Source organism: Pseudomonas sp. MWU12-2345 (assembly GCF_023242385.1).
Lineage (GTDB): Bacteria > Pseudomonadota > Gammaproteobacteria > Pseudomonadales > Pseudomonadaceae > Aquipseudomonas > Aquipseudomonas gingeri_D.
On the sequence record NZ_JALLJA010000015.1, the window covers coordinates 115,344 to 173,014 of the forward strand.

Sequence of the window (57,671 nt, forward strand, 5' to 3'; positions counted from 1 at the left end):
CGTAGGTCTGCGCGCTATAGGAGATCGACTGGCGGCTCAAGGTCAGGTTCGGCACTTGCCCGGAGAGGTCGCGGATACTTTTGATCTGCTTGTCTTCAAGGGCTTTTTCGTCGAACGCGGAGATCGCCAGCGGGGTCTTTTGCAAGTCCTCGGCGTGGTGTTCGGCCGTGACCGTGACAACGGGGAGGGCTCCCTCCTTGGTGTCTTCGTCGGCGTGGGCCGACAATCCGAACAGAGCCAACGATATGGCCAGCGTCAGACGGTTTGAAGTGAAGGTGTCGTGCATGGTGAACCCCTGGTGTGTAGAAGTGACGTTGGTGTCGTTATGTTTTTTTGGGCAAAGCGTTGCCGGGGCCATGATCCGAAAGCCATGGCAGCGGCGGTTTGAGTCGGTTTCAGGTTTGGCTGTGGCGGTTGACCGTGGAGTGGTGTCGGCCGGAAAAGCGTGCAGTTCCGTGGGCCTCCACCTGGTCAGGGGTCGGTGATGGTTGTAACAGTATTTGTATAGTAAGCGGCTGTAAAAGTCCGATTAGTTATAAGTTAATTATAAAAAACGGGCATTAAGTTTGTAATTTAGATGCGTAACTCTGATGTTGTTGTGGGGCAATCAAAACGCAATCGCGGGCAAGCCACGCTCCCACAGGGGATGGATAACCCGTGGAAACGCGACTTGCCCGCGATGACAAACGATGGGGAGTGCCTAGTACCCGCGCTGCACGTTCGCCAGGTTCTCTGGTGTCAGGCCGTTGAGGACGCGCTCGAGATTGGCGAGGAAACTGTCGGCAATTTCGTGACCACTGTTGCTGGAAATCGCCGACGTATGGGGTGACATACGAACCCGTGGATGGGCATAGAACGGATGTCCGTCCGGCAGCGGTTCGGGCTCGGTGACGTCCAGCGAGGCGAGGCCGATCGTTCCGTTCTCCAGTGCTTCAAGCAACGCTCCCTGGTCAAGCAGGCCACCACGCGCGATGTTGATCAGATGCAGGCCGGGCCTGGCGCTGGCGAGCACGGCAGTGTTGACGATATGCCGGGTCGCGCCGGTCAGGGGGGCGGCCAGCACCAGGTGATCGGCGCGGGCAAACAGGTCATGGATATCCCGCGCGGCCTCGACACCTTCCACCTCGAAGGGCGTCTGGCTCTGACGCAACGCCAGCACCTTGATGCCCAGGGCGTGGGCCTTGGCCGCGAGGCTGCTACCGATGGCACCAAAGCCGAGAATCCCCAGGGTGGTGCCCTTGAGCGGTGTCAGCGCAGTGAAATTCCACTGTGAGTCATGCACCCAGATGTCCGGTAGACGCTTGGCGGCGGCGAAGATCGCGGCCAGGGCGAATTCGGCGATGTTCTCGGCGGCGCTGCCCCGTGACGTACTCACCGGTGGGCCGTCGAAGAACCATTTGGGGTAGAAGTCGATACCGGAAGACACCACCTGAATCCATTTCAACCCATAGGGCCAGCCCGGCGGTGGGGTGTCCGGCGCCAGGTAGCCGCGTACATTGATCGGCCGCGCCAGCAGGATACTGACCTCGGGTGCCAGGTCGCTGGGTACCCCGGCCGGGACGCCGATAAGGCGCACGCCAGGGTGCGCTTGGGCGAGGCGCTGGCGGACCACCTCGTTGAGGTCTTCATCCAATTGGCTGGCAATCACAAGCTGGCTCATGGGCGTTCCTTTGGCTGGCGCTGGGCGAAGACGGCTTTGCCGACACCTTGCAGCACGGCATCGTTCTGCGGCGTGTGAACGCGACTGCAGAGCACGTCGCGGTAATGCCGTTGCAAGGGGTTGTGGCGTGACAGGCCGGGATTGCCGGACGCCTCGATGGCCAGTTCGACGGCACGGATGGCGTTGCCGGTGACCAGGAATTTCAGTTGCGCGGCGTTGCTCGTGGGCGTGTGTCCCTCAGCCGCGGCATCGAGCAGGCTGCGGTTGGCGAACAGCAAGGTGTCGATATGCCCGACGGTCTCCTGGAAGCGCGGCAGGGTCGAGAGTGCCGCGCCGAGGTTGGAGGGCTTGCGTTGTTCCAGCCAGCCCACCAGCCAGTCCCGAGCCGCTTGGGCAACGGCGTCGTAGACCGATGAAAGCAGTACCGACATCCACAGGAAACCGTCGCCATCCAGCTCGGGTTGCGGTGCGCTCCAGGGGATGACGCTGACGGCGTGATCCAGCGGCACCAGGACATTGTCGAATACCACCTCGTGGCTGCAGGTGGCGCGCATGCCCAGATGCTCCCAATCCTCGATGATGCTGATGCCGGGCGTGTCCTTGTGCACCAGCCAGGCACCGACCAGCGGGTCTTCATCGTTGCTGCGGGCCCAGACGCTGAACCAGGTCAGACCGTGGCTGCCGGTGGAGTAGATCTTGCGCCCGCTGATCCGCCAGCCGGCAGAGGTGCGGCGCGCGATGGTCGCCGGCAGGCCGCCACGGGCTGGTGTACCGAGGTCCGGCTCGACGCGCAAGGCGTTGATCAGCGCCCCCTTGCTCACCGCGTCCTCGGCCACCTGCGTACGCAAGGCCGGAGGCCAGGTTTTGCTGTCCTGCAAACGGGTGTGTTGCAGGTACTGCATCACCAGGATCAAGGCGGTGGAGGGCTCGCCCTTGGCAATGGCGCTGATGGCCTTGCGCGCCTGGGCCAGGTTGGCGCCGCCACCGCCCAGGGCCTTGGGCACGGTCAGGGCCACCAGGCCGTGTTCGTGCAACAGCTTGAAATTGTCATGGGGGAAGGCGCCGCTTTCGTCGTAAAGATGAGCGGTGGCGGCCAACTGACTGCTGATGCGTTCCAGCAAGGCTTCGAAATTGGCCACTGCCACCGAGCGCAGCAGTGGCGTTTGTTGAGAGGAAAGGCTCATGGTCGGCTCACTCGATCAAAATAGTGTTTATATCGGCAGCAACTTGAACTGCCGATCCCACAACGGGCTGACATCCAACCGCTGGCTCAATACCCCGGCGCTGAAAAACAGATCCGCCACTTCCTGCTGCGAAGCGATGGCCTGTTCATTCACTTCGATCAGCTTGTAGGGCTGGCTGCGGCTGTTGTACATGTCGAGGAACACCGCTTTATCCACCCCCAGCAGTTGCGCCGATTTCACGGCCCAGGGCTCGGGGTTGTTGTTCATCCACTCCAGGGTGCGCGCTTCGCGCTGCAGGTAGTCCTGGATCGCCTGTTTGCGCAGAGGGTCCTCCAGGGCGGCGGGGCGGGCCGCGATCAGGTAGTTGCCCGAGAGGTAGCCCAGGGCGGTTTTCAGTACCCGGGCGCCACTGCGAAATTTCGCCAATTGGATAAACACGCCGTAGATCACCCAGGCGTCCAGCTGGCCGCTCTGGAACGCGCTGAAACCATCTTGTGGGGTGAGCGCCACGGCGGTGATGTCGTTCAAGGTCAGCCCTTGTTCCTTCAGGGCCTTGATCAAAAAGTAGTGGGACGTGGTGGAGCGCACATAGCCCACCCGCTTGCCCTTCAGTTGCTCGACGGATTCCAGTTTCGAGTCCTTGGGGATCAGGATCACCTGGTTGTTCACGTCGCCTTGAAGGACGGCGATCAGCTTGGGCTCGCGATGGCTCTGGATCGAGAAGATCGGCGGGATTTCACTCATGCCGCCGATGTCCAGGCTGCCTGAAGCCAAGGCCTCGACAATCAGGTTGCCGCCGGCAAATTCCGCATAGTCGACTTTGTAGGGGGTATCGGAGGTGCCGGCATCGTCGGTGAAATAGGAGTCCTGGCCACGGTAGCTGGCGACGGCGAGGGTCAGCTCCGAAAGTTTTGCCGTGGCCCCCAGCGCCCGTGGCACCAGGGTCGACAACCCCAGTGCGGCCAAGGCTACGGAGCTGGCGGTCAGGAAACCGCGACGATTGAGCTGTCCCTGGATGATCGTGTTCATCATGGTCAGGCCAGTGCCTCCTGTTGCGCTTCGGATTCAAGGGCGAGGCTATGGCGATTGGCCGGGACCTCCAGGCCGAGGTTGTCGCGCAGGGTGACGCCGCTGTATTCGCTGCGAAACAGACCACGTTGCTGCAACACGGGCACGACCTGCTCGGTGAAGGACTGCAAGCCATCCGGCAGTAGCGAGTTGATAATGAAACCGTCGGCCGCGCCCGCTTCGAACCAGGTCTGGATCGCGTCGGCGACCTGCTCCGGGGTGCCGACGAAATCACGCTTGGGGCGCGAAAAGCGCAGCGCCACTTCCCGCAACGTCAGGCCTTCGTCCCGGGCCAGCTGTTTGATGCGGTCAGAGCCGCCTTTCTGGCTGTTGGAGCCCAGGTCGCCCAGTTCGGGGAACGGCGCGTCCAGCGGATATTGGCTGAAATCATGATCGTTGAACGGCCGACCCAGGGCCACGATGGCATCCTCGACGGTCACCAGTTCCACGGCTTGTTGATAGCGGCTTTCCACCTCGGCTTCATCGCGGCCGACAATCGGCCGGATGCCCGGCAGGATCGACAGCTGATCGGCATCGCGGCCAAAACCACGGGCGCGCTTTTTCAGGTCCTGGGCATAGGCACGGGCTTCGTCGAAGTTCTCGGCGTGGACAAAAATCGCATCGGCATTCTCGGCGGCAAAGTTACGCCCGGCCTCGGAGGTGCCGGCCTGGAAAATCACCGGTTGACCCTGGCGGGAACGGGCGATGTTCAGCGGGCCCTTGACCGAGAAAAACTCACCCTTGTGTTCCAGGGCATGCAGCTTGCCGGGGGTGAAGAACTCGCCGCTTTGCTTGTTATAGGCGAAGGCGTCGTCCTCCCAGGAGTCCCACAGGCCCTTGACCACTTCCACGTGCTCCTTGGCGATGCGATAGCGCACGGCATGGGGCGGGTGCTCGGCCTTGCCGAAGTTGTCGGCGGTGCCGCTGAGCCAGGAGGTCACCACGTTCCAGCCGGCGCGGCCGCCACTGATATGGTCAAGGGAGGCAAACTGGCGCGCCACCTGGAAGGGTTCGGTGTAGCTGACGGTCACGGTCGCCACCAGGCCGATGTGCGATGTCAGCGCCGCCAGGGCCGAAAGGATGGTCAGCGGTTCGAAGCGGTTGAGGTAGTGGGGGCTGGATTTTTCATGGATATGCAGGCTGTCGGCAATGAACACGAAGTCGAACTTCGCGCCTTCCGCCAGTTGTGTCTGCTGCTTGTAGAAGCCGAAGTTGACACTGGCGTTGGGCTGGGCCTGCGGATGGCGCCATTCGCCCCAGCCATGGCCGACGCCATGGACCATCGCACCGAGTTTCAGTTGGCGTTTGCTCATGTTCTCACTCCTTTAGCGGGACGGCTGTTTATCGAGAAGCTTGGGTAAAGGGGGCACGCTGGGCGTTGAAGCTCTTGTCGAAGCCTTGGGAGACGTCGATGTGTCGGGTGAGAAGCCCTTCTTCCTGGTAGATGTCAGCGGTGGTTTGCAGGCCGCTGATCACCGCGTCGTCGATCTCCACCGGTTGCATATGGGTGGCCTTGGCGACGGCTATATGCACCGCCAGGGGCAGGCCGGTGACCTTGGCCAGGGCGGCGGCGTAGGCTTCGGGATGGGCATTGCTCCAGCGATAGGCGCGATCGACCCGGGCAACGAAGTCGTCCAGTTGCTGGCGCTTGCCAGCAATGGCCTGGCTGGTGGCCGCGAGGTACAAGTGGTTGGTCAGCAGGCTGTCACCACTGACCAGGACCTTGGCCTGGCTCTGGGTGGTGGCGATGGTGGTGTAGGGATCCCAGGTCGCCCAGGCGTCGGCGCTGCCGTTGTCCAGCAGCAGGCGCGACTCGCTGGGTAGCAGGTAGATGAATTGCACGTCCTGGGTGCTCAGGCCGACACTGCGCAGCGCCTTGATCGCCAGGAAGTGGCCGATGGAGCCGCGGGTGGTGACGATACGCTTGCCCTTGAGATCAGCGGCAGTGTTCAGCGGCGAATCCTTCAGCGTGAGCATGGCCGTGGTGTAGCGCCCCTCGGCGTGGATGATGCTCACCACCTTCAGCGGCGCACCGGCACCGAGGGCGAAGACATAGGGTGCATCGCCCAAGGCGCCGATATCCACGGCACCGGCATTCAGTGCTTCACCCAGCGGGGCGGCGGCGGGGAACTCGGAAAACTGGATCTCGTAGGGCACGTCGGCCAGTTCGCCGGAGACCTCCAGCAGCACTTTGATCGTCGACTTTTGATTGGCCACCAACAGCGGTTGCAGGTCGGCGGCGTGGCTCGCCGCGCCGAACGCGAGGGCGCAGGCGAGCAGCAGGTGCTTGAACGGTTGGGTAAAGCGCATGACAGCGTGCTCCAGGCGAAGCTTGATGTTTCGTGTCACCTCCGCCTGGAGAAAGGGGTCGGGCTGAATTCAATGTGTGGTATGGCAAACGGCGCTGCCCGGCATGCGGTGCAGAAGCCTGGAGGGCTCAGATCACGAAAAAGCCATGGGTGCCGTCGCGGGCCAGTTGCTCCACCAGGCCGAACTCCCAGTCCAGGTAGGCCTGCATGGCTTCCCTTGGGTTGTCGGTGCCTTCATAGGGGCGGCGATAGCGGTCGATGCGCGGCGAGGCGAGGTGACTCTCGCCTTCTTCCAGCGGCAGTTGTGCGGCAATCCAGCTGGCGGTGCCGTCTTGCAGCAGGAACACCTGCTTGCCGGTCAGGGCCTCGACTTCGGCCACCGCCAGGCGTGCCAGTTGGCTGCTGCCACAGGTCAGCACATAGCGTTGCGTCGCCGGCACCTTGGCCAGGGCTTGCGGCAATTGCCCGCGCAGGGCCCACCAGGCGCCGGGGATGTGGCGTTTGACGTAGTTGGCGCTGCTGGTGAAGTCGAGTACGGCGGTGTCGCCGTGGGTCAACCACTCGGCCAGGGTCTGCGGGCTGATGACTTCGGCCTGCCGAGGTGCCGGGACCGGTGCCTGCCACGGGCCTTGCTCGCTGAAATGAGCCGGTTGCAGGTCATCCAGTACATGCACTTCCCAACCCAGTTGGGCGAGCCAGGAGGCGGACATATTGGCCCTTACACCGTCGTCATCGGCCAGCACCAGGCGCGCACCGCGCACGCTGGCGACATGGTCGGTTTCCTGCACCAGTTGGCCGCCCGGCGTCGAGCGGGCGCCGGGCAGGTGACCGGCTTCGTATTCTTCCGGGGTGCGTACGTCGAACAGGTAGGTGGTGCGCGCCGTTTGCTGCTGCCAGCCTTGCAGGTCGGCCAGGGTGGCGCGGCCCACGTGGGCCTTGTCGGCAACGCGGCGAGCTTCCTGGGCGGCGACCTGGCGATGTTCTTCCGAGGTGGGGGCGAAGCGTCGCGACTGACCGTGCTGCAGCGTCTGGCCGGCGAGGGTCCAGCCGATGGTGCCGTTGCGCAGGGCGAATACCCGATTGGCGATGCCGGCATTGATCAGCGACTGGGTGCCGATGATGCTGCGGGTGCGCCCGGCGCAGTTGACGATTATATGGGTGGCCGGATCCGGCGCCAGCTCGCGGGCGCGTAACACCAGCTCGGCGCCGGGGACGCTGATGCCAGTGGGAATACTCATAGTCTGGTACTCATCAAAACGCCGGGCATCGAGCACCACCACATCGGCCTCGCTGTCGAGCAGCGCCTGGACTTCTTCCGCCGCCAGGGACGGGGTGTGGCGGCGGCTTTCCACCAGCTCGCCGAAGGCCTTGCTGGGCACGTTGACGTCGATAAACAGCTCGCCACCGGCGCGGCGCCAACCATCAAGACCGCCCGCCAGCAGGCTGACCCGGGTATAGCCGAGCGCCTGCAAGCGTTCGGCGGCGATGTTCGCCAGGCCTTCGCCGTTGTCGTAGACCGTCACCTGGGTATCGCGGCGGGGGATGCGCGAGTAAACCTCCAGCTCCAGTTTGGACAGCGGGATATTGGCGGCGAACAGAGGGTGGGATTCGGCGAAAGGTGCTTCCTCGCGTACATCGACGAGGGCGACTTCTTCATGGTCCAACAGGGCCTGGCGAATCTGGGCGAAGGTGCGGTTCGATACAGTGCTCATTGGGCAGGGCTCTCTTTGGACAAATCCCAGATGTTCGGGAGAAAGGCGTTGGAATAACCGGAAATAAACAGTTTCTCGCTGCCGTCGGGCTGATACACCGCACGGCGCACGGCACCGATATTGGCGCCGTAGACATGGATGCTGATGGACACCTGGTCAGCAAAGGCATTGCTGACTTGATGGATGTCACCGATCTTCGGCGAGACGGCCTCGACCTGGCCCGGTTCCAGCCGGATCGGTTTGCCCTCGGCGCTCAACGTGCCGTCGGTGTTGCGTTCGAACCCTTGGGAATACTCGGCGCCGCGCAGCATGCCGATCAGCCCCCACACCCGATGATCATGAATCGGCGTGCTTTGTCCCGGTCCCCACACAAAGCTGACGATGCTGAAACGCTGCCGAGAATCGGCATGCAGCAGAAATTGCTGATAGCGCTCGGGGCTGGGCTGGGCAAATTCGTCCGGCAGCCAGTCATCATGGCTGACCAGTTGCGCCAACAGCTTGCCGCCGCGGTGCAGCAGATCGCCTTCGCGAGGGTTGCCGTCGATCAATTCCGCCAGGGCGCCTATAAATGCTCTGAGTCTCTCCGGGTGTCGGGCCTGGGTCATGGCAGTTCCATCGTGGGTGGTTCGTGGTGATGGGTTATCTAAGCATAATGTTTATAGTTAATATGCTATTTTTTAATGATTAGGTTATAGCTGAAAGTAATTTAGAACCGGTTTGAATAGCGTTAGGCGTTATCGATAGGGCGGGTGGGCTATCCAGGCGGCGTTTATGTAACTATGCTTTTCACACATCTTAATGACTGTTCTCTATGTGCGGCCCAAATGAAAATTGACGATATCGATGCCTTTGTCGAAGTGATTCGTTGCCAGTCCATCAGCCATGCCGCCGAGTCGTTGCAACTGACCCAGCCGGCGATCACCCGCCGCGTGCAGAACTTCGAGCAGGCGCTCGGAGTGGAGTTGTTCGACCGTAACACCAAGCCTCTCAAGCCTACGCTGATCGGAACCCGGGTGTATGAACAGTGCCGTCTGATCCTGCGGGAGATGGATGCATTGCGCGAGTTGGTGGCCACCGATGCACCGCCCACCGGGTTGTTGCGCCTGGGTGTGCCGCAAACCATCGGTGACGTGGTGCTGCTGGACGCCCTCAAGCACCTGCGCACCGAATACCCCGATCTGCGCGCCCAGGTGGCCACGGGCTGGGGCAGCCAGTTGGTCGGCAAGATCGAGCGCGGTGAACTGGACGCGGCGGCGGCGCTGTTTCCGGCGGGCAAGATCTTCCCGGACAACATCATCGGTGAATCCATCGGTAAGATGGAGCTGGTGGTGGTGTGCGCCAAGGCCCAGTTGCCCAAGCGCCCGTGCAAGCTGGCGGATGTCTACCAGAACGGCTGGATTCTCAATCCCGATGGCTGCGGCTTCCGGGCCGGGCTGCAACGCACCCTGTCGGACCAGGGCCTGGCCTTGCGGGTCAACCTGGAAACCTTCGGTACCGAGTTGCAGTTGGGCTTGGTGGCTGACGGCCTGGGGCTGGGCCTGGTGCCGCGGCCGTTGCTGGAACGCAGCGTCCATCGCGAGCAACTGGCGGTCATGCCCCTCAAGGATTTCAAGCCGGTGATGGACCTGTGGCTGATCTACCCGCACTTCCTCGGCAACCTGCAAGGGCCGGTGGATGCCTTTGGCAAACGGGTGGCGGCGTCGTTGCACAAAGTCAGAAACGCCGCATGATTGCGCTGCTGGATATGAAAAAAAATAATAATTAGCTTAGATTAAAATGTGCTTTTTATTATTTTTTCCCATCCCATAGGCTTGCCTGGAAGTCCTTAAGGCCATCCAGGAAGTTTTGCCATGAGCAGCGTCAGTCCGTTATCCAGCGTTTCGAACAATGTCCGACTGCGGGTCACTGCAGAAGAGTGGGAGGTCCGTGTCAAGCTGGCTGCGGCCTATCGGCTGGCGGCCTTGTACAAGTGGACCGATCACATCTACACCCATTTCTCTGCCCGGGTGCCGGGACCCGAGGAGCATTTCCTGATCAATGCCTTCGGCCTGCTGTTCGATGAAATCAGCGCCTCCAACCTGGTCAAGGTCGACATCGATGGCACCCTCGTCGATGACCCGACCGGGCTGGGCATCAACTACGCCGGTTATGTGATCCACAGCGCCATCCATGCTGCCCGTCCTGACCTGCAAGCGGTGTTGCACACCCATACCCGCGACGGCATTGCGGTGTCGGCACAGAAGGGTGGGTTGTTGCCGATTTCCCAACACTCCATCGGCTTTTCCGGGCGGGTGGCTTACCACGGCTATGAGGGCGTGGCCCTGGACCTGGATGAGCGTGAGCGCCTGGTGGCGGACCTGGGGGACAAGAGCGTGATGATCCTGCGCAACCATGGCTTGTTGACGGCGGGGATCAGTGTCGAGCATGCGTTCCAGCAACTGCAGGGCCTGGAGCGGGCGTGCAATATTCAGATCGCGGCGCAGGCGGCGGGGAATGCCGAACTGATTTTTCCGCCGGCCGAGGTGGTGGCCAAGGTTGAGAAGCAGGCCGAGGTGTTCAAGAGCGGGGAAGGGCCGGGGGTGGCGCGGCATTGGAATGCGTTGATTCGGCAACTGGAACGTACCGATACCGACTACAAGCATTGATCGGTCATGGGTGAGTTGATGCCCACCCTTCCCGAGAGGGAAAGGTGGGTTTTGCAAGGGGATCAACCCGAGTACAAAAGGTCGAACCCGACGCTTTCAAAAAGGCCGCTCTATGCGACCTTTTCAGCCGCTTGCCGCTCGCGTTCCGCCACCAACTGGCGGGTCAGGGGGATCAGGCGCTTGCCATAGTCAATGGCATCATTGAGAGGGTCGAAGCCGCGAATCAGGAAGGTGGTGATACCGAGGTCGTAATAGTCGAGCAGGGCCTCTGCCACTTGTTCCGCCGTGCCCACCAGTGACGTCGAATTACCCTGTGCCCCCAGCAGTCCGGCAATCCCGGTCCACAAGCGTTTATCCAGCCTCGAACCCTGGGCCGCCGCCGCCAGCAGGCGACGAGACCCTTCGTTCGGTGGTTCGCGCCGGACAAAACCGTTCTGCTCGGCCAGGGCGGTAGCCTGTTGCAGGATCTGCTCCGCACGTTGCCATGCCAGCTCCTCGGTCTCGGCCAGGATCGGCCGCAACGACAAACTGAAGCGAATCGTCCGTCCGTGTTTGGCGGCTTCAGCCCGTACCCGGGCCACCACTTCCCGCACTTGCTCGTAGGTTTCCCCCCACAGCGCATACACGTCCGCATGCTTGCCGGCCACGGCGATCGCCGCTGCTGAAGAACCACCAAAGTACAGCGGGATATGCGGCTGTTGCGGCGACTTCACCGTCGAATACGCGCCCTCGACCTGGTAGTAGGTACCTTCATGGGCAAAGGGTTTCTCGCTGGTCCATTCCTGGCGCACCACGCTCAGGTATTCATCCGTGCGGGCGTAGCGTTCGTCCTTGTCGATATGGCTGCCGTCGGCCCGCAGTTCGCGATCGTCGCCACCAGTGATGATGTGAACGGCGGTGCGCCCGCCGTTGAACACGTCCAGGGTGGCGAACTGTCGAGCGGCCAGGGTCGGCTGGGCAAAACCGGGCCGATGGGCAATCAGGAACTGCAGTTTTTTGGTCACGCTGGCCGCGTGGGAGGCGATGAGCGTGCTGTCCGGGCTGTTGGAGTGGAAGGCTACCAGGGCACGGTCGAAGCCGGCCGCTTCGTGGGCGCGAGCGACGGTTTCCACGTAGTCGGGTTGCAAGGTCGGGCCACTGCGGGGATGGATCTCCGAAGCGTGGTGGCCGCCGATGTAGCCGATAAATTCAATGCTCATGCTCAGTTCCTTGTGGGTAGGGGCGCTCTGTAGGGGTCGAAAGTAGGGGGGCGGGGGCGGGGCTGTAAAATGCCGTTTTGTTCTAAGTTAATTATTAATTTATAGAATTTTAAGAAATGCTATTTATCAGAAATGTGCATTTTGTTGGTCGAGGTCGGCGTGGGCGGCGAGGCTGGCTTGATTATGCAAATAATTTATTGTTTTGATTTTATGTCTTATTTTTAATCATATTAGGTTATTCCCAAAAAGAATTTCACTGAGGTTTTTTATGCGACTAGCATGAAGCTGCAACGGCGCTCCTGGCCGTGTTTTTTGTGAGGACGGAAGCCCGATGAATGAAAAACCCCTGAATGCCAGCTCGTTTTCCGTCGACAAGGCGGCTCGCTTCCAGGGCGAGCCTGAAGGTGTGTCACGACTGGTGCCCCTCTGGTTGCGCAACTGGCGCACCCCTGAGGTGTTATTGCGGTTGGTCAGCCCGATCGTATTGCTGCTGGTATGGGAGTTGGCCTCCGAGCTGGGGCTGATCCCGCAACGGATCATCGCCGCGCCGTCGCAGATCGGCGGTACCTTGTGGGCGATGATCGTTTCCGGCGAGTTGGGCAAGCACCTGCTGGTATCCCTGCAACGGGCGCTGCTGGGGCTGGGCATTGGTGTCAGCATCGGCGTGGTGGCGGCGCTGATCACCGGCCTGTCCAAGCGTGGCGAGGTGATCCTCGATTCGCCGATGCAGATGCTGCGCACCATTCCCTCCCTGGCCCTGGTGCCGTTGTTCATCCTCTGGTTCGGCATCGGCGAGTTCACCAAGATCGCGCTGATCGTCACCGGCACCACCTTCCCGGTCTACCTCAACCTGTTTTCCGGTATCCGCAACATCGACCCCAAGTTGATCGAGGCCGCCAACACCCTGGGGCTCAATCGCCGCGAGTTGATCTGGCATGTGATCCTGCCGGGTTCGTTGCCTTCTTTTTTTGTCGGCCTGCGCTACTCCCTGGGGATTTCCTGGCTGGCCCTGGTGTTCGTCGAGCAAATCAACACCACTGCCGGTATCGGTTTCCTGGCCAGCGATGCGCGGGACTTCATGCGCACCGACGTGATTGTGATTTGCCTGCTGATCTACAGCGTCCTCGGCCTGCTGATCGATGGGCTGATCCGCACCCTGGAACGTTTCGCCCTGGCCTGGCGCCCATCTTTCGTGAGGAACTGACATGTCGAATATCGAATCCTTGGCGGCACCGGTACAGTTGCGCAATGTGGTGCGCCAGTTCGGCCAGCAACGGGTCATCGACGGCCTGGACCTGGACATTGCCCCCGGCGAGTTTGTCGCACTGCTGGGCGCCAGCGGCTCCGGCAAGACCACCTTGCTACGCAGCCTGGCCGGGCTGGACAGCATCGACAGCGGCCAGTTGCGCGTGCCCAAGGCCCGGGCGGCCGTGTTTCAGGAGCCGCGGCTGATGCCCTGGAAGCGAGCCTGGAAAAACGTGATCCTCGGACTGCGTGTTCCTGACGCCAAGGAGCGCGCGGTGCAGGCGTTGACGGAGGTAGGGCTGGCCCATCGACTGGACGCCTACCCGGCGACGCTCTCCGGTGGGGAGGCCCAGCGCGTGGCGTTGGCCCGTGGTCTGGTGCGCGAACCCAAGCTGCTGTTGCTGGATGAACCTTTCGCCGCGCTGGACGCCTTGACCCGGATCAAGATGCATCGGCTGATTATCGAACTGTGGCGCAAGCATACGCCGGCCGTGCTGCTGGTCACCCACGACGTTGACGAAGCGATTTTGCTGGCCGACCGCGTGATCGTCCTGGCCCATGGCAAGATTGCCGAGCAGCTGACCATCGATCTGCCTCGGGCGCGGGACACGGGTCAGGAAGGCTTCCAGGCGATCCGGGCACGCTTGCTGAGTCTTCTCGGGGTTGAAGTGGACGTCCCGGCGGCGGTGGGGCAAGCGGCTGCCAGTGGCTTGCGGCGGTTTGCCCATGGTTGAGTTGAGAGTGTTGATGCTGGTGGCGGCCGCGTTGTTGCTGGGGGGCTGTGATAAAACGGCCGAGGCCCCGAAAACCCATTCTGATTTATCGGGCGTGACCTTGATCCTGGGTGATCAGGCCAAGGGTTTGCGCACGGTGGTAGAAGCGGCCCACGCCCTGGAAGGCATCGACTACAAGGTTGAATGGGCCAACTTCCAGGGCGCCGCGCCGCTGTTCGAAGCCTTGCGCGCCGGCGCGGTGGACCTGGGCCCGGCCGGTGACACGCCGGTACTGGCCGCGGCCACGGGGGGCACGGCCTTGCGTATCGTTGCCGTACGCCGCAGCCAATCCCGGGGCATTGCGATCCTGGTGCCACCCGATTCACCGATTCACACCGTCGCGGACCTGAAAGGGCACAATGTGGTGGTCTCGTCCGCCCGTGGCAGTATTTCCCAGTACCTGCTGATTCGTGCCCTGGCCAATGCCGGAGTGGATGAGAAAGACGTCAAGGTCGGTTTTGTCCTGCCCACGGATGCGTTACCCGCCTTCAATGCCGGGAAGATCGAAGCCTGGGCCACCTTCGGCGTCTATCAGGCATTTGCCGAGCAGAAAGGCGCCAGGGTGCTGATCAGCGGGGAGGGGATCAATACCGGGCTGACCTTTATCACCGCGTCCGATGAAGTGCTTGCCGATCCCCTCAAGCGCAGGGCGTTGGGCGATGTGTTGCAGCGTTTCGCCAAGGCTTTTGAATGGGCGCGGAAAAATCCCGAGGAATACGCGCGGGTGTTTGCCAAGGCCAATGATATTCCCCTCGAGGTTTCTCAGTTGCTGCGCCGTTGGGGGGATGAGTCGTTGTTGCCGGTAGAGGCGAGGGATCTGCAGGCGTTGCAGCAGGTGGATGATCTTTTCGTCGAGAAGAAGATCTTTCCCCATCGGGTCGAGGTGGAGAAATTCACCGATGCGCAGGTGTTTTCGAATGAGTCGGTGGCGCTGAGTCGATCGACATCGACAGCCACAAATCCCAACTGATCGTTCTGAAGACGGACTCACGGGCGCCGATACAATCTGCGTCCGCGTCTAATGGAAGCGCTGGCCCGAGGCCTCGCCCTGGAGTTGGCGCCGATACGGGCCAACACGCTGTCACCCGGTCCGATCAATCCCCCCATTTTCACTGAAGCGCTGGGCGCCAGGCTGGTCTGAGCGGCCCAACCGGCCAGCTCTGAAAAAGCTCATGCCGGACGGTCATTCTCATAACGAACCAATAGAGGCAATATGCTATCTGCGTGGGGGCGCTTCAGCCACGGTTGGCACCCAAACGAATAAACGTCTGAAACAAGCGCTATAAGCTTTACTTGGAAGGCACATTGCTAGTAATCAGTGAGTGTCTTCAATTTTTGGCTCAGGGAGCGCTGATGAGTGTTCGTCCATTGACCGACTCCCCGCTGCAATCGAACGATTGCGATATTGTCGCTTCTCAACTAAAAGGGACCCCGGGCACGGTTGGCATGGCCTACGTTGGCAACGAGGACAGGATCGAAGACTTGCTGGACTCAGCGCGCAACTGGGCCCATACCACTGCCTGGGTGGTTTACCGCGCCGGAGAACAAATGCACCGGGTCGGGCAGGGCGACCCCTCGCTGCAGTGGCCCTCAAGCGTCGCCCATGAAGCGTTTGACGCCTTTTGCCTGACCCGCCAGTTGCACCGCTGGCCGACGGGCAGAGGCGAAAACGTGCTGGGCTGGCTGCTCGCACCCATCAAGGATGCCGCGGAACCGGCGCTCGCCGAGTTTGCCCAGCGCCTGGGCATTGAGGTACAGACCAATACCCTGGCCCGTGCGCAGGTCACTCAGCGTGTGTTGTATGAGATTACCTACCTGGCCAGTTCAACCCGCGACCGTTCGGTGTTTCTGGTGGGGGTTCACCAGTTGCTGGCCAGCCTGATCGACGCCGAGAACTTCTACCTCGCGCTGTATGACCCGCTCAGTGGCAAGATCGACTACCCGTACTACGTCGACATTATCGACGTGGATGCCCTTGAAGCCGAGAACTACGAATACCTTGACCCTGGGCACCTGTCCTTGACCGGCCAGGTGTTGACCACCGGCCAGCCACTGCTGATCGACTCCGCCGGCATTCTCGCGGCCCAGGCCGAGGGCCGTTTCCACTGCGTGGGTGATCGTCCCGAGTTCTGGATGGGCGCACCCTTGAAAAATGCCTCGGATGAAGTGTTTGGCATGCTGGCGATGCAGGTCTACGACGTGGCCCGTATCTACAGTGCCGAAGACCGCGCGCTGTTTCTGGTGGTGGCCCGCCACGTGGCCATGGCATTGGACCGGATCCTGCACCGGGCGGACCTGGAAGAGACGGTGATGCGTCGTACCCTGGAGCTGTCGGCACTCAACGATGCCCTGAGGCAGGAGGTGCTTGACCGCGAGCGCGCCGAACACCTGCAGAGCGCGTTGTTCCAGATAGCCGAACTGTCGAGCCAGCCGGGCGACATGGCCGAGTTGTTTCAAACCCTGCATGGCATCGTCGGCGAGTTGCTGTTCGCGCAGAACTTCTACATTGCGCTGTTCGACGACGCGACCGGCGAAGTGACCTTTCCTTACTATGTCGATGAGCGACTGACCACCCACCCGGTGGCCCGGCGCGGGCGCCGGGGCTTGACCGAGTACGTTATCCGCCAGCGTCGACCCTGCCTGATCGATGCCGGCGAGTCCGAGCGCTTGTCGGCGAGCGGCGAAACCGAAAGGGCCCATGAGTCTGTCCGTGCCTACTCCTGGCTGGGCATTCCCTTGTTCGATGGCGATGTGGTGCGGGGCGTGCTTGCCGTACAGAGCTACACCTCGCAGGTATGCTATACCCTGCGTGACCAGGAGTTACTGACGTTCGTGTCGCGACACATCGACACCGCGCTGTCGCGCCGCACGGCCGCCGAAGCGATCCACGCTGCCAACCTCATGCTCGAAGCCCGGGTGCAGAACCGCACCCGCGAACTCGATCATGCCAATGCCAAGCTGCAACACGAAAACTCCCACGATGCGCTGACCGGGCTAGCCAACCGCACCTACCTGCAACAGCGCCTCAACCAGGCCTGGTCACGGTTCGATAGCGAAGGCGGGCACCTGGCGGTGATGTTCATCGACCTCGACCGTTTCAAGATGGTCAATGACAGCCTCGGCCATCATTTCGGCGATCTGCTGCTGATGCAGGCCGCCGACCGTTTGCGCGGTTGCCTGCGTGACTCCGACATGCTGGCGCGCCTGGGCGGTGATGAGTTTTCGGTACTGGCTCCCGAGGCGCCGCTGGACAGGGTGATCGACATTGCCGAACGGATCCTGGTGGCGTTTGACCTGCCGTTTTTCATCAATGGCCATGAAGTCTTTTCGTCCTGCAGTATCGGTATTGTCAGCGCCGACAGCCAGTTCCATCAGGAGCCGGCCGACCTGCTGCGCGATGCCGATGCGGCGATGTACCGGGTCAAGAGCGCCGGGCGCGACAGCTACGCGGTGTTCAACCAGGAAGTGCGCCGCGAAGTCTCGGACCAGGTCGAGCGTGAAGGGGCCTTGCGCAACGCCCTCAAGCGCACGGATGAACTGCTGCCGTATTTCCAGCCGATTGTCAGTGTCGAAAGCGGTGAGCTGCTGGCCCTTGAAGCGCTAGTCCGCTGGCATCAGCCGGGCGGGCGGGTGGTCGCGCCGGGCGAGTTTCTGCCGGACTTCGAGGGATTGCGCCTGATCGGTCGACTGGACCTGTACATGCTGAGCAGCATTGCCGTGATCCTCGCCCAGCCCCAGCACGCCCACTGGCCACCGGTGCACGTCAATTGCTCGAGCTACAGCATGACGCGCCCGGACTTCGCCAGCGATGTGCTTGCACTGCTGGCGCGGCACCAGGTCTCGCCGTCGCGGATCTGCCTGGAACTGACCGAAGGTGCCCTGGTGGCGGAGCCGGCGCTGGCTCGACGCACCATGCAACAGCTGGCCGACAACGGCATGTCGGTGGTGCTCGATGACTTCGGTGCGGGCTTTTCATCCCTGAGCTACGTGCATCAATACCGTTTCAGCGGCTTGAAGATCGACAAGTCGTTCATCCTCGAACTGACCAGCAGTGCCCGCAGTCGCGCGATTGTCCGGGCGATTGTGCGAATGGCCGAATCCCTGGACCTGAGCGTGGTGGCCGAAGGGGTCGAAGACGCCGAGACGCTCGAATTGCTGCGTGAAATGGGGGCGGGACAGGCCCAAGGTTACTATTTTGCCAAACCGATGGGGTTGCAGGCGTTGATGGGGTGTTTTTCTGGCAGCGGATCGGTTCTTGGCTGGAGCGGCAGCGCAGACGCGTAACCCCCAAGCTTTTCCCGCCACCCTTTACCCATTCTTTACCTGCCCTTGTGTCTCGTTCGCCAGAGGCTCGGTTACGCTGCTAGCCATCTTGATCTTGACGACTTTGTGAATCGAATGAATCTTCAACCTCGTTACTGGCTAGCGGTGGGCGCCTTAGTGGGCAGCCTGGGATTGATCTCTGGTTGCGCGGGCGATCCGCCAGACCCGCGAATCGAATTCACCGAGCTGGTCAATAAAGACCTGGCCAGCGCCTATCAACCGTCCCACAACGAAACAACCGGTTGGGGCGCCATCTGGCAACTCGATCAGCAATCGGTGGATGTGGCCTGGTTGGCGCCGGCTACCCATGAGCGCCTGCCGTTGATTATCTACTTGCCGGGGTTGGGTGAGCCGGCCTCGGGCGGTGTGGAGTGGCGCAAGGCTTGGGCGCAAGCCGGTTATGCGGTGCTGTCTGTTCAAGGGCACGCCTATGATCAGTCGATTTTTGCCTCGGCGCAGGCGTTGGATGGCGACTTCCGTGGCGTGGCCAGCACTCATTACACCGCCGCCGCCTTGCGCGACAGGCTGTCCACCTTGCAGAAAGTCCTGACTGAGGTTCGGGCCCGGGCCGCGAAAGGCGACGCACAACTGGCGGCCATCGACTGGGACCAGGTCGTGGTGGCCGGCTTTGATTTAGGGGCACAGACCGCTGAGGCACTGGCCGGGGCGCTGGAACCTGGCGCTACGTCGGGCGTCGCGATTCAGCCCAAGGCGGTGTTGTTGCTCAGTCCTTATGTGGAAGCCGGTGCCCGGCCAGGGCTGTTCGCCCAGATGTCGGCGCCCGTGCTGTCGATGACCGGTCAGGAGGATGAAGATCCGTTCAACTGGGTCAGTTCCTATCGCCAGCGACAGGTGCTGGGCGAGTCGGTGACGGTGGCCGGCAGCGTTCAGTTGGAGCTGAACAAAGCGACGCACAAGACCTTGTCCGGTACCGAGCTGTTCAACCGACCATCGAAAAAAGCCGACAAGGGCAGCGACCCGTCCGGCGATGCTCCCAAGAGCAGAGGGCACAAGCACGGTGGCGCCAAGCCCGGCGGTGGCGTCCATAGTTCGATGGCGGGCGAACCGGCCCCGGATCCCAAGCAAGTGGCCGCGATTCAGGCAATCGGTGTGGCGTTTCTCGATAGCCGCATCAAACACAATCCCGCGGCTACCGAATGGTTGCTGAAAGGCGCGCCAGGTTGGCTGGAGGGGGCGGGGCGGTTGAAATAGTCATGGCCGGATCCTGGTGCGCTAGCAGATCGGTCTACTTGTGAGTCATGGCGGGGTTTTCCCTACAGCTACTCCCCGCAGATTTAACGGATGGGCGATGTCATTCGTTCAGCAGAGCTTGAACGACAGGATGTCGATATTCTTCTTGTGCAGGCTGCTCTTGGGCGTCAGGCGCATGTACCAGTCGCGAAGCCAGCAGGCGATGCTCGACTCGGCCTGTTCGATGCCGCTCATGAAGCGTGCGGCGTTGACGATTCCGTTGGCACGGGGGTGTCGATACGCCTCGTACTCCGCCAGCGCGGTGCGCAGGTCAGACGTTCTTGCCAGTCGATCAGCCAGTACTACGGCGTCTTCGATAGCCTGCGCCGCCCCTTGACCCAGGCTCGGCAACATCGGATGAGCCGCGTCGCCCAACAGCGCCACATGCCCGTCGCAGAACTGCTCCACGGGCTGGCGATCCCGGGCATGCATTTTCAATATGACATCGTCGGGCGTCGCCTCGATCGCGGCACGGACTTCCGGTGCCCAGCCGGCATAGGCGTCGAGTACTTCCTGTTTGTTGATGCTCAAGGCGTCGTGCGAGGCGTTTTCATGGTTACAGGTCCCCCACCAATAAGCATGGCCGTCGCCCACGCTGCAAAGCCCGAAGCGCTTGCCGCGGCCCCAGTAGTGTGCCACGTAGCCTTCAGTCATGACCGGGTGACTGAACGGCGTTACCGCCAGCCAGGCGATATAGCCTGAGGATCGTATGGGCGTCTCGCCCAACATCTGTCGGCGGATAACCGAGTTGAGACCGTCGGCGCCAATCAGCAGGTCAGCCTCGTCGGTACTGCCGTCTTCGAAGCGCACCGTCACGCCATTGGCGTGGTTGGTATAACCCGTGCAGCGCACACCCGTCACCAGCGTGTCGGGGGCGAGCTGCTGCGCCAGCGCACGCAGCAGCAAGGGCCGCTGGATACTGATACTGGGGTAGCCCAGCTGCTCGCCTATCTCATGAATGGGGATGCTGGTGATGGGCTCGCCACCCGGTTTCTTGAAAAAGAACTGGCGGATCTCCTGGCCAGCCTGTTCGACCGGAGCATGGGCACCGATCGAATGCAGCGCCGCCATGGCATTGGCCATGATGGACAAGCCGGTGCCGCCGGTGCGCAGCGTTTGAGCCGCTTCGAAGACCTTGACCTGCCATCCCGCGCGTTGCAGTGCGATGCCCGCGGTCAGGCCGCCGACACCGGCGCCTGCCACGATAGCTTTCCTGAGTTCTGTCATGCTGTTTTCACCTGTAGCAAGCCATTCAAGTCTGACGGAGCTGTCAATCCGGCTCCGTTGCCCGCGTTTCCTGTCAGGGCCGCGTCCATGTGTAACTTGATGAATTTGCCAACCCGCTGGATATGGGGTTCGCGCATCATCGTCAGGTGGTCGCCTTCCACGCCAATGCGCTGTACCCGAGGAGAAACAGAGCGCCATCCGCGGTACGGATCGCTAAAGGCGGTGCCCACCAGTTCGTGGGGGCCTTGCAGTACTTCGGGCAGCTCTACATCCGCCGCGAATAGGGTCACGGGCAAGTCCCGTGGCGGGAAACGGTACTCCAGCATCCCTTGCCAGTTGGCATGGAATACTCGGAACAGTTGGTCCAGTGTCGCCACGGTAAAGGTTTCGTCGAAAATGCCCTGATCGATGCCGTGCTGTCGGATCACCGCGAAGGCTTGCGAATCGCTCATCGAGGAAAAGTCCAGGGCCTGATAGTCGTATTCCTTCTGGCCGTCGCCGCTGAGCAATTCCCACATGAACCAGTTGATGAACTCGGAGCGTTCGACCTGCACCTGGTCTTGACTGATACGCACGATGGTGTCGAGCAGGAACACGTTATGCACAACCCGCCCGCGACGCTGCAACTCGCTCGCCAGCTCATACGCCACGACGCCGCCATACGACCAGCCACCGATATTCAGCGCCCCGTGCGGTACGACCTGCTCGATGGCATCTGCGTAATACTTCGCCTGGCCGTGTACCGATGGGATCGGCTCTCGGGCGTCCCAGGTTCCCGGCGCCTGCAGCGCAAGAAGATTAACCTGATCCTTGAGGACGCGCGCCAGTGCGGCATAGCACAGCACGTGGCCGCCTATAGGGTGGACCAGAAACACCGGTGGCTTGCCAGGCGCGTTCTTGAAGTCCACCAGCGCGCCAGTAGCGGAGTGTCCGGTTTCGCTCCTTTGCAGCACTTGGGCGAATTCGGCGATGGTCGGGGCCTGGATGAAGTCGGACAGTGATGGCTCCAGACCTTGATGCATGACCAGCTTCGCTACCAGTTGCACCGCTTTGAGCGAGTTGCCGCCCACCTCGAAGAAGTTGTCATGGACACTGATCTCCTCCAGGCCCAAGGCTTCCTGCCAATAAGCCTGCAACAAGTCTTCAGTGGCATTTCGGGGCCCGGTGAAGGGGCGCAGCAGGGTGTTTTGAATTTCGACCTTTTGCAACTGCCTGCGGTCGATCTTGCCGGTGGGACCCAGTGGCAGTTGCTCAATGCTGATCAGCGTGTTCGGCACCATGTAATCGGGCAATGCAAGGCGCATCTCTGCCTTGAGTTGATCCAGATCCAGCATGCGCCCCGGCATCGTCTGGACAAAACCCACCAGATAACGGCTGCCATCGTTTGCAGGCTTGTCGATAACGGCGACTTGCCGAATGTCGGCGCCGAATCGGGCGGAGCCCAGCATGGCCACCTCGATCTCGCCCAGCTCGACGCGGTAGCCGCGAATCTTGACCTGGGCATCACCACGGCCTTGATAGACCAGATCACCCCAAGGCAGGTAAAACCCGATGTCCCCGGTTTCATATAGCCTGCGGGTCTGGCCCTCCAGTTGCCGATAGACAAAACGTTCGTCGGTCAGGTCGGATCGGTCCCAGTAGCCATTCGCCAGGCAAGGACCTTCGATAAACAGTCCGCCTATGACGCCGACCTGGCAGGCATTACCTGCCGCATCCAGAACATGCAGGCGTATCCCGTCTACAGGCGTACCGATCGACGGCATGCTCGGCCAGGTTTCGCTGGCACCTTCAAGCTTCAGGCGCGTGACCACATGCGACTCGGTTGGCCCGTAGTGGTTTTCCACCTGACACTCTTCGAGGCCGGCAATCAGGTCGCGGATCTCACTGGTGATCTTCAACTGCTCACCGGCCACGTTGATCCGACGCAGCGATACCGGGCGAATCCCCAACTGCATGGCCACTTCGGCCAGTCCCTGAAAGGCGACATAGGGCAGGAACAGACGGTTGATCCGCTGCGCGCAGATCAACTTCAACAATTTGATGAAGTCATAGCGCAATGCTTCTTCGATCATCACCAGTTCAGCGCCGCAGGACAGGGTCGAGAGAATTTCCTGGAACGATACGTCGAACGAGATGGATGAATATTGCAGTGTTTTCAACGAGACGGCCGGGTCGATGCCCTGCGCCTGCTCGCGGTTCTGCCAGAGGATCAGATTGCTCAAGGCGCGGTGTGGCATGGCCACACCTTTGGGACGGCCTGTCGAACCCGACGTATACAGTACGTAAGCATTGTCGTCGGCCTCGATGCCCGCAGCGAGCAGGGCAACCCGCTCATGGCAGCGCTCCGCATCATTGTCGAACCCGGCGACCACGCTGTCCCAGTGCCGCTTGTGTACATGCTCCGCCAGCGATGTCAGCCGCTTTTCAGACGCGTCGGCGAACAGTACCAGGCTTGGCTGCGAATCTTCGAGAATCAGCCGGATGCGATCATCCGGGAAGTTCAGGTCAATCGGTACATACGCGGCGCCAGACTGTATGACACCGAGCAAGGCCACGATCAGATCAGGCGAGCGGGGCATCATGAGCGCAACCCGGTCTCCCTGGCCTATTTTGTGCCGGTGCAGCCAGCTTGTCGTCTGCGCACTGGCGTCTCTCAGCTGGCGGTACGATAGCCGGGTCCCGCCGAAACTCACGGCGGTTTGTTGGTCATGGCGGGCAAAGCTGTCCAGCAACAGACTCGCCAGATTGTCATGAGCCGATGTGGCGGCCGGGGCTGGCGTGGTCTGCTCGAGAACAGCTGACCATGCCGGTACGCAGGGGCTGGCCTCTGGCGCATCCATCATCAATGCCAGTGTGCGCAACAGGTATTCGGTATAAGCCTGGACCTGGCTTTCGGCGACGCGGGCAGTGCGGTAGTCCATCTTCAAAATCAACGAGCCGTTGCCCGGATGGCGACCCATGGTGGTCAGCAGGTCATAGTTGCTGGCTTCGGTCGTTTCCCAGTCAATGAGGACTCCATCGTCCTGGGCCAGCATGTCATTGAGCACATAAAAATCGACATAGTTGAACACCACGTTCAAGGTTACGTCGGTTTCGCGGTGGATCAACGCGAACGGATAGCGCCGATGAGTGAACACCTGTTGTTCCTGGGCAATCGATTGGCGGACCAGCTCAAGCCAGCTCTGGCCCAGGGTGTTGAAACGCACGGGCAGGGTGTTGAGAAACAGCCCCAGAATCGAGGCCGCATCCTCAAACTCTGGCCGACCGTGGCTGATGATGCCGCACAGCACTTCTTTCTGGTTGGACATGATGGCTTGTGCAAAGCCGTGAGCCGTCAGCAAGACCGAGCGCAACGGCAGATCCTGCGCTCTGCAGAACGCCTCGAGCCGGGCCAGGTCAGCCGCCGGCATTTCACGGTAGGCCGAGCGGTGCGCTATAGGGTCCGGTGCGACCGCATGGACCCAACTGGTCATCGACGCGGCAGGCGCCTCGCGCAGGTATTCGTTCCAGAACAGACGATGCTCATCCGTCATCACAGCCTCCTGCTCCAGGGCAATGAAGTCGGCGGGCGTGGTGGTCAGGGCGGGCAAAGCGTCTGCCCCCGGCGCCGAGGTGTAGAGTGTGATCAGGTCACGCATCAGGGTGGCGACGCTCCAACCGTCGAGAATGGCGTGGTGAAAGCTGAACACCAGGTCAATGTCGTCCGCCGCGACGAATACGCCGAACTGATACAGGGGAGCCTGATGCCAATCCTGACGATGGCGCTTGCGCTCTTCAACGTAAGTGGAAACCGCCTGTGCCCGCTCGGCAGGGCTCAGAGAGGTGACGTCAACGACTTGCACCGGCGACACGACCGTGGAATGCACACGAGCCATGGGCGTTGCGCCGTGGCTTAGATCAAAGGACATGCGCAAGGCCGGATGACGCTGGATCAATGCGTTGCACGCCCGGCTCCATGCCGCGGCATCCCAGCGCAGGCGTAGCCGGTAGCGAAAGATGTCGTGATAGATCGCCGAGTCCGGGTGCATCATCGAGTGATAGATCATTCCGACCTGAAGCTGCGAAGCCGCGAACACCTCATCGAACACGCCCTCGCTGGCCAAGCGGATGTCTTCTGAAACTTGGGCAAAAGGCTTCACATGTTCTACGGGCTGCCATTGCGATGAGGGTGCCTGCTGCGCGTTCACAAGCCGAGCCAATTGAGCGATGGTCGGGTTCTGGTAAATCTGTGTCAGCGTGAACGCCATGCCTTGCTCACGGGCCTTGATCTGTAGATGGATGACCTTCAGGGAATCGCCGCCGAGCATGAAATAGTTATCATGGACGCCCAGTACGTCTCGTTTCAGGTTGTCTTTCCAGAGCTGCGCCAGCGCCTGTTCCAGTGCCGTGCACGGCGCTGTCGTGTCGGTGCTGCCCAGGGTCTGTACGGGTTCGGGCAGGGCCTTGCGGTCCAGTTTGCCGTTTGCATTGAGCGGGAAGTGCTCCAGCTGAACAAGATACCTCGGCACCATGTAGTCGGGGACGTGCTGGCGCAGATGCTCCTGCAGCGCCTGCGCTGAAAGCTCGTTTCCGCTGGCGCTGACCAGGTAGCCGATCAGATAGGTATCACCTCCGGTTTCCTGGCGAGCGATCACCACCACATCCCTGACACCTTCGCAGGCCAGCAGATGCGCTTCGATCTCACCCAGCTCGATGCGCAGGCCGCGGATCTTCACCTGGAAGTCATTACGGCCCAGGTACTCGACAGTGCCGTCGGCCAGCCAACGGCCCAGGTCGCCGGTCCTGTAGAGGCGGGCATTCGGGTCGTCGCTGAACGGGTCGGTGAGGAAACGCTCAGCCGTCAGTTGTGCACGGTTCAGATAACCGCGTGCCACTTGAACCCCACCGATGTAAATCTCTCCCGCGACCCCCAGGGGGACGGGCTGCCGATGGGCATCGAGCAGGTAAATACGGGTGTTGGCAACCGGTTTGCCGATCGGCGTACTGTCGGGTGTGTCGGGGCCCGAGCAGTCCCAGGCGGTGACGTCGATGGCCGCTTCGGTCGGGCCGTACAGGTTGTGCAGCGCGATGTCCGGCAGTTGCGCCTTGAAGCGGTGAACCAGATGCCCGGGCAACGCTTCACCGCTGCACAGCACGCGCCGCAGGTCGCTGAAGCCCTGGTTGTCGCCATACTCCAGAAAGACATCGAGCATCGAAGGCACAAAGTGCATCAGGGTAATGCCGTGTTCACGGATGACTTGAGCGATATAGGCCGGATCCTGATGACCGCCTGGCCGTGCCATGTGTAACTGGGCACCGGCCAGCAGGGGCAGGAAAAATTCCCAGACCGACACGTCGAAGCCGAAGGGGGTCTTTTGCAGGACGCGGTCGGTTTCATTCACCCTGTAGTGGCCTTGCGCCCAAAGCAGGCGATTGACCACGCCACGGTGCTCGTTCATCACGCCCTTGGGCGTGCCGGTGGAGCCGGAGGTGTACAGCACGTAGGCCAGATGAGCCGAGGTCAGGCCCGGCACGTGTGGGTTGGCAACCGATTGACCCGGCAATGACTGACGCTCCAGATCAATCACCGGCACCGAAACGTTCGACAGTAGACTCAATGTCGCGCTTTGAGCCAAGACCGCAGCGGGAGTACTGTCCTGCAGCATGTAGGCAATCCGGTCCGCAGGATAAGTCGGATCCAGCGGCACATAACTGCCGCCTGCTTTCAGGATCGCCAGCAAACCAATGACCATCGACTCGCTACGTTCGGCGCAGACCGCCACACGACCATCCGGTTTTACCCCGATATCGAGCAAGTGATGCGCCAGTTGGTTGGCCCGGTTATTCAGCTCGCGATAACTCAGGCGGATATCGCCATGCACCACAGCGACCGCTTGCGGCGTGCGCTCGACCTGGGCTTCGAACAACCCGTGGAGTGTCTGCTCCAACGGGTAATCGAATTCAGTGGCGTTGAACTCGACCATCAGTTGCTGGCGCTCCCGCTCCGGCAGGATCGAGAGGCTGTGCAAGGGCGCCTGAGGTGCATGTTCAAGTGCTTCGACCAGGCTTTCCAACGCGGCCTGCACGTAATTGCAGACACGCTGCGCACCGATCTCGACAACGGTCTGGGCGTTGAGTATGAAGTCCTCCCCCAGGTCGTCCACGTTCAATGTCAACAGGTAGTTACTGCGTTCCTCGACGTTCAATACTTGAATGCCTGCCCATACTGCGCCGGCTTCCTTGCTCAAGGCTTCGCTGTCAGTGTGTCGGTAGTTGAGCAGGGCGCTGAACAGGGGCAGGTCGCTCGGCACAGCGCTGCAGCGCTGCGCCAGTGCCAGCGAGGCATGCTCATGTTCGAGGAGTGCGGACAGCTGTGCATGAGTGGCTTGAACGCTGGCCTGAGCCCCCTGATGACCCACGTCGATGCGCATCGGCAAGGTGTTGATGAACATGCCCAGCGCCCGGTCTGTGCCCGCCGAGCCGCTCATGCGACCGATCAGGACGGTGCCGAAGACGACGACATCGCGTCCTGAAAAGCGTCCGACGACCTGGGCCCAGGCCAGGTGCATCAGGCTGGCTGCACTGACCCCGGACAGCCGGGCCTGCTTGCGCAGGCGTCGGCTCAAGGTGTTATCAATACGGTGATGCACTTCTTCGATTCCGCTCCCGTCGCCTTGCACATCGTGCAGGTCGAACGGCAGGGTCGGCTCGTCGATGTCGCCGAGCAGGTTGCGGAAGAAGGCTTCATGGGCTTCGAGGCTGACGCCCAGACGGGCCTGAGCCACGTAGTTGCGGTACGGCACCGAGGCCGGCAGGTCATGGCCTTCACCCAGCATCAGCGCCTGTATTTCGTCACGCATCACTTCCAGGGCGGTGTGGTCGAGCACCAGGTGATGGCACAGCAGCAGCGAGACGATACGCTGCCGGGGGGCATCGTAGGCACTGACCAGCCGCATCAACGGTGCCTGTCGCAGATCCAGGCGATAGTGCCGCGGGTCATAGCGGTGCTGCAGTTGCGTGGAGATATCGCCTTGAGCCGGATCAAGGTCAAGGGTTTCGGTGGCCAGGGTGGCCTGACGCCACACCACTTGCACTGATTCATCCAGTCCTTCCCAGAGCAGGGCGGTGCGAAGGATATCGTGGCGCTGGATCAGCCGTTGCAGTGCCTGGCTGAATGCGTCCAGGCAGGCTTGATCCTGGAAGGCAAAGACTGATTTCAGGACATAGGGATCACCGCGCTCAGCGCGCAGGTGGTGGTAAAGAATACCTTCCTGCAGCGGCGCCAGGGCATAGATGTCCTGCACGTTGGCCACGCCCCCGGGCACGGAGGCCACGATGCGATCGATAGCGTCCTGGGTCAGGTCCGCCAATGGCAGCATGTCCGGGGTAATGCGTTTGCAGTCCTCGGGGATCAGATTGGCAGGTACCACGACTTCCGCGCCGCCGCTCACGGCAGCGGCCAGGGCGGCCAGGGTCGGCTGGCTGAACAGCACGCGAACATCAGCCCTCAGGCCGATCTGACGCATGTGCTCTATCAGCTTGACGGCCAACAATGAATGTCCGCCCAGCTCGAAGAAGTGGTCATGGCGACCCACCTGATCGATGCCCAGCAGTTCTTGCCAGATAGTGGCGATGGCGGTTTCGGTGTCGCCAATGGGCGACTCGTATTCGCGGCTGACCAGCGATGATTGACCGGGAGCGGGCAGGGCGTTGCGATCCAGCTTGCCGTTTGAGGTCAGCGGCAGAGATTCAAGGCGCACGTAGGCCGCGGGTACCATGTAGTCCGGCAGTTGCGCCTGCAAATGTTTGCGCAGTACGTCGGGGCCTACTTCAGCATCAGCGCTGAAGTAGGCCACCAGGCGCTTGTCGCCCGGCACGTCTTCACGGGCCATGATCACGGCTTCTTTTACCGCCTCGTGCCCGGCCAGACGGGCTTCGATTTCACCCAGTTCGATACGGAAACCACGGATCTTGACCTGATCGTCATTACGCCCCAGGTACTCGAGGCTGCCGTCAGCAGACCAGCGTACCAGATCGCCAGTGCGGTACAGCCGGGCACCGGGCTGTTCGCTGAACGGGTTGGCGAGAAAGCGCTCTTCATTCAGTTCGGGACGATTCAGGTAGCCACGCGCCACCCCGGCGCCACCGACATACAACTCACCGGCCACGCCCAGAGGCACGGGCTCGCGGCGGGCGTCGAGCACATAAAGCTGCAAATCCGCTATTCGTTGGCCAATCGGGCTGACGCCCGTTCGCTCGGCATCGGCGGCTTGCAAGGGGTAATACGTCACATGCACCGTGGTTTCGGTGATGCCGTACATGTTCACCAGTTGCGTCCCGGCGTTGCCTGACCTTGCGTACCAGGGCTTGAGGTTTGCGGTGTCTAGCGCTTCGCCGCCAAAGATCACTTGACGCAACGAGTGCGCCTGCTGGCTGTCGGCCTGTGCGGCGATCAGTTGGCGGAAGGCGGAAGGGGTCTGGTTGAGCACCGTGATCCCGGCGTCGCAGATCAGCGCATAACATTCCTGCGGTGAGCGGCTGACCATTTGCGGGACGATCAGCAACTGCCCGCCGTGAACCAGCGCGCCCCAGATTTCCCAGACCGAGAAGTCGAAAGCAAAAGAGTGGAACAGTGCCCAGACGTCATCTGCGCTGAAGCCAAACCACGCATCGGTGGCCGAGAACAGGCGGGCCACGTTTCGATGCTCGACCTGCACGCCTTTTGGCAAACCGGTGGAACCTGAGGTGTAGATCACGTAGGCCAGATGCGAAGCGTTCAGTCCCGGCACGTGCGGATTCTGGACGGATTGCACCTGCAAAGCGGCATCGTCCAGATGGATGACGGGCAGTGAACCGAGCGACAGCACGTCCGCTGTCGCGGCCTGTACCAGCACCGCGGCCGGTGAGCTGTTTTGCAGCAGATAGGCCAGACGTTCGGCGGGGTAGGCAGGGTCCAGCGGCACATAACCTGCGCCCGCCTTGAGAATCCCCAACAGGCCGATAATCATCTGTGGCCCACGTTCGACGCAGATGGCGACCCGATCATCCGGGCCGATGCCCAGATTGATCAAATGATGCGCCAGTTGGTTGGCTTCGCGGTTCAGTTCGGAGTAAGTCAGCACTTTGCCGTTGTGGTCGCTGACGGCGCAGGCGTCCGGTTGGCGTTCTGCCTGTTGCTCGAAGCGGGTGTGAATGAGTCCGTCCTGAGGGTACAAGTGTTCAGTGGCGTTGAATGTCTGCAGCACCTGTTGCCGTTCGGCCATCGGCATGATCGGAAAGTGCGAAACCGGTGTGTCTTGCCGTTCGATCACGTGGGTGAGCATTGAAAGAATGCGTGTTTGAATCTGTCGCACTTCTTCCAGCGTGAAAAACGCCGTATTGAAGTTGAAGTCCAGATAAACGTCTTCGCTCGGATTATAGTCACACACGAAAATCGCCAGCGGCAGGCGCTCATACCCGCTGTACTGGGGTAATACTTCGATCGGGCTGTCCCCGAATACCACATCTCCGTCGAGACTCTCAAACGACAGTGACAGGTCAAACAGTTGCCGACGGCCCACCTGGCCCAGTTTCAAAATCCGGTTAAGTTCTGCTATCGGAAAGCGTTGATGTCGGTAGCTGCGGCGCAACTTGGCGGAAGTCGTCTGCATCAGTTCCAGAAACGAGGCCTGGGGGGGCACTTCGAGACGGATGGGATTCAGGGAAGAAAACATGCCCGCCGTGTTCTTCTGGTAAGCCGTTGTCCGGTTGTGGACCGGCATGCCGATCACGATGGAGTCGACGCCGGTGGTACGGCAGAAGTAAGTGCCGATGATGCTCATGAAAATATGGGGGAGTGACAGGCCCTTACCGCTTGCAAACCGCGCAAGTTCATTGAACAGAACCCGGGGAATCATCATCTGGCTCAGCGCGCTGGGCGCTAGGCGGTTGTCGGCAACCGCAATACGCGGCTGCAGCAAAGGGGGCGGCAGCTCGGCATACAGCTCTTTCCAGAAAGTCTTGTCACGTTCGAAGCGGGTCGATTCCAGATAGGCTCGATCCTCTGCGAGAAACGAGAGATAAGAGTTCCCTTGAGGTGGATTGTGATCGTCACGCAGTAGGCCGTTATAAGCATCCGCGACAGCATGAACGAGTAAATAGACCGTGACGCCATCACCTATAAGGTGATGGTAGCGATGCTGGCAGTAATACCGACCCGGCCCGCAGCGCACGAGCCTGGCTTCCCAAAGCACCTCGCCCAGCAGGCTGAACGGCTGACGAAAAGCCTCTTGCAGGTACGCCTTTACATGTTTCTCGGAGGCCTGTTCGCCAGAAAACTCGACAACGCTCAGCTTCGCCTTGACGTAAGGCATTACGCGTTGACGTACATTCCCGCCCTGCACACTGAGAACCAGACGCAAGGACTCATGGCGATCCACGACCAGCTGGAACGCTTTCTCGAACAGTGGAATATCCAGTTCACCCTTGATCTCAAGGACCATGCCGATGTTGTAGTAGGGCAGCTCTGGGTTTGCGATCTGGTCAAACCAGACGCCTTGTTGAGGGGAAGTGAGTTCAAAGTCTGGACTTTCATTGTCGAACATTGGCAAGTCAGCGGAGGTCATATTGGCGCCTGCATTCAAGTCACTTAAGCTCGTCAACAGCCAATGAATCGGCCGTGAAAAGTCAGGGAATAGGAGAGGATCGGTATGTACAGTTGACGGTCTGTTTGTTCGGTAATCACAGCGAGTTGACCATGATGGCATTGTGGTCTAAGGCTGGCTTCAGCAGCCGATATCATTCGCGTAAAGTACCGGCGGGTGAGTAACGAAGTCACTGGACTCCAAAGCGCAGGCGCAGCCATAATTGGAAATGATCAACTTGATATTATTAGACATTTACAGGGGGGGTAAATCTGCACCGGAAAACGGGGACATGCTGCATAGTCGATTCAGCAGAAATGGCGGAACTTGATACGGGTATCTATATTCACCGTATTTCTACCTTCCAAGTCTGGCATCCACTTACGCTGGAGGCTCACTATTGCAGCAGGAATTAGACTCGCCGCTTTCTTGCGCAGTAATTCCTTACTTTTGCCGTCGTGCCCTATAAGATGAAAGGTACTTTTTCCACTATCCAGGCCGGGCAAATCCAAGTTGTCCATGAGCGGTCTCCACGAAATAAGTGAGAACCCCGGTAAGTTTGGATTTGGCGGGGCTCCCGTGCTGGGATGAAATGGCCGACTTCTGTGAGAGGCTGCGAGCGCCACTGTCCTTGTGTTCGATCCTACCGGTTGAAAGGGACCGGTGATGGAGAGCTGCTTTCGAACCAGGGTGGGCATTGGCAGTAATGAGGGTTGGAATGCAGAAAATCCAAACGCAGCCGTTACAAAGGCGCGTTTCAATTGAATCCACACCTCCTCTCGAAACCATTGCGCTAGAACACATCATGATCGATTTTTTCATTGCTCTTCTGGAGTTTCTGGACCCTCTGGACTCTATGGCTCAAACCGACGGGCCGTCCACATGGGTGCGACGTCATCGAAAGCTGATCAGAGTGTTGTACATCCTTTGTATGCTTCCCGTGTGCGTAGCGCTCTTGCTGCTGGTTATCGACTGGGTGGTTGGCCTCGGCATCGGAGGGAAGAGCGTGGTCATGGTCGTGGTGGGGATGCAACTGATCGGTTTGTTTGCTCTGCTGCGCCGCAAGAGCAATAAATAGACGTCATCGTCGGGTTCCGCCATCTCCGTCAGTGGCGATGCGGATCCGTTCCGAGGTGTCTCTGTCTCGGGTACTCAAGGAATGTTGCGGTTCAACTAAACCGGACCTTGTCTTGGGTTTCCTATCCCTGTCCGAACAGGTATCAGTCAATCGCCAGGGGAGGGCTGACTGGCTGTTGAACTTCAGACTCAAATGAGCGGAAGCCAGGCTTTCCGCTCATCCTCAGAGCACTGTCAGCCGCTGAAGCTGACCACTTGTTCATCCAGCACCGAGTCCATCTTCAGCTGTGCCAACTCAATCAGATGCACCACGCCCATCGCGACCTTGCGGTTCGAACCGGTCTGGTTGTCGGCGTGCTCATAGGCCGTGGCCGCTGCGGATTGCAGAATCGAGTAGACATTGGCCAGGGCGTCTTCATGACTTCCGGGATCGTGCCGATGATCATGCAACACGGCGACTGGGGCCGGTTTCGAACCTGCGTCCGGACCGAGGTTGTAGTGGGACAAGACTCGGTCGGCGATACGAGGGTCAATGGTTTCAACGTTGGGTATTACAGGTGGGTTGGGGGTGACCTTGAACATGGCGAAATCCCGATATGTAGGTGGAGTTGCCACCATTCGCTCGCACACGAATAAAGGTGGCAGCCATACGCAGGTGTGCAAGACCGGGCATATCGGACCCCGGCAGACTCGAAAGTCTCCTGCGCACGGCCACCATTAAGCAGGAGTCGCAGGCATAAGATTACCTGCCGACACAGCTTGTTTGAGGGCGCATGAGCACCGATATGAACGGACTTGCACGTCCGTATCATCAATTGTGTGATGACAGGCCAAGACTATCCGCGACATTCGGCTCAAACAAGCGGTCAGGATTTTCTAGGAAATTTCACTCAAGGGAAAGAGAGATCTCTTTCCAGTCGCTGAAATGGCCGGCTTCTACGAAAGGCCACGAACGCTACGGGCCCTTGGTGCCCAACTGCCACCCGTCAGCGTGCCATAGATCACTGTGATATCGGCGGCGCTGTGCAGCTTACAGGCTGTTGCGATAGCCGCGCGGAAAAGCCGGACTGCCCGTTTTCAGACGGTGACGTTGACCGTCCGCCGAGCAACGAATCGCCTGATGCTGCGGTTCAAGGGTTCTGCATAGAATCGCCCGACCGCTGCACTCAGTGCGGCGGACAGTAGGAAGAACACAGCCAGGAGCAGAATTTTCTCATTCCCCACAACGACGGAAGGCGGGAACATCGTTCTCATTGCGCCGAGCACGATGAGGTGAAACAGGTAGAGCTCGTAGCTGAGCCTTCCAAACCATCCGAGACCGACCAGGAGGCGGGTGCGTTGGCGGACGAGGCCGGAGGGCCGATGGTGCGCACCCAACAACAGCACTGCGGTGCCAAGGGCCATCGCTGTCACGCCAAGCACGTTGGCTTGTCCGATCGGCCAATACAGGTAGAGGAATGTCATCGCGGCGAGGGTAAGCGCCTGCAGGCCCTTCGCTACAACACCGCGCATAGGCATTCGCTTGGCAAGCAGTGCCGTGCAGCAGCCGATGGCGATGCCGTCAAAGCAAGCGAAATAATCATAGAGAAAGCCTTCCTCATTTCCCTGATGAGCGAAGCGGTAAAAGGGCCCAACGATAATGATCACGCCCCAGAAGGCAAGCAGCAGCGACTCCCGCCGCAGGACAAGGCAGAGCATCGGGAACGAGAGATAGAACACTTCCTCGACCGACAAGGACCACAACACACCGAGAGGATAATTGACCCATCCTCGGGCGCTGATCAGCACATTCATCCAGAAGGTCAGGGACGCTAGATTCACGGTCCAGAACGAGACGGGCGTTGCGGTCGACGGAGTGTTCTGGAAGATCGTCACACCTGCCAGCGCAAGCACATTGACGGTGAGGATCAGCAACAGAAGGCATGGGACTATACGTGCGATACGCAACCCGTAGAACGCCCACGCACTCATGCCGACGAGCCCGGGCCAGCGACGATTGGCATTCGAGGTAATCAAATAACCCGAGATGACGAAGAACATAGTCACGCCATAGTTGCCGTTGCGTGCGACAGCGCGGACGGCATCCCATCCCAATACACTGGCCAGGGTCGTGTCGTTCAGGTGGTACGCGATGTTGAAGTGATGAAACAGTACGAGAAAAATCGAGACGCCCCGGATCAGGTCGATCCGGGCATTACGAAGACCGAAGCTCATAGTCAGCTTATCCGTTCGTCCATTTTACCCAGGGTTAAGCCCGCTCGTTCTTCGACGAGTCCATGACGATGTAGCTGGTGATCGACGATACATGAGGCAAGGTACCGAGAACGTCGGTATGAAACGTCTTGTACGCCTTGATATCCGCAACCTCTACGCGCAGCAGGTACTCGATGGTGCCCGTGATGGTGTGGCATTCCACGACTTCCGGAGCGCCAGCGATGGCGCGCTCGAAGGCCTGAAGGCTTTCCTTGGTGTGATTGGAAAGGCCTACGGTGATGTACACCACAAAGCCAGCCCCCAGGCGGGATCTATCGATAACGGCCCGGTATCCGGTGATGATACCGGCAGATTCCAGGTCCTGTACCCGCCTCAAGCAAGCAGAGGGGGACAGACCGACCCGTTCAGCCAGTTTCACATTGGTTTGGCGCGCATCCTTGGCAAGCTCGGACAATATTCTTTCGTCAATTCGGTCTAAAGCTGTTGTTTGTTGCATGGATCTGATTTTTGCTCGTGAGTTCACAAGAAAATTCTGTGATTTAAGCAATAGAATATTCCGCTTCATGGGCTTGATACAACAGATGAATATATGAGCGATATGGCGTTTCTTTTCCCCTTTCTGCTTTTCGCCATCGTGATGACAGGCACGCCGGGCCCGAATAATGCGATGGTCCTCGTATCGGGTGCCCGGGTAGGGGTCTGGCGCACGATGCCCCTCGTGTGGGGCATCGTGGCGGGTGTGGCGCTCCAGATGGTGATATTGGGCCTGGGCCTCGGAGCGGTGTTCGAGGCCATTCCGGGGTTTCACACCGCGTTGAGCATCGTGGGGGCGACCTACATCTTATGGCTCGCGTGGAAGATTGCCTCCAGCGGTCCGTTGGTGATCGGCGATGAGGAGCGCTCGCCCATGGGGTTTTTCGGCGGGGTGGTTTTCCAGTGGATCAATCCCAAGGCGTGGGCCATATCGATCAGCGCGGCAGCCACCTATATTCCCCTCGAGAACCATCTTGTGAACGTGTTCATGACCGCTGCGCTGCTGGCGGTCGTGTCTACTCCCTGTGTCGGGATCTGGGCGGTCGGCGGTGTGGTATTTCGACGTTTCCTGATGCGAGCGAATGTGGCGTTGGTCTTCAATATCGTCATGGCGCTTGTCTTGTTAGGCGCTACCCTGCCAGCCATTGTGCGTCTAACCCATTGATTGCCTGGAGCGTCGATCAAAGCGATGGCGCGCGCTTCTCAGCAGTCGGATTCCGTTTCCTGTAGCGCTATTGAAGAAAGAGCGCTTCATCACGCCCCTGAACCTTATACTTGGCCCGCCGTCCAGGCAGGTTAGGTTCAGGAGTTGAAACCATGGCAGGTAGCAGTTTTTTCGCGTTGTTCGATGACATCGCAACCTTGTTGGACGACATATCGGTGATGAGCAAGGTCGCCGTGAAGAAAACCGCCAGTGTTCTGACGGATGATCTGGCGGTGAACGCGGAGAAGGTGGTTGAGCTCAAGGCGGATCGTGAGCTGCCAGTGGTGTGGGCCGTGTGCAAGGGCTCCCTGGTCAACAAGGCGATTCTTGTCCCGCTGGCGCTGGGGCTCAATTACCTGGCCCCTGCGCTGGTCCATTGGTTGCTGGTGATTGGCGGGATCTACCTCTGCTATGAAGGTATCGAGTCGCTTATCGAGAAGTTGAGTCCCCATGGCGGCCAGGATGAAGCACGAAAGGTAAAGAGGCTCAATGAAGCCGAGGCAAAGGTCTACGAGGCGAAGAAGGTGAAAGGCGCCATCGTGACCGACTTTGTCCTGAGCGCCGAGATCGTGGTGATCACCCTCAATGTCGTGGCTGAGGCGCCTTTCGTGCAGCAGTTGATAACACTTGTGTTGATCTCCTTGCTGGTGACGTTTGGTGTGTACGGGTTGGTGGCTGGCATCGTTCGGCTGGATGACCTCGGACTGCGGCTGCGCAAGATCACCCACCCCGGTCATTTCTCGGCAATGCTTCGCCGGATGGGCGGCTGGCTGATATCGGCCGCGCCCAAGCTGATGAAACTGCTGTCGTGGGTGGGCACCATCGCCATGTTTTTTGTCGGAGGGGCGTTCATTGCGGAAGCGGTTCACGGTGGACCTGAATGGATCGTCAAGCCGGCCATCAAGCATTGGTTGGAGAACTATTTGATCCAGGCCACCGTGGGACTGATCGCCGGGGCCATTGCAGTCGCAGTGGCCTGGACGGCAAGACGGCTGAGTCATCGGGTACTAGGGTAGGCCCTTGACCCTCAGGTGACGTGCAGGGCGGCTCAAACCCTCGAGTCGCTCATGGGATCCATTCGACTTGATGTAGATCAAGCCGGAAAGTCCTCCGACTCCGATAGTGTGCGCTCGTGCTTGCACTCCATCAGTGCCTGGCAACGACTATTGCATTGAGGTGTCGATGTGTACGCGTTCTCGCCACGGGAGTTGCCGGAGCAACTCTTCATATTGACCGAGCTTGCGCTCAACCTGCGCTGGACCTGGAATCACGCACTCGACGGTCTCTGGGAAGCGATCGATCCAATGCTATGGGAGCGTACCCATAATCCCTGGATGATTCTGCAGAACGCGTCGCCGCAGCGTTTTGAGGCGCTCTGTCGGGATACCTCGTTCTCGCAGACACTCACACAGGCCATCGAAGAGCACCGGCGTTATCTCGGTGAGCCGGGCTGGTATGCACAGCAGTCGGCGCCCGCCGATTCGGCGCGGATCGCATACTTCAGCATGGAGTTTGGCCTGAGCGAGGCCTTTCCACTCTACGCCGGCGGACTCGGTGTGCTGGCCGGGGATTATCTCAAGACGGCCAGCGACCTGGGCGCCCCGGTAGTCGGAGTGGGCTTGCTCTACCAGGAAGGTTATTTCCGGCAAAGCATCGACTCGGCCGGTCGACAGCATGAGGCCTATCCCTACAACGACCCGACCAGCCTGCCGATCCAGCCGGCTATTGGCAGCGACGGCGCCTGGCTGAAAGTCGCGCTGCAACTTCCGGGGCGCACGTTGCATTTGCGGGTGTGGCAGGCCATCGTCGGACGTACGCGCCTGTATCTGCTGGACAGTAACGATCTGCTCAATGGCGCCGGCGACCGCGGGATCACCTCCAAATTGTACGGCGGCGGTTCGCAAATGCGCTTGCTCCAGGAAGTGGTGCTCGGCATCGGCGGCTGGACGGTACTCGAAGCCCTGGGGATCGACGTGGACGTGTGCCACCTGAACGAGGGGCATGCCGCACTGCTGGTGCTGGAGCGGGCCCGCTGCTTCATGCACAAGATGGGCGTTTCGTTCCGGGAAGCCTGGTGGGCGACGCGTGCCGGGAATGTCTTCACCACGCATACGCCGGTGGCGGCGGGTTTTGATGTCTTCCCCGCCGCGCTGATCGGCAAGTACGCGCGTCCCTACCTCGAAGACTGTGATCTTTCATTACGCGAACTGCTGGCATTGGGTCGGCGTGATCCGCTGGATGACGACGAGCCGTTCAACATGGCTTTTCTCGCCTTGCGTGGCTGCGCCCAGTGCAATGGGGTGAGTCGCCTGCATGGTGAGGTCAGCCGTCGTCTGTTCAGCGATCTGTATCCACGCTGGCCGTTTCAGGAAGTACCCGTGGGGCATGTGACCAACGGCGTCCATGTGCCTTCCTGGGACTCGGTCTGGTCCGATCACCTGTGGACCACCTGCTGCGGCAAGGAGCGTTGGCTCGGTAGCGTGGAGTCGCTCCCCGGGCCGCTTTCCGACAGCGACGACCAGGCCCTGTGGACCATGGCCGGCGAGCAACGCCTTGATCTGGTGAAGTACGCGCGTCAGCGTCTGGCCTGGCATCTTGGGCAGCGTGGCGAGTCCGTGCAGCAGGTTGAAGAGGCCGCGCAGGTGCTCGATCCCAATTGCCTCACGCTCGGTTTCGCCCGGCGCTTCACTGACTACAAGCGCCCGAATCTGCTGCTGCATGACCCGGAGCGCCTGACGCGTCTGCTCACCGATGAGCAGCGTCCGGTCCAGCTGATCATCGCGGGTAAGGCCCATCCCGATGATGAGCAGGGCAAGCAATTGATCCAGGCCTGGATGGACTTCGTTCATCGTCCTGGTCTGCGCCGGCACGTGGTGTTCCTGGAGGATTACGACCTCGAACTGGCCCAGCATCTGGTACAGGGCGTCGATGTCTGGATCAATACACCACGACGCCCCTGGGAAGCCTGCGGTACCAGCGGCATGAAGGTGTTGGTCAATGGCGGATTGAACCTGTCCGAACGCGACGGCTGGTGGGCGGAGGCCTACCAGCCCGATTGCGGCTGGGCCATCGGCACTGACGGGCCCAGCGACGATGTGGTCGATGCCGAGTGCTTGTACCGCTTGCTCGAGGACGCGGTCGTGCCGTCCTTCTACACCCGCGACACCCAGGGCATTCCCCGTGCCTGGGTGCAACGCATGCGGGCCAGCATGTCGCAACTGGGGCCGCAGTTCAGCAGTAACCGCATGCTGCTCGAATACCTGGAGCGTTTTTACCAACCGGCGATTCAGGCGTTCCGACGCCGCCGCGAGGACCAGGCCGGGCTCGCCCGTGGGCTTCAGGCGTGGCAGAAGGCGCTGAGCGCGGGGTGGGACAACATACATTTTGGTACGCTCGATGCACATCGCGACGGCGATCAGCTACATATCAGCGTGCCTGTCTATCTGGGGGAGATCGCCCCGGAATGGGTAAAGGTGGAGCTCTGTGCCGCCTTGCGCGACGAGTCCCCGGCGCTGTGCCTGCCGATGACCGCCAGCGGCCCGATTCCCGGCGCCGTCCACGGTTATATCTTTTCCCTCTCGATGGCTGTCACGCGACCCCTGGAGGATTACACCCCACGGGTTCGCGCCTGGCACCCGGAGGCCTTTCTGCCGGCGGAAAATGCGCTGATCGCCTGGCAGCGTTGAGGCCCGGTCAGTGGTCATAGGCCTCGAAGTCGGAGACCACATCGAACAGCTCTTCGTCGATGCTGTCCTGGCGCAGTCGGTGAAAATCGTCCCCCAGGGTTTTCAGCAGTTCGCCGATGTTTTTCTCTGCCCGCTGCATGGCCGCCAGACGGCTGGCATTTTCGCTGGCCAATGACTCCGCGCAGCTACGGAACAGCGAGACAAACAGATACTCGCGAATAAACGCGAGCGAAACCTGCTCGCCATTTTGCTGTACTTCGGGAAGGTTATTGGTGGGCCAGGGCCTGCTGGCCAGCTGGCGTTGCCAGGCATCGTCCAATGGCAGCATGCGCTGGCTGACCGATTCGTAGAGTGCCCCAGGTTTTGGCCTGTTGTGAAAAAGGTAGACCTGGCCGATTTCGCCCCGTTCACGCTGGCTTTCAAGCTCAAGCAGAATCTGGCTGACCAGGGGTGTGATCTCGACGATAGCGTTCGGCAGGATAAAGCGGCTGGAAGTGTTCAATGGACTGTCGGCAAGGCGTGATTGGATACGCTCGCCCACCACCCAGAGCATTTTTCTGTTTGGCAGTGGATCCAGTGTTTCAAGCACAAACTCGGCGAGCGCATCGTTGAACTGGCCGACCAGTCCCTGATCGGAGCCGAACACCACCGCGCAGACCGTCCCCGGGTCCTGCTGTTTGCTCCGGCCCAAAGCGCCGGATTGGCGCTGGCGGAAACAGGCCAGCAGGCCGAGTTGCACCGTTCGGTCATAGTCCTCCAGCGAGCGCACGGCGTTCTCATATTGACTGATGTTCGACGCCGCCATCGCTTTCATCGTGCGCACCACGGATTCGAGATCGCCGGCACTGGCGATCTTGCGCCGCAGGCTGGCGCCGGTGTCGCTCATGACGACACCGGGTTATCGGGCGTCGCCAGGAATTGCGCCACGGCCTGCCTGGCGAGTTCGGTCATCAGCTGTTTGTCGGCATCGCTCAGTTTATCGGTGCCTGCCAGGCTCGCGCCGAGCGCGGCGGGAAGCGTGGCGGCCGCGGCCCGGACGGCCTGCTCGGCATCCGCCATCCGGGTCAGCGGTACCGGATCGAACAGTCCCGCGGTCAAGGCCAGTAAAACGGTGATTTGCACGGAGGTCGACAGGGGTGAGAACTCCTGCTGCTTGAGGCAGGCGCGAATACGCCGGCCATGCTCGATCAGCTTGCGGGTGGCCTCATCGAGGCGGGCGCCAAAGCGGGCGAAGGTCTCGAGTTCCTCGAACTGGGCGTAGGCCAGTTTCAGGTCGCCGGCGACGGCCCGGTAGGCCGCGCTTTGCGCCTTGCCACCGACCCGTGAAACCGACTTGCCGACGTCCACCGCCGGCAGTACCCCGAGTTCAAACAGTGTCGGCGACAGATAGATCTGGCCGTCGGTGATGGAAATCAGATTGGTCGGAATATAAGCGGAAATGTCCTGGGCGGCGGTTTCGATGATCGGCAAGGCGGTCAGCGAACCCCCGCCGAGTTCCGGACGCAGATGGGTGCTGCGTTCGAGCAGACGCGAATGGATATAGAAAATATCGCCAGGAAAGGCTTCACGCCCAGGGGGCCGGCGCAGCAGCAGTGACAGCTCCCGATAGGCTTGCGCGTGCTGGGTCAGGTCGTCGTAGACCACCAGCACGTCGCGGCCCTGTTCCATGAAGTACTCGGCAATGCTGGTTGCGGCGTAGGGGGCGATATAGGCCAGCCCGGGGGCGTTGTTGCCCTCGCTGACGATCACCACGGTGTAGGGCAGGGCGCCCTTTTCCCGTAGCGTGTCGATAAGTTTGGCGACGCCGGAAGCACGTTGGCCAATGGCGCAATAGACACAAATGACGTTCTTGTCGCGCTGATTGATGATGGTATCGAGCGCAATGGTCGTCTTGCCGGTCTGCCGATCGCCGAGAATCAGTTCCCGTTGCCCACGCCCGACCGGAATCAGCGCATCGATCACTTTGATGCCGGTTTGCAGCGGCACGCTGACCGGAGCCCGGTCCATGATCGGCGCGGCCGGTCGTTCCAGCGGCAGGCGCGGTCCTGGCGGTAGCGGCGCGAGGTCATCCAGGGGGCGTCCTGTCGGATCGATGGTACGTCCCAGCAGTGCCTCCCCGACCGGCACATCGACGACATGCCCGCCACGCTCGACCGGGTCGCCGGCCTGCAGCTCCCAGTAGTCGCCGAGCAGGACCACGCCGATTTCATCTTCGTCGATATTGAAGGCGATGCCCTTGATCCCGTGCGGAAATATCAGCACCTCCTCGAAACCGACACCGGGCAGGCCGCTCACCTTGGCGATCCCCGGAGCGACGCTGCGCACCTGCCCGATCTCTCGGGGGGCCAGCGGCGGCACAAACGCCTCGGTCGCCTCCCGTATGCGGGCAAAGGTCTGCTCCAGGACATTCTCCAGCCGTTCATCGGGCATGGGGGGCTTCCTTGTCGGAGAGAACCTTGGCCGGGGTATTGACCGCCAGCAGATCGCCGACGCTGCTTTCCAACTCCGTCAGGTAGTGCGCGATGCTCCACGCCACCTTTTGTCCGTCGGTGCACAGCTCGATGCCGCTGACCAGCTCCGGAGCCGTTTCGAAACGGGCCTGGGTGGCGCTTCCGAGCAGTGCCTGGAGTTCCGCTTCGAGGCTGGCGCGATGCGCCGCCGATAGCTCGAAGGTGCTACGCACGACTATCGGCAGGGCCTTGTTCCGCAGGGCGCCGGCCAGCTTTTGCTTTTCATCTGAAGCCAGGGTCCGCAGGCGCTCTATGAAAGTGGCGACCATTTGCTCTTCCAGCGTCACGCCGGCCAAATCGCTCAATGCCTTGCGCGCAATGCTGAAGACCTCCTGTTGCGTACGGCGAAAGATTGCCTGGTGCAGGGCCTGGGCCTCACTGCGCAGGCTGTCCTGTTGCCGGGCGCCCAGGTTGATGGCTTCCTGGCGTGCGGCATCCAGCAGACGCTGGCGCTCGCTGTTCGCCGCGTCGGTTGCCTGGCTGAGCAATGCCGCGCGTTCCCTGTCGAAGTCGGCGTTCTTGCGCTGGAATGCTTCACGCTCCTGTCCGGCCTCGGCTTTTTTCGCATCGGCGTCCGCCAGTTCCCTGGCGATACGCTGTTCACGGGCGTCGATGGCGTTGAGTATCGGACGATAGAGAAAGCGCTTGAGCAACCAGACCAGAATCAGGAAGTTGAGGATCTGTGCGCCGACAGTGAACCAGTCGATAAGCATGATCTACTTTCCAGCGACCTGGGCGATGGCGTGGCTCCAGAATGGATTGGCGAAAATCAGGATCATCGAGACGACGAAGCAATAGATGGCCACCGACTCGACCATCGCCAGGCCGACAAACAGGGTGCGGGTAATGGTGGCCGATGCGTCGGGTTGTTGCGCCAGGGCGCTGAGCGCGGTGGCCACCGCGCGACCTTCGCCGAGCGCCGGGCCGATACTGCCGATGGCGATGGTCAGGCCCGAGGTAATGATCGAAGCCACTGCGATAATTGTCATGCTGTCCATGGTCACGCCTTCCGGGGGGGTCATGTGGTTGAGGCAGGTTCAGGGGTTCTGGGTGATTTGCGCGAGCGGGTTGCCGCGGCGATGTAGACCGCCGCCAGGATGCTGAAAATGTAGGCCTGGACCATGCCGGTCAAGAGTCCCAGGGCACTCAGGAGCACGGGAAAGATGAAGGGGGTGATGGTCAGCAGGATGGCCAGGATCATCGTGCCGCTCATCATGTTGCCGAACAGCCGGGCCGCCAGTGCCAGGGTGCGCGACAATTCGCTGACGATATTGAACGGCAGCATGATCACCGTCGGTTTCAGGTAGGCGTTCAGGTATTCAGCCACGCCGCTTTCGGCGATACCGAACAACGGCACGGCGATAAACACGCAAATAGCCAGTGCCGCGGTGGTCGACAGGGAGCCGGTTGGTGGCTCGTAGCCGGGCACGATGGTGAAGAGGCTGGCCGTTCCCACGAAAAGGAACAGGGTGCCGAGAAACCCCAGGTATTTGCGTGGCTGGACCAGGCCGACTTCGCCGATCTGCGTGACGATGCCGGTCACGACAATTTCCAGCAGGTTCTGCCAGCGGCTGCGCTCCAGCCCTGTCGCCAGACGTCGGGTGATCAGATGGGAACCCAGTGTCAGCACCAGCATCAGGCCCCAGGTGAAGGCGATGGTCGCGTTGATCTTGAACAGGCCGTATTGCCACAGCACGATGTCGTCCGGACTAAGGTGCATGGTCACCCTCCAGGTTCACCACTGCCGGGCGCGAGAGCCGCATAATGAGCAGGCGTGCCACGACAAAGCCGGACAAGGCGGCCAGCCAGCGTTGCCAGGTGTCGCCACAGGCCAGGTAGAGACCCACCAGCACAATGGCCGTACGCACCAGCAGGCTGGCAAAAAACCACAGGCCGACCCACGGCGACGCCATCGCCCGCCGAACCGTCCACCACAGGCCGCCAAAAAACACGACCCCCAGCACCACACCGGCCAGCAGGGGCGCCAGGAGGTTTAGTTCATTCATCGTCATCGGTCTCCTGTTCGTGTATTTCGCGCTCTTCCTTGGCGACCCAATGCCAGGCATTGAAACAGCCCAGCACCAGGCCGGCGGCCATGAGTGCCAGCGTCCATGAGCGCCCGCCCGGGTAGCGCCCATCCAGCCACAGGCCGGCGGCCGCGCCGAGCAGGGTGGGAATCACCACCGACCAGCCGATCAGCCCCATCATCCCCAGGCCTGACCAGACGGTCCGCGTCCTATGGCGTTGAGCCTTGAGTTTGCGGGCCGCCTTGCTGCCGACTTGCTGGCTGAAGGCCTTTTCGCCGGGTGTCGGCTTTTTCTCGTCGTCACTCATGATGCAGGGCGGCGAAGCGGCGAATGAAGCTGCTTTCCAGTTTAGCCAAGGCCGAACGAACGCTTTGCTCTTGCTCGTGCCGGCTGAGGAACTCCCGTTCGATCACCTGGCGCAGCTGCGCAAGGTCCATATTGCCGATCGCATCGCGCACGCACACCAGGACTTCGCCACCGGTTTTAACCAGCACGCCTTCGTCGACCGCCAGGCAGACTTCGCCTCCCTCCCTCGTTTCATAGGTCAGGATGCCCGGCACCAGGGCCGCGGCGCAGTCGAGCCGGTTGGGCAGCAGGCCAAAGGCGCCACTGAGTGATTCAGCAACGATGCGCAGGACCTCGTGCTCCTCGGCGAAGACCTTGAAGGGCAGCAGAATCTTAAGATGCATGCGGGTTGACGGCATTTCCCACCTCCGGGACGTGCTTGTCCATGGCTTCGTCGATGCGGCCAATCATGTACAGCGCCGCCTCCGGCACATCCTTGAACTCATCCCGCAGGATACGCTCGCAGCCGTCAAGGGCGTCCTTGAGGCTGACCAGTTTGCCCTGCATGCCGGTGAACTGTTCCGTGGTGAAAAACGGCTGGGTGAGAAAACGCTCCAGCCGGCGTGCACGCGCCACCACATTGCGGTCTTCGCTCGACAATTGTTCGAGGCCGAGCATGGCGATGATGTCCTTGAGATCGGCATATTGCGCCAGCGTGCGGCGGATCTCCTGGGCCAGTGCGTAATGTCGCGTGCCGATAACCCCGGGCGTCGCCATCTTCGAGTTTGACTGTAGTGGATCTATGGCGGGATAGAGCCCCTCGCTGGCCCGTTTGCGCGAAAGCACGATGGACGCCGACAGGTGCGAGAAGGTGTGCATCGCGGCCGGATCGGTGAAGTCGTCCGCCGGGACGTACACCGCCTGGATCGAGGTGATGGCACCGGAGTCGGTATTGGCGATACGGTCTTGCAGTTGGGCCAGCTCGGTCCCCAGGGTCGGCTGATAGCCCAGGCGGGCGGGCATCTGCCCCATCAGCCCGGAGATTTCCATGCCGGCTTGAATGAAGCGGAAGATGTTGTCGACCAGCAACAGCACGTCACGATGTTCATCGTCGCGGAAATACTCGGCCATGGTCAGCGCCACATGGCCGACCCGGAAGCGGGCACCCGGTGGCTCGTTCATCTGGCCGAACACCATCACCATGTTGTCGAGCACGCCGGCCGACTTCATGTCGCGATAAAGCTCTTCGCCCTCGCGACAGCGCTCGCCAATGCCACAGAAGATGCTGACCCCTTCGTGCTGGCCGACCATATTGTGGATCATCTCGGTCAGCAGCACTGTCTTGCCGACTCCCGCACCGCCAAACAACCCGGCCTTGCCGCCGCGTTCCAGTGGCATCAGGACGTCAATGATTTTCACGCCGGTCTCGAAGACTTCGGATTGGGTCGTACGGTGCGCGAGCGGAGGCGGTGGGCAATGCACGCTGCGCCAATCCACCTCGGGTGCCGGCAGCCGGTCGATGGCGTTGCCGAAGACATCGAACATCCGTGACAGGATTTCCTTGCCAATGGGGGCCAATAGCGGCCCGCCACTATCCGCAACCGGCATACCCCGGGCGAGTCCCTGGGTGGGGGTCAGGGCGATGCCACGCACCCGTTGTGCATCGAGCTGGGCAAAGACTTCAATAAAAACCTTGCCGTCCACTCCGGCATGCAACAGCGAGTGTATCGGCGGAAGCAGGGAATCGAAGTGAATATCGACGACGCTGCCCCGTACTGACACGATGACCCCCATGTTCGAGAAGCCGGCCATGTTGTTCATGGGGTTGCCCATAAGCATCCAACCACCGGGACGCCACATTCCTGGCTGAACTCGATGCTGATACGGCTCAAGTGAACGACTGCATCCGGCATGGCTGTCCTCCGGGCGATTGAATCAGGCAATCAGCAAGTGATCCTGTACTTTTCTCACGCCTGGCACCGACCAGGCTGCCCGTGCGGCCAACTGGCGTTCACGCCATAGATGAACCTTGCCTTCGAGCTTCACGACATCGCCATCGACCTCGACGTGAATGCCCTTGGCATCGAGCTCGGCATTGCGCTTGAGGGCTTCTTCGATGCGTTGCTGGATATCGACGACGTCCACCCGCGCGCGCAGGGTGATCTGGTTGTTCACACCCAGCACACCGGACAGCTTGCGCACGGCCCGTTCAGCGGTTTCTTTCTGATACTGCCAGTCCACTTCGCCTTCCAGGGTGATCCAGCCTTTCTGCACAATGACCTTGACGGCGTCTTCGGCAATATCGGAGCTCCAGGTGATGATATTCAAGGCGCGGTTGGCGATGGTGTCGTCGTCCATGCCGGCGCCTTTGGCCAGCCTTACCTGTATTTCTTCCGCCACCGCGCGAACGCCCCTGACGCTTTTGACCGTCTGTTCGGCGCTGACTTTCTGAGCGTAGCTTTTGACATGACCGGAGAGCGTGACAACACCGTTGTCCACCGCCACGCCAATATTGGCGGCGTCGATTTCGGGGTGGAACTCAAGCTCTTCCATTATGGTATTGCGCAGACTCAAATCGCTCATGAGGGTGTCCTCTGGCTGATGCACGGGGGAGGGTCACGAGAACCCGTCAATCTCTTCTACGCCTGAGCCCCGGAAAATCATTGAGCTAAATCAACAATGCCTTGTTGAGGTCGATCCCGATGTCGTGTCTTGCGCGTGCGTGGTGTCGCCGCGTTTGCGGATCAATAGATTGGCAGCACAACACTTCAGTAATTTGGCATCGACGCGGGGGTATCCTGTACGTGCTGCTAGGCTATCTTCTCAATCTGGAGTCCATGATCACGGGTGGGGTTGATACAGCCGGACTCCATCAAGTGGAGAGACATTGAGATGAACATGCCAACGTTTACGGGGCAGGGCACGGGCCATCAGGCGGCGCTCGATCAGCCCCTGATCGAGCAACCTGACACGGCACTGGTCGCCATCGACGCGGGCATCGGGGCCTATGTGGGCAAATCGCAAAGGCAAGCATTGTGAGCCGGTTGTTCCTGGTCAGGCATGGCCAGTCGATCTGGAACCTGCAAGACCGGTTTACCGGTTGGGTGGATGTTTCGCTCAGCCAGCAGGGCGTGCTTGAGGCGCAACGGGCGGGGGCGTTGCTGAGGGAGGAGCATTTTGATGTGGCCTTTACCTCCACCCTGTTACGGGCACAGGACAGCCTGTATGAGATCCTCAGGCAGAATCGCCATTGTGATCAATATGTGCGGGTGCATGAACAGAGCAGTGAGTGGTATGAGCATTTCATGCCGACCGACGGCGATGCGAACGAACTGAAAATCCACGTCTCGGAAAAGCTCAACGAGCGTTACTACGGCGATCTGCAAGGCCTGCAAAAAGACTGGGCCAGCCAGCATTACGGCGCGGAACAGGTGCACCTGTGGCGCCGCAGCTACGATATTCCGCCTCCCAATGGCGAGAGTCTGCAAATGACCGCGGCCAGAACCCTGCCTTACTATCAGGCGCGAATTGTCCCGCATCTGCAGAACGGTGAGAGCGTGTTGATCGCCGCCCACGGAAACTCCCTGCGTTCCATCATCATGCACATCGAGAAAATGACGCCGGAACAGATAATCGACTACGAGTTGGCGACCGGTGTCCCCCATCTGTATACATTCGATAATGATTTACAGCTTGTCGATAAGCGGATTTTCACGGTGGTGTAGGGATTTTCCTACCCTGTTTCCGTTGTTCCTATCCCGGAATAGGGATTCACCGATGGTGAGGGTGCCATTGTTGGGCCAGTATCTTTCCCAGGCAGTCGAGATGTCGGTACGCCGACAAGGAGATGCCCCGACCGAGAGAGCGGCGGTGGGCGAAAAGGCATGACCTACCCCGGCTTTGACACTGTTAGAAGTGCCATAGAATAAAATTCAACGAGGGCAGGTCATGTTGAAATGTCATGAGTTCTGTCAGGCGGCGCCCGACAGCGAGGCAAGGCCTTTTTGGAGGGATCGACCCACTCACTCCGAGTTGGAAGTTGATTGCGTGATGGGGTGCGCCAGTGAAACGCCAGACAGCAGCGTTTTATCAGCCTCAGCCTCTCCCCATGACGCTTCCAGTTCCCCGCAGCCCCCGCGAATAGCGATGAACGACGAGCTGGTTGCCGCCAGGAGCCTCTGCGCAAAATCCCGCGCCGCCGTGGTTGAGATGTTCAGGCACGCGCGCATGGGCCGTGCCCTGGAACTGGAAAGCATCGGTGCACTTGTCGATGACATTTCCAGTTCGATTTCACGCCACCCCGACGCGTTTATCAGCCTGGCTCGTCTGAAAAGTCTTGATGATTACACCTATATGCATTCGGTTGCCGTCTGCGCCCTGATGATCGCCTTGGGCAATCAACTGGGCCTGCCTGAAGCATTGATCCGCAGAGTGGGGCTCGCCGGCCTGTTGCACGATATTGGAAAAATGGCTATCCCTGGCGCCGTCCTCAACAAACCCGGGCGATTGACCGACGAGGAATTGCAGTTGGTTCGTACCCACCCTCTGGAAGGAGAAAAAACACTGTCGGCCACCTCGCAGGTGTGCGAAATGGTTGTGGATGTATGCCTGCACCATCACGAAAGATTCGATGGCCAGGGCTACCCGCATCAATTGGCCGGTGAGCAGATCAGCCTCTTTTCCCGGATGGCCGCTGTTTGTGATGTCTATGACGCGATCACCTCCGATCGTGCTTATAACGAGGGCTGGGATCCAGCCGTTGCGGTCCAGAAAATGTCATCGTGGGAAGGGCACTTTGACGATGAAGTATTTCGAGCTTTCTTGAAGTGCGTGGGTATTTATCCCGTGGGGTCGCTTGTTCAACTGAAAAGTGGCCGCATTGGCGTCGTTGTTGAACAGAACAGTCATTCGCTCTTGACCCCCAAGGTGAAGCTGTTCTATGTGCCGGTCTTGAATGTCCATATAACACCCAAACTCGTGGACCTGAGTGATCCGTTGCAGAAGGACCGGATCTGTACGCGTGTGCCTGTCCAGCGCTACAGGTTCAAAGACACCGACTTATTGTGGCAGGAAGAGAGCAAACCCCAACAATCCTGACGAAAGCGCCGGGCTGTAGCGTCTGCGCATGCCGCTCGTCGAACCATGACATGACTCGGGCGGCTAGGTTCCGCGCCTGCAAACATGGTCTAATCAGGCGACAATTTGGGGGCGCGGAAATATTTTCGTACGACACCAGCAGGCCGCCCCTCGCAACCCTCAGGTTCTGAATAGGGCTGTCATGGATACCGGTTCACGACTCAAGCTTGTACGAGAAAGTTACAAGATATCCCAGCGGGAGCTGGCCAGGCGCAGTGGCCTGGCCAATGGAACGATTTCGTTGATCGAATTAAATCGCGTGAGCCCCTCGGTCAGTTCGCTGAAAAAACTCCTCGAGGGGTTTCCCATGACCTTGGCGGACTTCTTCTCCTTCGATCAGCCCGTGGAGGAGCAGCGCTATATCTTCCGCGCCAACGAACAACCTGATCTGGGCCGTGACGGACTCAGGTTGCTGCTGGTCGGTGCCCAGGTGCCTGGTCGGCAAATGCGCATGTTGCGCGAGCAGTACGCCCCCGGGGCAGGCTCAGGGGCAGAGCCGATCGTGCATGCCATCGGCGAGGAGTGCGGGTTGGTCACGCGCGGCACGATTGAGCTGACGGTGGACGGCAAGATCAGCGTGCTGACGGCCGGGGACGGGTATTACTTTCCGACGACGCTCCCCCATAGCTTTCGCAACATCGGCCAGGATGAAGCCGAGATCATCAGCGCCAACACACCGGCGAACTTTTGATCGCTATCCTCGTGCGTCGGTCCCCCCATGCCTCTGCCTGGGGTTCAATTTGCTTGATTGGGAAGACCTGCGCTTTTTCTCCGCATTTGCCCGTGAGGGATCTGGCAAACCAATCGCGGAGAGGTGCGTGCAGAGGGCCGCAATCTGACAACGAGTCTGTGGTCGCGGGTTTGACCACGGACTCGGTTCTAGGTCTGTCTTATGGCTGAACGGCTAATCCCATAAGGCGAAATGGATGCCAGCGACCTTGTCCAACCTTGCTCTTTACGAGCTCTCTATAGGTGTGCCATTGCCGAGTCATCTTGCCTTAGAACTGCTACTGAACGCCTCCCGAGGAAGAATGCGATTGTAATATGGCTGATACAGGGCAAGAAACAGCTTGCCCTGATACTGGAGATTAGACGTCAGCACCGCCTAAAATATTTTCTAGTTGCATTTCTTTTAAAACACGGTCTTGAATGGGTTGCTTGGCAGCGTTAATTTCATCAACACCCCAAACCATGCCGACCGCTGTGCGTGTAGGGCGTTTGCCAGCAGGCATATCTGCTAGCGCTAAATAAGTATCTACGACCAACTGTGGATCTGGTGCTTGGTCAGACTGCATAAATTTCGCGAACTCTGCGAACATAGCGGCAGGTATCTTTGCTAATTCACCATAGCTGTCCAGCACGTCAATACGGGAAGGCTCTTGCCCTCCTGCACTTAGACCTGTAGGGAACGGGCCTGGTTGCACGATGGCAATATCAATGCCGAAGGGCGCCACTTCGTAACGTAAGCCTTGGACGTAGCCTTCCAAAGCATGCTTGGTGGCGGCGTATGTAGAGAAATACGGCGCCGAAATCTGGCCGACCATTGATGAGGTGTTAATGATCAGACCGGACTTGGCTTCCCGCATAGCGGGCAAGACAGCCTGTATAATGCGCATAGCGCCATAGTAGTTGGTTTCCATCTGTTCCCTGGCTTGGGCAATACTAAATGCCTCCGTAATGCCAAGGTACATTACGCCTGCATTGTTAATCAAAATATCAATCTTGCCCGCTTTAGCCAGCAAACTTTCAATGGCTGTTTTGACGGATTCGTCGCTGGTGACATCCATATCTACAACATGGATGAGCTTGCTATACGCTTCCAGCTCGGTCTTGACTGCGGCGTTCTTGCCTTCTGTGCCACGCATGGTGGCGAACACTCGGTAGCCCTTATCTGCAAAATCTTTCACTGCTTTTAGGCCAAATCCACTGCTGCTACCTGTGATGATTACGTTTTTTTGTGCGTCACTCATATTTTCTTTCCTGGTGGCTTGTCAATTAAATACCGACTGGTACAATAAGGTGGCAGGGCATCGCATGTCAAGTTAAAATACCAGGTGGTACGAAATGAGCTCAAATCCAACAAAGCCTTCAAGGGGACGACCTAAGACCCTGGACCGTGATCACGTTTTGGATGTGGCAATGGATGCCTATTGGAAAGAGGGCATAGGCAACTTATCCCTTAATGAAATTTGCAGAAGATGTGATATATCGAAGCCAGGTCTTTATCGTGAATTTTGGAATGAAGATGGCTTGATGAAAGCTGTTATTCTTAAATATCAGGAGCAGGTGCTAGATCCTGTGCTGCAGATGTTAAATACAGAAATGCCGTTTCGAGAGGCGCTTGACAACTTAGTGTCATTTGCCACCTCGGTTAGTGATAGTCAAGAGATCCCAAAGGGATGCCTTTTGATAAAAATGCGCGAATCACGCACGCACTTGGGTGAAGCAGCACGAGCACAAATTGATTTCATTCAGGCGCAAGCATCAACTGCTTACTGGAAATGGGTGGAACGTTCAAAGGCCAAATGTGAGTTTTCTGCAGACATGTCATCAGAGTTTGCATCTGCCTATATCGATGCACAGTTAAGTAATGCTTCGTCACAGATCTCTCGTGGTGAGGATCCACAAATTGTAAAGAAAATACTAGTAGTCGCTTTTTCTATGTTGGGATGACTAGTGATCACATGAGCTCTCAGGGCATCGTGCTCAGGGAAGACGAACAAATTGAACTGAGTCGGCGCATAAGATCAGTCCGCGCGACGTTCGTCGGCGCGGATGATTTTGCTAACCGCTCAAGGTTGTTCTCGTTCGGCAGGCCAGACCTCAAAAATGTAGCTACTGCCTGTGTGATGGCCGAGGTCTTTCGCTCGTGGTGCCCACCTATGGCTCCAAGCTTTGGCATTTCAGGTTCCAGTGGCGAGTGTTGAGGAACCGTTTCGCCAGGACAACCAGTAAGGTCTCTGAGCCTTCTTATGTCGACGCGCCTGGTACTGCGCAAGCGCGCTGCGCAGGAGCATGGGGCATCGATCGAATTTAGCCGTCCTTGCTTTGCGTGGTGGGTCGGGACGCTTATTTTTTCCGAGGAAGGGTTCGGACAAACGCGACAGCCTCTGCCAAAAGCTTCTGTGCCAGCAAGTCGTCAGCGAAGGTTTCCGATTCAACGCGCAGCCAACCCTCCATGATGCGTCCTCTTGAGATCATCGGGGTGATGCCGCTGATAGCCAGTACCTCTCGGTCGTAATCCTTGCCCAGCCGGATCAGCGCGCCGTCATTCCGCGCGGCGCACAACAAATGGCCGTTCATCAACCAGGCCAGCCCCCCGAACATGGCTTTTTCCGACAATCCTTCCACGATGGAAAGTTGGTCACGCATCAGTTCTTCGAGTCCGGGGTCGCGAGCCATGAGTCGTACCTTCCTATGCCCTAGAGCTTCCTGCCGAAACGAAATGATGCTCCGTAGGCCGAGTCGGGTAAATGGTTGCTGCCATCTTCCCTCAGCCTGGACCGGAAGGTTCCGCTATGGGGCTGGGTTCTGTAGAGGCCGCGCTTTTGCAATTCAGGAATGATCAACTCCACGAAGTCTTCAAGCGAGCCGGGACTGATCAACGGATTGATCATGTAGCCGCTGGTGCCGGAGATACGTGCATGCTCCTCGATCCGGTCGACGACCTGTTGCGGGGTGCCGACCAGGATCAGGTCGCTGCCGCGGGTGACCTTGGCAAAGCGCTGTTTTACGTCGCCTGCCGTCAAAGGTTTGCCACTGCCATCGGGGTGCATGACGTAGGACGTCAAGCCTTCGGTATGGGTCGACAGTGCATCACTGTCGGCATAGCGGCTGATATCGATACCGGTGTCGCCGGCATAGCTGACCAGTTGCGCCTGAAGATGGTAGTTGCTTTGCAAAACATCATATTTGCGCTGGGCTTCAATCTCGCTTTTGGCGGTGACAATCCGCAGCACGGTCAGGGACTTCACATCCTCACGCTCACGGCCGCGTGCCTGGGCCTTGGCCCAGATGTCTTCCAGCCCCTGACGAATTTCATGGGGGTTGGATTTGGCGATGAAAATCAGCTCGGCATGCTTGGCCGCGAATTCACGACCCCGACCCGACCAGCCGGCCTGGATCAGCAGCGGTGTGCGCTGTGGCGACGGCGAGGTCAGATGCGGTCCGGCCACTCGATAATGCTCGCCCACGTGATTGATCGGCCGTACCCGGTCACCCCGTGCATACACTTGGCGAGCCTTGTCGGCCACCACGGCATCGTCGGCCCAGCTGCCTTCCCAGAGTTTGTACGCCACATCGAGAAACTCTTCGGCGCGTTCATAGCGGTCATCGTGTTTGATCATCTGTTCCAGGCCGAAATTACGCGCGGCACTGGAGAGATAGGAGGTCACGATGTTCCAGCCCACGCGGCCGTTGGTCAGGTGATCCAGGGTGCTGAAGCGCCGGGCATGGGTGAAGGGGTGTTCGTAGCTGGTGGTGACCGTGACACCGAAGGCCAGATGCTCGGTGACCGCTGCCAGGGCCGGAATGATCATCAGCGGATCGTTGGCCGGCGCCTCCACGGCCCATTTCATCGCGGCATCGGCGTTGCCGCCAAAGACGTCGTAGAAGCCCAGCACGTCGCCGAAGAACAGCATGTCGAGGTTGGCCTGGTCGGCAATGCGCGCCAGGTTTGTCCAGTAGCCCAGGGAGTTGATGGCCAGGCGTTCGTCGGCCGGGTGCGTCCAGAGACTTGGCGCACCGCCGCAGCCGACACTGGCTTGTTCGTAGAGGGCAAACAATAGAGGTTTTGGATCGGACATCTTCGTTCCTGAAAAAGTCGTTGAAGGGGTGGACTCACCGCTGGTTCTTGAACCCTTTGCCGTAATGGCGCTCTAGGCGTACCTGTATCAGCTCCAGGCCGATGGAGAGCAGCCAATAGATGACTGCGGCGGTGGTGAGCATTTCGATATAGCGATAGGAGGAGCGGCCATACGACTGCGCCAGGAACATCACTTCCCAGACGCCCATGACCGAGATCAGCGAGGAGTCCTTGAGCATGGAAATGAACTGGCTGGTGGTCGGCGGAATGATCGTGCGCATCGCTTGCGGCAGGACGATGTGCAGGAAGGTCGCCGTGGGGCGCAGGCCGAGGGCGGCTGCCGCTTCCCGCTGACCGGGTGCCACGGCCATGATGCCCGCGCGAAAGATCTCGCTGAGGTAGGCGCCGTAGTTCAGCGAAAGCGCAATGATGCCCGCGCTGATCGCCCCGGGCACCACACCCAGTTGCGGCAGGCCCAGGTAGATCAGCAGTATCTGGATCAGCAGGGGCGTACCGCGGAAAAACGAGGCGTAGAAACTGGCCACGCCGAAGGCTACCGCGCTGGATGACAAGCGTGCCAAGGCCGTCACGAAGCCCAGTAGCAGCGACAGCCAGATCGAACAGAAGCACAGGAACAACGTCAGTGCCGCCCCCTGCAGAAAGCCGTTCGGTCCCAGGCGCAGGCCGACCAGGTTCGGCCATTTATCCAGAATGATCGAGAACTTCAGATCGAAGCTCATGAAAAACAGCACGCACAGTCCGAGCATGACCGCCCAGGTCAGATACAGCCGGGCCCGGAAACTCAATAGAGGGTGCCAGCGGCGCGGCTTGCTGTCGGTTGCCGAAGTCACGGGCGTGGGGGTTGGCTCAAAGGCTGTCATTGGCTGATATCGGCACCGATCCACTTCTGCGAAATCTTGCTGAGTGTCCCGTCGGCTTTAAGCTGGGAAACGATCTGAGTGACCTTGGCATTCCATTGCGCATCGCCTTTTTCGACGGCCACGACGTTGGGTTCCGCATACAAGGTGTCGCCGGCAATCTTGAAGCGAGGGTCCTGGGCAATCCGTTCGCGGGCGGTGATGAGGTTGGTGACCATGGCGTCAAGACGCACGCCGGTTCCCAGGGCGAGGTCCTGGAAGGCCACCGTTTCATTGTCGTAGGGCGCGACCTGGACCTGATCGAATGGGTACTTCAGGGGTTTGTCCTCGGCACCCTCGATCACCAGATCCTTGTTCAGGTAGGCCTCGTAGGTCGAGGCGCTGATCACGCCGACTTTCTTGCCCGAGAGGTCCTTGCCCGAGGCGATGTCATTGTTCTTGGCGTTCACCACAATGACCGCCGGCGACTGGTAATACTCCACCGGGAAATCAAATACTTCAGCGCGTGCCTTGCTCGGGGTCATCGAGCAGACGCATATGTCATAGCGTCCGCTCCAGTGGCCTGCCGCGATCACATCCCATGAAGGGGTTTCCAGATGCAGCTTTACCCCAAGACGCTGTGCCACGGCCTTGGCGACATCGACGTCAAAACCATCCAGCTGGTTTTGATCGTTGAGAAAGGAGAAGGGCGGGTAGCTTTCCATCAAGACACCGACGAGCTCACCTTTTTTTGTCACTCGATCAAGGGTGGAGCCGGCCAGTGCCAGTGAGCAGTTCGCAAGCAGAGCGAGACCCAGCGGTAGAAGGACTGTTTTTTTCAAAGGCGATTACTCAGGCAGTTGTTTAAAAAGACTGAATAGATTTAAACGCACTATAAAATTGATTTGTAATACTTAAAATGAATATTAATCTTGCATTGGGCTATATCGTGGGGCTCTGTGGAATCAGGTCGCGCGGGCCAGAATGGATTGCGCGCGGCCCATGACCGGCGCATCGATCATTTGCCCATCCAGTACGAAGACGCCTTCACCTGAGCCGGCGGCCTCGAGGATGCGTTGTGCCCAAACCAATTCCTCACGACTGGGTTTCAGCGCCTGATGGATAATGGTCACCTGGGTCGGATGGATACACAGCGCACCACCAAAGCCCATGTCACGGGCAAGTTGGACGGCGGTGTGCAGGCCTGCGCTGTCCTGGATGGACGGAAATACGCCGTCCAGTGCCGGGGAGAGTCCAGCCACTCGAGTATTCAGCAATACGGCATAGCGGGCCTGGCCAAGGATTTCTTCTGCGGCACGGCTGCCAGTGGTCAAACTCAGGTCCAGTCCCAGATCGAGGCTGCCAAACGACAAGCGCTCAACGCCTTGGACGCTGGCAATGGAGCTGAGAGCAACCAAGCCCCTGGCACTCTCGATGATCGGCCAGATCGGTTTGCCGGTCTGGCCCGCAGTGAGCACTTGCGCCGCGCTTTCGGCTTTGGGCAGCAAGATACCGATTACACCCGCATGGCGTCGGCACAGGTCCAGATCCGCAGCATGCGCCCAGTGCCCCGGGGCATTCACACGAACCAGAATCCGTACTTCGGGGCTGTCGCTCAGAAAACGCTCCAGGTTGTCTCTGGCCTGCTCCTTGAGGGTTTCCTGCACGGCATCCTCCAAGTCGACAATGACCCGGTCAGCGCCGCTGGCGATGGCTTTTGGGATGCGCTCTGGTCGCGTGGCCGGAACAAACAGGGCGGAGCGGACAATTGACGTACTCATGGTGCCTCTCCCTCGCTGAACTCGATTTCTCCGATCTGTGCGGTGCCGTCCTGATTGCCTGCCCAGACTTGCGCCTTGCCGCTGTCGAGCAATCGTCCGCCCACCTCAAAAGGTTGCGGTGAAATGAGGGGGCGTACACCTCTGAAACTGAAGCGCTTCAGGTGTGCGGTCGGGTGCGCCTTGGTAAAGGCCTGCAAGTTCAGGGTAGCGATCAACGGGCCGTGCACCACCAGGCCCGGATAACCTTCAGTCTCTGTGACGTAAGGCCAGTCATAGTGAATGCGGTGGCCATTGAAGGTGACCGCGGAGTAGCGGAACAGCAAGGTCGGGGAGGGCTCGACCGGTTCCTGCCACTGCCCTTCGGGCAGCGCTTCGGCGCCGCTGAACTTGGGTGGCGAGGGCTCCCGGTAGACGATGTCCTGCTCATCCTGCAGGGCACGCTGGCCGTCCTGGAAATACACATGGCGTACGGTGACAAACAGCAAGGAACCGGTACGCCCGTGTTTTTCTTCAACATGGGTGATGGTCGAGATGCAAGACACCTTGGCCTCTACCAGTAATGGCTGGTAAAACTCCAGTCGGCTACCCGCCCACATGCGATTACGGTTATGAGCCGGAGGCAGGAAACCACCGAGCGCTGGATGGCCGTCAGGACCCAGTTCGCCTGCGACAACTGGTTCCTGGAAGAACGCCCAGTGCCACAAGGGCGGCAACGGTTCACCCGGCAGGGGGGGCTCCTCGCCCAAAGTCGCGGCTATGCGTTTTACCAGGTTGAAGCTGATCCGATCCTGGCTTTCCTGACGACGGCCGATCCAGGCTGAAAAATCGACATTGCTCATTCACATTGCTCCTGTCGGTCG

The 57,671-nt window shown here is 60.0% G+C and carries 48 protein-coding genes (1 of these 48 only partly in view); 16 read left to right on the plus strand and 32 right to left on the minus strand.

Annotated elements, in window-relative coordinates:
• From M5C71_RS25040 to M5C71_RS25075, 8 genes are all read right to left on the minus strand, one after another.
• A protein-coding gene (locus M5C71_RS25040; protein WP_248768955.1) for a TonB-dependent receptor crosses the window boundary here: on the minus strand, positions 1–286 show its start. Its footprint begins 1,847 nt before the window's first position; the window shows 286 of its 2,133 coding nt (coding positions 1–286); its start codon is at positions 284–286; its stop codon lies beyond the left edge, outside the window.
• A 414-nt stretch (positions 287–700) separates the two neighbouring features.
• Entirely contained in the window at positions 701–1,660 is a 960-nt protein-coding gene (locus tag M5C71_RS25045) for a D-isomer specific 2-hydroxyacid dehydrogenase family protein (protein WP_248768956.1), read from the minus strand.
• A complete protein-coding gene (locus tag M5C71_RS25050; protein ID WP_248768957.1) occupies positions 1,657–2,844 on the minus strand; it encodes an acyl-CoA dehydrogenase family protein in 1,188 nt (395 codons plus the stop codon). The genes M5C71_RS25045 and M5C71_RS25050 overlap by 4 nt, the downstream gene beginning before the upstream one ends.
• A 27-nt stretch (positions 2,845–2,871) precedes the next feature.
• Positions 2,872–3,876: an ABC transporter substrate-binding protein gene (locus tag M5C71_RS25055; RefSeq protein ID WP_103498426.1), complete on the minus strand. Its 1,005-nt coding sequence runs from the start codon at positions 3,874–3,876 to the stop codon at positions 2,872–2,874.
• A 2-nt stretch (positions 3,877–3,878) separates the two neighbouring features.
• Positions 3,879–5,225, minus strand: a complete 1,347-nt coding sequence (locus M5C71_RS25060) for an LLM class flavin-dependent oxidoreductase (protein WP_152740770.1) — start codon at positions 5,223–5,225, stop codon at positions 3,879–3,881.
• A gap of 28 nt (positions 5,226–5,253) precedes the next feature.
• A complete protein-coding gene (locus tag M5C71_RS25065; protein ID WP_248768958.1) occupies positions 5,254–6,222 on the minus strand; it encodes an ABC transporter substrate-binding protein in 969 nt (322 codons plus the stop codon).
• A 127-nt stretch (positions 6,223–6,349) separates the two neighbouring features.
• Entirely contained in the window at positions 6,350–7,933 is a 1,584-nt protein-coding gene (locus M5C71_RS25070) for a rhodanese homology domain-containing protein (RefSeq protein WP_248768959.1), read from the minus strand.
• Complete coding sequence (locus M5C71_RS25075; protein WP_103498422.1) at positions 7,930–8,538, minus strand: cysteine dioxygenase; 609 nt, start codon at positions 8,536–8,538, stop codon at positions 7,930–7,932. Before M5C71_RS25075 ends, M5C71_RS25070 begins: the two co-directional genes overlap by 4 nt.
• 219 nt (positions 8,539–8,757) lie before the next feature.
• Here M5C71_RS25075 and M5C71_RS25080 point away from each other — a divergent pair, with 219 nt between their 5' ends.
• Both M5C71_RS25080 and M5C71_RS25085 read left to right on the plus strand, forming a co-directional pair.
• Positions 8,758–9,663, plus strand: a complete 906-nt coding sequence (locus M5C71_RS25080) for a LysR family transcriptional regulator (protein WP_103498421.1) — start codon at positions 8,758–8,760, stop codon at positions 9,661–9,663.
• A 120-nt stretch (positions 9,664–9,783) separates the two neighbouring features.
• Positions 9,784–10,578, plus strand: coding sequence for a class II aldolase/adducin family protein (locus M5C71_RS25085; protein WP_177098658.1), 795 nt, complete (start codon positions 9,784–9,786; stop codon positions 10,576–10,578).
• A 110-nt stretch (positions 10,579–10,688) separates the two neighbouring features.
• Here the strand turns inward: M5C71_RS25085 and M5C71_RS25090 are convergent, their stop codons facing one another.
• Positions 10,689–11,777, minus strand: a complete 1,089-nt coding sequence (locus M5C71_RS25090) for an LLM class flavin-dependent oxidoreductase (protein ID WP_103498419.1) — start codon at positions 11,775–11,777, stop codon at positions 10,689–10,691.
• Positions 11,778–12,108: 331 nt separating this feature from the next.
• On the opposite strand from M5C71_RS25090, the gene M5C71_RS25095 reads away from it, so the two are divergent.
• The 5 genes from M5C71_RS25095 to M5C71_RS25115 all read left to right on the plus strand — a co-directional run bounded on the left by M5C71_RS25095 (position 12,109) and on the right by M5C71_RS25115 (position 19,330).
• Positions 12,109–12,981: an ABC transporter permease gene (locus M5C71_RS25095; RefSeq protein WP_248768960.1), complete on the plus strand. Its 873-nt coding sequence runs from the start codon at positions 12,109–12,111 to the stop codon at positions 12,979–12,981.
• Position 12,982: 1 nt separating this feature from the next.
• Positions 12,983–13,756, plus strand: coding sequence for an ABC transporter ATP-binding protein (locus tag M5C71_RS25100; RefSeq protein ID WP_248768961.1), 774 nt, complete (start codon positions 12,983–12,985; stop codon positions 13,754–13,756).
• Positions 13,749–14,765: an ABC transporter substrate-binding protein gene (locus M5C71_RS25105; protein WP_248768962.1), complete on the plus strand. Its 1,017-nt coding sequence runs from the start codon at positions 13,749–13,751 to the stop codon at positions 14,763–14,765. The genes M5C71_RS25100 and M5C71_RS25105 overlap by 8 nt, the downstream gene beginning before the upstream one ends.
• Before the next feature lie 383 nt (positions 14,766–15,148).
• Positions 15,149–18,079, plus strand: coding sequence for an EAL domain-containing protein (locus tag M5C71_RS25110; protein ID WP_103498415.1), 2,931 nt, complete (start codon positions 15,149–15,151; stop codon positions 18,077–18,079).
• 114 nt (positions 18,080–18,193) lie between these two features.
• Entirely contained in the window at positions 18,194–19,330 is a 1,137-nt protein-coding gene (locus M5C71_RS25115) for an alpha/beta hydrolase (protein WP_248768963.1), read from the plus strand.
• A 108-nt stretch (positions 19,331–19,438) separates the two neighbouring features.
• Here the strand turns inward: M5C71_RS25115 and M5C71_RS25120 are convergent, their stop codons facing one another.
• From M5C71_RS25120 to M5C71_RS25130, 3 genes are all read right to left on the minus strand, one after another.
• Positions 19,439–20,596: an FAD-dependent monooxygenase gene (locus M5C71_RS25120; protein ID WP_248768964.1), complete on the minus strand. Its 1,158-nt coding sequence runs from the start codon at positions 20,594–20,596 to the stop codon at positions 19,439–19,441.
• Entirely contained in the window at positions 20,593–31,179 is a 10,587-nt protein-coding gene (locus tag M5C71_RS25125; RefSeq protein ID WP_248768965.1) for a non-ribosomal peptide synthetase, read from the minus strand. The genes M5C71_RS25120 and M5C71_RS25125 overlap by 4 nt, the downstream gene beginning before the upstream one ends.
• A gap of 326 nt (positions 31,180–31,505) precedes the next feature.
• The gene (locus M5C71_RS25130; protein WP_248768981.1) at positions 31,506–31,718 is read right to left on the minus strand and encodes a hypothetical protein; all 213 of its coding nucleotides are present in this window, start codon (positions 31,716–31,718) and stop codon (positions 31,506–31,508) included.
• Between the two features lie 197 nt (positions 31,719–31,915).
• Between M5C71_RS25130 and M5C71_RS25135 the strand changes: the two genes are divergently transcribed.
• Complete coding sequence (locus tag M5C71_RS25135; RefSeq protein ID WP_247263476.1) at positions 31,916–32,275, plus strand: hypothetical protein; 360 nt, start codon at positions 31,916–31,918, stop codon at positions 32,273–32,275.
• Positions 32,276–32,508: 233 nt separating this feature from the next.
• Here M5C71_RS25135 and M5C71_RS25140 read toward each other — a convergent pair whose 3' ends face one another.
• The 3 genes from M5C71_RS25140 to M5C71_RS25150 form a co-directional block, all read right to left on the minus strand.
• Positions 32,509–32,856 carry a hypothetical protein gene (locus tag M5C71_RS25140; protein WP_247263477.1) on the minus strand — a complete coding sequence of 116 codons (348 nt, stop codon included), beginning with the start codon at positions 32,854–32,856 and terminating at the stop codon, positions 32,509–32,511.
• A 495-nt stretch (positions 32,857–33,351) separates the two neighbouring features.
• Positions 33,352–34,488 (minus strand): acyltransferase, encoded by a 1,137-nt coding sequence (locus tag M5C71_RS25145; RefSeq protein WP_248768966.1) that lies wholly within the window; start codon positions 34,486–34,488, stop codon positions 33,352–33,354.
• Positions 34,489–34,522: 34 nt separating this feature from the next.
• Positions 34,523–34,984 carry an Lrp/AsnC family transcriptional regulator gene (locus M5C71_RS25150; protein WP_248768967.1) on the minus strand — a complete coding sequence of 154 codons (462 nt, stop codon included), beginning with the start codon at positions 34,982–34,984 and terminating at the stop codon, positions 34,523–34,525.
• A gap of 93 nt (positions 34,985–35,077) precedes the next feature.
• On the opposite strand from M5C71_RS25150, the gene M5C71_RS25155 reads away from it, so the two are divergent.
• The 3 genes from M5C71_RS25155 to glgP all read left to right on the plus strand — a co-directional run bounded on the left by M5C71_RS25155 (position 35,078) and on the right by glgP (position 39,411).
• On the plus strand, positions 35,078–35,686 hold the full coding sequence (locus M5C71_RS25155; RefSeq protein ID WP_103498165.1) for a LysE family translocator: 609 nt from the start codon (positions 35,078–35,080) through the stop codon (positions 35,684–35,686).
• Positions 35,687–35,838: 152 nt separating this feature from the next.
• Entirely contained in the window at positions 35,839–36,741 is a 903-nt protein-coding gene (locus M5C71_RS25160) for a DUF808 domain-containing protein (protein ID WP_103498166.1), read from the plus strand.
• A gap of 168 nt (positions 36,742–36,909) precedes the next feature.
• Complete coding sequence (glgP, locus tag M5C71_RS25165; protein WP_248768968.1) at positions 36,910–39,411, plus strand: alpha-glucan family phosphorylase; 2,502 nt, start codon at positions 36,910–36,912, stop codon at positions 39,409–39,411.
• 7 nt (positions 39,412–39,418) lie between these two features.
• Here glgP and M5C71_RS25170 read toward each other — a convergent pair whose 3' ends face one another.
• The 10 genes from M5C71_RS25170 to M5C71_RS25215 all read right to left on the minus strand — a co-directional run bounded on the left by M5C71_RS25170 (position 39,419) and on the right by M5C71_RS25215 (position 46,816).
• Positions 39,419–40,297 (minus strand): F0F1 ATP synthase subunit gamma, encoded by an 879-nt coding sequence (locus tag M5C71_RS25170; RefSeq protein WP_248768969.1) that lies wholly within the window; start codon positions 40,295–40,297, stop codon positions 39,419–39,421.
• Positions 40,294–41,841: an alternate F1F0 ATPase, F1 subunit alpha gene (locus tag M5C71_RS25175; protein WP_248768970.1), complete on the minus strand. Its 1,548-nt coding sequence runs from the start codon at positions 41,839–41,841 to the stop codon at positions 40,294–40,296. The genes M5C71_RS25170 and M5C71_RS25175 overlap by 4 nt, the downstream gene beginning before the upstream one ends.
• Complete coding sequence (locus M5C71_RS25180) at positions 41,831–42,634, minus strand: F0F1 ATP synthase subunit B (RefSeq protein ID WP_248768971.1); 804 nt, start codon at positions 42,632–42,634, stop codon at positions 41,831–41,833. Before M5C71_RS25180 ends, M5C71_RS25175 begins: the two co-directional genes overlap by 11 nt.
• A 3-nt stretch (positions 42,635–42,637) precedes the next feature.
• On the minus strand, positions 42,638–42,919 hold the full coding sequence (locus M5C71_RS25185; protein ID WP_100943204.1) for a F0F1 ATP synthase subunit C: 282 nt from the start codon (positions 42,917–42,919) through the stop codon (positions 42,638–42,640).
• A 20-nt stretch (positions 42,920–42,939) separates the two neighbouring features.
• Positions 42,940–43,641 (minus strand): F0F1 ATP synthase subunit A, encoded by a 702-nt coding sequence (locus M5C71_RS25190; protein WP_248768972.1) that lies wholly within the window; start codon positions 43,639–43,641, stop codon positions 42,940–42,942.
• On the minus strand, positions 43,631–43,927 hold the full coding sequence (locus tag M5C71_RS25195; RefSeq protein WP_248768973.1) for an ATP synthase subunit I: 297 nt from the start codon (positions 43,925–43,927) through the stop codon (positions 43,631–43,633). The genes M5C71_RS25190 and M5C71_RS25195 overlap by 11 nt, the downstream gene beginning before the upstream one ends.
• Positions 43,920–44,255 (minus strand): AtpZ/AtpI family protein, encoded by a 336-nt coding sequence (locus M5C71_RS25200; protein ID WP_103498173.1) that lies wholly within the window; start codon positions 44,253–44,255, stop codon positions 43,920–43,922. Before M5C71_RS25200 ends, M5C71_RS25195 begins: the two co-directional genes overlap by 8 nt.
• Complete coding sequence (locus M5C71_RS25205) at positions 44,248–44,637, minus strand: F0F1 ATP synthase subunit epsilon (protein ID WP_152740889.1); 390 nt, start codon at positions 44,635–44,637, stop codon at positions 44,248–44,250. Before M5C71_RS25205 ends, M5C71_RS25200 begins: the two co-directional genes overlap by 8 nt.
• The gene (atpD, locus tag M5C71_RS25210) at positions 44,627–46,054 is read right to left on the minus strand and encodes a F0F1 ATP synthase subunit beta (protein ID WP_248745736.1); all 1,428 of its coding nucleotides are present in this window, start codon (positions 46,052–46,054) and stop codon (positions 44,627–44,629) included. The genes M5C71_RS25205 and atpD overlap by 11 nt, the downstream gene beginning before the upstream one ends.
• A gap of 114 nt (positions 46,055–46,168) precedes the next feature.
• Entirely contained in the window at positions 46,169–46,816 is a 648-nt protein-coding gene (locus M5C71_RS25215) for a BON domain-containing protein (RefSeq protein ID WP_103498175.1), read from the minus strand.
• 309 nt (positions 46,817–47,125) lie between these two features.
• Here M5C71_RS25215 and M5C71_RS25220 point away from each other — a divergent pair, with 309 nt between their 5' ends.
• The 4 genes from M5C71_RS25220 (at position 47,126) to M5C71_RS25235 (ending at position 50,060) form a co-directional block, all read left to right on the plus strand.
• Positions 47,126–47,272 carry a hypothetical protein gene (locus tag M5C71_RS25220; protein ID WP_248768974.1) on the plus strand — a complete coding sequence of 49 codons (147 nt, stop codon included), beginning with the start codon at positions 47,126–47,128 and terminating at the stop codon, positions 47,270–47,272.
• Positions 47,269–47,958, plus strand: coding sequence for a 2,3-bisphosphoglycerate-dependent phosphoglycerate mutase (locus tag M5C71_RS25225; RefSeq protein WP_103498177.1), 690 nt, complete (start codon positions 47,269–47,271; stop codon positions 47,956–47,958). Before M5C71_RS25220 ends, M5C71_RS25225 begins: the two co-directional genes overlap by 4 nt.
• Positions 47,959–48,181: 223 nt before the next feature.
• The gene (locus tag M5C71_RS25230; protein WP_103498178.1) at positions 48,182–49,330 is read left to right on the plus strand and encodes an HD-GYP domain-containing protein; all 1,149 of its coding nucleotides are present in this window, start codon (positions 48,182–48,184) and stop codon (positions 49,328–49,330) included.
• Positions 49,331–49,511: 181 nt separating this feature from the next.
• Entirely contained in the window at positions 49,512–50,060 is a 549-nt protein-coding gene (locus tag M5C71_RS25235; protein ID WP_103498179.1) for a cupin domain-containing protein, read from the plus strand.
• A 397-nt stretch (positions 50,061–50,457) separates the two neighbouring features.
• Here the strand turns inward: M5C71_RS25235 and M5C71_RS25240 are convergent, their stop codons facing one another.
• Entirely contained in the window at positions 50,458–51,339 is an 882-nt protein-coding gene (locus tag M5C71_RS25240; RefSeq protein WP_177098632.1) for an SDR family oxidoreductase, read from the minus strand.
• Between the two features lie 94 nt (positions 51,340–51,433).
• Between M5C71_RS25240 and M5C71_RS25245 the strand changes: the two genes are divergently transcribed.
• Positions 51,434–52,042, plus strand: coding sequence for a TetR/AcrR family transcriptional regulator (locus M5C71_RS25245; RefSeq protein ID WP_103498181.1), 609 nt, complete (start codon positions 51,434–51,436; stop codon positions 52,040–52,042).
• Positions 52,043–52,438: 396 nt separating this feature from the next.
• On the opposite strand, the gene M5C71_RS25250 is transcribed toward M5C71_RS25245, so the two are convergent.
• The 6 genes from M5C71_RS25250 to M5C71_RS25275 all read right to left on the minus strand — a co-directional run bounded on the left by M5C71_RS25250 (position 52,439) and on the right by M5C71_RS25275 (position 57,650).
• Positions 52,439–52,771, minus strand: coding sequence for a TfoX/Sxy family protein (locus M5C71_RS25250; protein WP_248768975.1), 333 nt, complete (start codon positions 52,769–52,771; stop codon positions 52,439–52,441).
• Positions 52,772–52,791: 20 nt separating this feature from the next.
• Positions 52,792–54,174, minus strand: coding sequence for an LLM class flavin-dependent oxidoreductase (locus tag M5C71_RS25255; RefSeq protein ID WP_152740790.1), 1,383 nt, complete (start codon positions 54,172–54,174; stop codon positions 52,792–52,794).
• 34 nt (positions 54,175–54,208) lie between these two features.
• Positions 54,209–55,054: an amino acid ABC transporter permease gene (locus tag M5C71_RS25260; RefSeq protein ID WP_103498184.1), complete on the minus strand. Its 846-nt coding sequence runs from the start codon at positions 55,052–55,054 to the stop codon at positions 54,209–54,211.
• The gene (locus M5C71_RS25265) at positions 55,051–55,872 is read right to left on the minus strand and encodes a transporter substrate-binding domain-containing protein (protein WP_248768976.1); all 822 of its coding nucleotides are present in this window, start codon (positions 55,870–55,872) and stop codon (positions 55,051–55,053) included. The genes M5C71_RS25260 and M5C71_RS25265 overlap by 4 nt, the downstream gene beginning before the upstream one ends.
• A gap of 123 nt (positions 55,873–55,995) precedes the next feature.
• Positions 55,996–56,811 (minus strand): CoA ester lyase, encoded by an 816-nt coding sequence (locus tag M5C71_RS25270; protein ID WP_177098628.1) that lies wholly within the window; start codon positions 56,809–56,811, stop codon positions 55,996–55,998.
• Positions 56,808–57,650, minus strand: a complete 843-nt coding sequence (locus tag M5C71_RS25275; RefSeq protein ID WP_248768977.1) for a MaoC family dehydratase N-terminal domain-containing protein — start codon at positions 57,648–57,650, stop codon at positions 56,808–56,810. The genes M5C71_RS25270 and M5C71_RS25275 overlap by 4 nt, the downstream gene beginning before the upstream one ends.
• Positions 57,651–57,671 lie beyond the last annotated feature (21 nt).

Excerpts from the sequence above, each read along its gene's own strand:
- M5C71_RS25045 (WP_248768956.1), bottom strand. The coding sequence starts at position 1,660 with ATGAGCCAGCTTGTGATTGCCAGCCAATTGGATGAAGACCTCAACGAG.
- M5C71_RS25050 (WP_248768957.1), bottom strand. The coding sequence starts at position 2,844 with ATGAGCCTTTCCTCTCAACAAACGCCACTGCTGCGCTCGGTGGCAGTG.
- M5C71_RS25055 (WP_103498426.1), bottom strand. The coding sequence starts at position 3,876 with ATGATGAACACGATCATCCAGGGACAGCTCAATCGTCGCGGTTTCCTG.
- M5C71_RS25060 (WP_152740770.1), bottom strand. The coding sequence starts at position 5,225 with ATGAGCAAACGCCAACTGAAACTCGGTGCGATGGTCCATGGCGTCGGC.
- M5C71_RS25065 (WP_248768958.1), bottom strand. The coding sequence starts at position 6,222 with ATGCGCTTTACCCAACCGTTCAAGCACCTGCTGCTCGCCTGCGCCCTC.
- M5C71_RS25070 (WP_248768959.1), bottom strand. The coding sequence starts at position 7,933 with ATGAGCACTGTATCGAACCGCACCTTCGCCCAGATTCGCCAGGCCCTG.
- M5C71_RS25075 (WP_103498422.1), bottom strand. The coding sequence starts at position 8,538 with ATGACCCAGGCCCGACACCCGGAGAGACTCAGAGCATTTATAGGCGCC.
- M5C71_RS25080 (WP_103498421.1), top strand. The coding sequence starts at position 8,758 with ATGAAAATTGACGATATCGATGCCTTTGTCGAAGTGATTCGTTGCCAG.
- M5C71_RS25085 (WP_177098658.1), top strand. The coding sequence starts at position 9,784 with ATGAGCAGCGTCAGTCCGTTATCCAGCGTTTCGAACAATGTCCGACTG.
- M5C71_RS25090 (WP_103498419.1), bottom strand. The coding sequence starts at position 11,777 with ATGAGCATTGAATTTATCGGCTACATCGGCGGCCACCACGCTTCGGAG.
- M5C71_RS25095 (WP_248768960.1), top strand. The coding sequence starts at position 12,109 with ATGAATGAAAAACCCCTGAATGCCAGCTCGTTTTCCGTCGACAAGGCG.
- M5C71_RS25100 (WP_248768961.1), top strand. The coding sequence starts at position 12,983 with ATGTCGAATATCGAATCCTTGGCGGCACCGGTACAGTTGCGCAATGTG.
- M5C71_RS25105 (WP_248768962.1), top strand. The coding sequence starts at position 13,749 with ATGGTTGAGTTGAGAGTGTTGATGCTGGTGGCGGCCGCGTTGTTGCTG.
- M5C71_RS25110 (WP_103498415.1), top strand. The coding sequence starts at position 15,149 with ATGAGTGTTCGTCCATTGACCGACTCCCCGCTGCAATCGAACGATTGC.
- M5C71_RS25115 (WP_248768963.1), top strand. The coding sequence starts at position 18,194 with ATGAATCTTCAACCTCGTTACTGGCTAGCGGTGGGCGCCTTAGTGGGC.
- M5C71_RS25120 (WP_248768964.1), bottom strand. The coding sequence starts at position 20,596 with ATGACAGAACTCAGGAAAGCTATCGTGGCAGGCGCCGGTGTCGGCGGC.
- M5C71_RS25125 (WP_248768965.1), bottom strand. The coding sequence starts at position 31,179 with ATGACCTCCGCTGACTTGCCAATGTTCGACAATGAAAGTCCAGACTTT.
- M5C71_RS25130 (WP_248768981.1), bottom strand. The coding sequence starts at position 31,718 with ATGGACAACTTGGATTTGCCCGGCCTGGATAGTGGAAAAAGTACCTTT.
- M5C71_RS25135 (WP_247263476.1), top strand. The coding sequence starts at position 31,916 with ATGCAGAAAATCCAAACGCAGCCGTTACAAAGGCGCGTTTCAATTGAA.
- M5C71_RS25140 (WP_247263477.1), bottom strand. The coding sequence starts at position 32,856 with ATGTTCAAGGTCACCCCCAACCCACCTGTAATACCCAACGTTGAAACC.
- M5C71_RS25145 (WP_248768966.1), bottom strand. The coding sequence starts at position 34,488 with ATGAGCTTCGGTCTTCGTAATGCCCGGATCGACCTGATCCGGGGCGTC.
- M5C71_RS25150 (WP_248768967.1), bottom strand. The coding sequence starts at position 34,984 with ATGCAACAAACAACAGCTTTAGACCGAATTGACGAAAGAATATTGTCC.
- M5C71_RS25155 (WP_103498165.1), top strand. The coding sequence starts at position 35,078 with ATGAGCGATATGGCGTTTCTTTTCCCCTTTCTGCTTTTCGCCATCGTG.
- M5C71_RS25160 (WP_103498166.1), top strand. The coding sequence starts at position 35,839 with ATGGCAGGTAGCAGTTTTTTCGCGTTGTTCGATGACATCGCAACCTTG.
- M5C71_RS25170 (WP_248768969.1), bottom strand. The coding sequence starts at position 40,297 with ATGAGCGACACCGGCGCCAGCCTGCGGCGCAAGATCGCCAGTGCCGGC.
- M5C71_RS25175 (WP_248768970.1), bottom strand. The coding sequence starts at position 41,841 with ATGCCCGATGAACGGCTGGAGAATGTCCTGGAGCAGACCTTTGCCCGC.
- M5C71_RS25180 (WP_248768971.1), bottom strand. The coding sequence starts at position 42,634 with ATGCTTATCGACTGGTTCACTGTCGGCGCACAGATCCTCAACTTCCTG.
- M5C71_RS25185 (WP_100943204.1), bottom strand. The coding sequence starts at position 42,919 with ATGGACAGCATGACAATTATCGCAGTGGCTTCGATCATTACCTCGGGC.
- M5C71_RS25190 (WP_248768972.1), bottom strand. The coding sequence starts at position 43,641 with ATGCACCTTAGTCCGGACGACATCGTGCTGTGGCAATACGGCCTGTTC.
- M5C71_RS25195 (WP_248768973.1), bottom strand. The coding sequence starts at position 43,927 with ATGAATGAACTAAACCTCCTGGCGCCCCTGCTGGCCGGTGTGGTGCTG.
- M5C71_RS25200 (WP_103498173.1), bottom strand. The coding sequence starts at position 44,255 with ATGAGTGACGACGAGAAAAAGCCGACACCCGGCGAAAAGGCCTTCAGC.
- M5C71_RS25205 (WP_152740889.1), bottom strand. The coding sequence starts at position 44,637 with ATGCATCTTAAGATTCTGCTGCCCTTCAAGGTCTTCGCCGAGGAGCAC.
- atpD (WP_248745736.1), bottom strand. The coding sequence starts at position 46,054 with ATGAACAACATGGCCGGCTTCTCGAACATGGGGGTCATCGTGTCAGTA.
- M5C71_RS25215 (WP_103498175.1), bottom strand. The coding sequence starts at position 46,816 with ATGAGCGATTTGAGTCTGCGCAATACCATAATGGAAGAGCTTGAGTTC.
- M5C71_RS25220 (WP_248768974.1), top strand. The coding sequence starts at position 47,126 with ATGAACATGCCAACGTTTACGGGGCAGGGCACGGGCCATCAGGCGGCG.
- M5C71_RS25230 (WP_103498178.1), top strand. The coding sequence starts at position 48,182 with ATGTTGAAATGTCATGAGTTCTGTCAGGCGGCGCCCGACAGCGAGGCA.
- M5C71_RS25235 (WP_103498179.1), top strand. The coding sequence starts at position 49,512 with ATGGATACCGGTTCACGACTCAAGCTTGTACGAGAAAGTTACAAGATA.
- M5C71_RS25240 (WP_177098632.1), bottom strand. The coding sequence starts at position 51,339 with ATGAGTGACGCACAAAAAAACGTAATCATCACAGGTAGCAGCAGTGGA.
- M5C71_RS25245 (WP_103498181.1), top strand. The coding sequence starts at position 51,434 with ATGAGCTCAAATCCAACAAAGCCTTCAAGGGGACGACCTAAGACCCTG.
- M5C71_RS25250 (WP_248768975.1), bottom strand. The coding sequence starts at position 52,771 with ATGGCTCGCGACCCCGGACTCGAAGAACTGATGCGTGACCAACTTTCC.
- M5C71_RS25255 (WP_152740790.1), bottom strand. The coding sequence starts at position 54,174 with ATGTCCGATCCAAAACCTCTATTGTTTGCCCTCTACGAACAAGCCAGT.
- M5C71_RS25260 (WP_103498184.1), bottom strand. The coding sequence starts at position 55,054 with ATGACAGCCTTTGAGCCAACCCCCACGCCCGTGACTTCGGCAACCGAC.
- M5C71_RS25270 (WP_177098628.1), bottom strand. The coding sequence starts at position 56,811 with ATGAGTACGTCAATTGTCCGCTCCGCCCTGTTTGTTCCGGCCACGCGA.
- M5C71_RS25275 (WP_248768977.1), bottom strand. The coding sequence starts at position 57,650 with ATGAGCAATGTCGATTTTTCAGCCTGGATCGGCCGTCGTCAGGAAAGC.